Below are 56098 nucleotides of genomic sequence, written 5' to 3'. Positions count from 1 at the left end.
GCGGCCTGGCCGGGGCGCTGTATGTGCCGCAGGTGGGCATCATCAACCCCTCGGAAATGTCGCCGACCAATTCCATCGAGGCCGCCGTGTGGGTGGCCCTCGGCGGGCGCGGCAGCCTGATCGGCCCGCTGCTTGGTGCCGGCCTGGTCAACGGCATGAAGAGCTTCTTCACCGTGGCGCTGCCCGAGTACTGGCTGTTCTTCCTGGGCGCGCTGTTCATTCTGGTAACCCTGTACCTGCCCAAGGGCATCTACGGGCTGATCAAGCGAGGTGAGCAATGAGCAGCGGCATCGACGCGGGCCTGGCCCGCGACGCCATCGGCCTGGGCCAGGTGGCCGGCCAGGGGCTGAACACCCGCCACGGCACCATCCTGTCGCTGGAAGACCTCTGCGTCAGTTTCGACGGCTTCAAGGCGCTCACCGACCTGACGCTGTACATCGGCGTCGGCGAGCTGCGCTGCATCATCGGCCCCAACGGCGCCGGCAAGACCACGCTGATGGACGTGATCACCGGCAAGACCCGCCCGGACTCCGGCAGCGCCTGGTTCGGCGAAACCCTGGACCTGACGCGCATGAGCGAGGTGCAGATCGCCCAGGCCGGCATCGGCCGCAAGTTCCAGAAGCCCACGGTGTTCGAGGCGCTGTCGGTGTTCGAGAACCTGGAGCTGGCGCAGAAGACCGACAAGTCGGTGTGGGCCAGCCTGCGCGCCCGGCTTTCTGGTGAGCAGCGCGACCGCATCGACGAGGTACTGGACACCATTCGCCTCGGCCAGGAGCGTCAGCGCCCGGCCGGCCTGCTGTCCCACGGCCAGAAGCAGTTCCTGGAGATCGGCATACTGCTGGTGCAGAACCCGCAACTGCTGCTGCTCGACGAGCCGGTGGCCGGCATGACCGACGCGGAAACCGAGTTCACCGCCGAACTGTTCACCTCGCTGGCGCGCCGGCATTCGCTGATGGTGGTCGAGCACGACATGGGCTTCGTCGGCCGCATCGCCGACCAGGTCACCGTGCTGCACCAGGGCCAGGTGCTGGCCGAGGGCTCGCTGGAGCAGGTGCAGAACGATGAGCGGGTGATCGAGGTGTACCTGGGGCGTTGAACATGCGGTGGATGGCTTCGGCCATCCACCCTACGCCGGCTGCGAACGTAGGGTGGACAACGCTTTCCTTGTCCACCAACCCGCCGGCACGGCGGGCCGCGAACCCCGTGCGGAACCCGAAACAAACCGTAGGGCGGTCATGCCACCGGCATGGCCGCCGAAGAAAACTCAAAGGACACCGAGATGCTCAACGTCCAATCGCTTCACCAGTACTACGGCGGCAGCCACATCCTGCGCGGGCTGTCGTTCGAGGCACCGATCGGCGAGGTTACCTGCCTGCTCGGCCGCAACGGCGTGGGCAAGACCACGCTGCTCAAGTGCCTGATGGGCCTGATCCCTGCCAAGGACGGGCAAGTGCTCTGGGAAGACCAGCCCATCACCGCCCTCAAGCCGCACCAGCGCGTACAGGCCGGCATCGCCTACGTGCCCCAGGGCCGGGAGATCTTTCCGCGCCTGACCGTGGAGGAAAACCTGCTGATGGGCCTGTCGCGTTTCAGCGCCCGCGAAGCCAGGGAGGTGCCGGCATTCATCTACGAGCTGTTCCCGGTGCTGCAGGAAATGAAGCATCGCCGTGGCGGCGACCTCTCCGGCGGCCAGCAGCAACAGCTGGCCATCGGCCGCGCCCTGGCCAGCCGCCCGCGTCTGCTGATCCTCGACGAGCCCACCGAAGGCATCCAGCCCTCGGTGATCAAGGAAATCGGCGCGGTAATCAAGAAGCTCGTCGCACGCGGCGACATGGCCATTCTGCTGGTCGAGCAGTTCTACGACTTCGCTGCCGAGCTGGCCGACCAGTACCTGGTGATGAGCCGGGGCGAAATCGTCCAGCGCGGACGCGGAGAAGACATGGAGCGTGAAGGGGTGCGCGGGCTGGTGGCGATCTGAGGATCGCAGCACCTTGGTAGAGGGCGGTGCCGCAGGAGGAATGACAGGCACAAACGGCATTGTGAACCTATCTTCAACGGCGCCCGATCCCCCACAAGAGGTTCCCATGCCGCAGCCCATCAGCAACGCGTACGTCCGCGATCTGGATCGCCGCTACGTCTTCCACTCCTGGTCCACCCAGGGCAACCTTGATCCGCTGGTGATCGCCGGCGGCCAGGGCTGTCGGCTGTGGGACCACGACGGCCGCGAGTATCTGGATTTCAGCAGCCAGCTGGTCTTCACCAACCTGGGCCACCAGCATCCGAAGGTGGTCGCCGCCATTCAGGCGCAGGCCGCCAGCCTGGCGACCGTCGCCCCGGCCACCGCCAACCTGATGCGCGGCGAGGCAGCGAAACGCATCATCGCTCGCGCGCCGGATGGCTTCGCCAAGGTGTTCTTCACCAACGCCGGGGCGGATGCCAACGAGAACGCCATGCGCATGGCGCGCCTGTTCACCGGGCGGCCGAAGATCCTCTCCGCCTACCGTTCCTACCACGGCAACACCGGCGCGGCCATCGTCGCCACCGGCGAAGGGCGGCGCCTGTCCAACGAATACGCCACCGGCCATGTGCATTTCTTCGGGCCGTACCGGTACCGCAGCGAATTCCACGCCGGCAGCGAGCAGGAGGAATGCGAGCGCGCCCTGCACCATCTGCGCCGGGTGATCGAAAGCGAAGGCCCGTCGAGCATCGCCGCCATCCTGCTGGAAACCGTGCCCGGCAGCGTCGGCATCCTGGTGCCGCCGGCGGGCTACCTGCAGGGCGTGCGCGCGCTGGCCGACGAATTCGGCCTGTTGCTGATCCTCGACGAGGTGATGGCCGGCTTCGGCCGCTGCGGCAGCTGGCTGGCGCTGGAGCGTTTCGATGTGGTGCCGGACCTGATCACCTTCGCCAAGGGGGTGAACTCCGGTTACGTGCCGGCCGGCGGGGTGATGATCTCGGCGCGCCTGTGCGATTTCTTCGAGACCCGCTACTTCCCCGGCGGCCTGACCTACTCCGGCCACCCCCTGGCCATGGCCGCCATCGTCGCCACGCTGGATGCCATGCACGAAGAAGGGGTAGTGGAGAATGCCCGACAGGTCGGCGAGGAAGTGCTCGGGCCGGGCCTCAAGGCGCTGGCCGACAGGCACGCGGTGATCGGCGAGGCGCGCGGCATCGGCCTGTTCTGGGCGCTGGAGCTGGTCGAGGATCGCCAGCGCAGGACTCCGCTGCCAGCAGCGCAGATGGCACGCATCAAGGCCAGGCTGCTGGAGCGTGGGCTGATTCCGTTCATCGTGGATAACCGCATCCATGTGCTGCCGCCGTGCATCGTCAGCGCCGAGGAGGTGCGCCAGGCGCTGGCGATCTACGACGACGTGCTCGGTAGCCTCTAGTTGCGGCTCAGCGCAGCTGGCTGTCCTTGCTGCCGCGCCGGTTGTAGCCACTGAAGGCGGCGCCGGCCTTGTCGCGCTCGGTCTGGCAGGCCACGCACAGGCGCACGCCGGGCAGCGCCGCGCGGCGCGCCTCGGGAATGGGCGCGTCGCACTCTTCGCAATGGCTCAGGCTTTCGCCCGTGGGCAGTTCGCTGCGGGCGCGCGCGATGGCGTCGTCGATGCTGCTGTCGATCTGTTCCTGTACCGCGCCGTCGCTGGTCCAGCCACCGGCCATGTCGCACCTCCTTCCGGGGATTTCACCGGGTAAAGGTATGCACCCGGCGCCGGCCGCCTGCAAGGGGCTCAGTGCCGAGCGGCAAGACGTTGCAGCAACACCGACAGGCCGCCGCTGGCGATCAGCACGGCCATGCCCAGCAGGCCGAGGGCGTCCGGCATGTGGTCGAACAGCACCGCCCCCAGCAGGGTGGCAAAGAAGATCTGGCCATAGGTGAACGGCGCCAGTGTCGCCGCGCTGCCGAAGGCATAGGCACGAGTCAGTACCAGGTGCCCCGACATGCCGAGCACGCCCATGCCCACCATCATCAGCAGGTGCTTCCACTCCGGAAGCTCCCAGACGAAGGGCACCGCCAGGCTGAACAGCAGCGTGGCGATCAGGCCGCTCAGGTAGTTGGTGGTGACCGGGTGGTCGGTGCCGTTCAGGCGCCGGGTCAGCAGCATGTAGACGCTCAGGCACAGCGAGGCGGCCAGCGGCCAGAGGATGGCCGGGGTGAACAGCTCGCCGCCCGGCCGTACGATGATCAGCACCCCCGCGAAGCCGAGCAGCACCGACGCCCACTGCCCCAGGCTGACGCGCTCCTTGAGCAGCAGCACCGACAACAGCGTGACGAACAGCGGCGAGAGGAACATCACCGCGGTGGCCTCGCCCAGCGGGATGTAGCGCAGGCCCACCAGCAGGAACACGCTGATGCCCACCTGGCTGAGCGCCCGCACGAGCTGCAGCAGCGGTCGTTGCGTGCGCAGCAGGTTGCGGCCCATGCGCGGGGCGAAGCCGATGGTCATCACCACCAGCTGGGTCAGGTTGCGTGCCCAGACGATCAGGAAGACCGAATAGAGCAGCGCCAACTGCTTGGACAGGGCGTCATGGCTGGCCAGCAGGAAGCCGGACAGCAGGATCAGGGCAATACCGATCAGAGGGTTGGACGTCATCGGGAGGCACGGCGGGAGTTAGTTAGCTTGCTAAGTATATACCGCTCCCATTGTCGCACCATGCGACAAACGACTGCCGGCGGCGATAGAATGCCGCCCCCGAAAGTAGCCGTCGGTCCAGCCGACCTATCCGCCGAGTTCCTTTTCGATGTTTTCCATCCGCTTGATGCACGACCAGGACATCCCCGCCATCCTGGATATCCAGACCGAGGCCTATGCCAGCGATCTGCTGGAATCCGAAGCGATCATCCGTGCCCGCCGCGCCAGCGCGCCCCGGCATGCCTGGGTGGCCGAGGATGACCAGGGCGTGTGTGCCTATCTGTTCGCCTATCACTCGCGTGTCGGCAAGGTGACCCCGCTGGATGGCGAGTTTCGCACCCCTGCCCAGCCCGATTGCCTCTACCTGCACGACCTGGCGGTGGCCCGCCGGGCGGCCGGGCGGCGTATCGGCCCGGCATTGGTGCGCGAGGCCCTCGGCCAGGCGCGCCAGCAGCAGCTGCGCTTTTCCGCGCTGGTCTCCGTGCAGGATTCCCACGCCTTCTGGAACCGCATGGGCTACGCCGAACACCAGCCCGACCCGGAACATGCCGCGCACCTGCACAGCTACCAGGTGCCCGCCACCTACATGGTGCGCCCGCTGCAATGATCGATTCCCCTGCGAAACACATGGTTACGTCCCCATCGTCGTCAGCGGTTGAGCCGCGCCGCCGCCTTCGGGATACTGCGCGCCGCCTCTTTTTCTTCGAAAGAGACCGCCTCGTTGCCTACCCTCATCTGACAGCCTGACTGTCCGTACACCAACACGCCGTGGAGCCGAGCCAATGAAGAGGAGCGATGTCGTCTGGAGCCTCGTCGGCATTGGCGCTGTCATCTTTTCCTGCTTTCTGCTCTACCACGAGATCCGTGACATTTCGCTGGACGACCTGGCTGAAAGCCTGCGGGCCATCTCCCACCATCAGTGGCTGCTGGCGGCGCTGGCCACCACCGGCGCCTATGCGGCGCTGGCCGGCTACGATCGCATCGCCCTGAAGCACCTGGGCAAGAAAATCTCGCTCTGGTTCATCACCCTCTGTTCGTTCACCACCTACGCCCTGGCCCACAACATCGGCGCCTCGGTGTTCTCCGGCGCGCTGGTGCGCTACCGCGCCTACCGCACCAAAGGGCTGACGCCGCAGGAAATCGGCCTGCTGATCGTGTTCTGCTCGTTCACCTTCAGCCTCGGCGCCATCTTCGCCGGCGGCGTGGTGCTGATCATCCAGCCCGAGCTGATCCACCGCCTGGCGGACGTCTCGCCGCTGGTCTCGGTGCTGATCGGCAGCGGCATGCTGGCCTTCGTGGCGCTGTACGTGCTGGGCTCCTGGCTGCAGTTCAAGCCCCGCGAGTTCGGCAAGCTGAAAATCGAATACCCGCGCCTGGCGGTGGTACGCGACCAGTTGATCGCCGGCCCGCTGGAACTGCTGTGCGCCGCAGCGATCATCTACTTCGCGCTGCCCGCCGAAACCAACCCCGGCTACCTGGTGGTACTGGGCGTGTTCCTCGCCTCCTTCTCCCTGGCGCTGCTGTCCCACGCGCCCGGCGGCCTGGGCGTGCTGGAAATGACCTTCATCGCCGCCCTGCCGGAGATCGCCACCACCGACCTGCTGGCCGCGCTGATCGTGTTCCGCGGCTTCTACCTGCTGCTGCCCTTCGCGCTGTCGCTGCTGGTGGTGCTGGGCTTCGAGTACAAGCAGTGGGTCGCCCGGCGCGAGCAGCCGCACGAGTAAGCGCACCTGCGGGTGAATGGCCCTTCGCCTGAGCCTGCCGCTGACCTAAACTGCGCGGCCCATTTTTCTGAGCCGCTTCGCCCCCATGTCCCTCGCTGTTCCCGCCCGCGCCTGCGGCATCGATTTCGGCACCTCCAACTCCACCGTCGGCTGGTTGCGCCCCGACCAGCCGACGCTGATCCCACTGGAAGACGGCCGGATCACCCTGCCCTCCGTGGTGTTCTTCAACCAGGAGGAACGCCGCCCGGCCTTCGGGCGCCAGGCCCTGGGCGAATACCTGGACGGCTACGAAGGCCGCCTGATGCGTTCGCTGAAGAGCCTGCTGGGCTCCTCGCTGCTCAAGGGCGACACCACGGTGCTGGGCAGCGCGGTGCCGTTCAAGCAGATCCTCGGCCTGTTCCTCGGCGAGCTGAAGAAGCGCGCCGAAGCTGCCGCCGGGCGTCCCTTCGAGCAGGTGGTGCTGGGGCGCCCGGTGTTCTTCGTCGACGACGACCCGGATGCCGACCGCGAGGCCGCCGAAACCCTGCGGGCGGTGGCCGCCGGGCTGGGCTTCACGGACATTTCCTTCCAGTACGAGCCGATTGCCGCCGCCTTCGACTACGAAGCCACCCTGGCGCGCGAGGAGCTGGTGCTGATCGTCGACATCGGCGGCGGCACCTCGGACTTCTCCCTGGTGCGCCTGTCGCCCGCCCGCCGACAGGTTGCCGAGCGCCAGGACGACATCCTGGCCACCGGCGGCGTGCATATCGGCGGCACCGACTTCGACAAGCAGCTGTCGCTGGCCGGGGTGATGCCGCTGTTCGGCTACGGCAGCCGTATGAAGAGCGACGCGCCGATGCCCACCAGCACGCACCTGAACCTGGCCACCTGGCACACCATCAATGCGGTATACGCGCAAAAGCACCGGCTGGCGCTGAAGAACATGCGCTACGACATCGTCGACCCAACCGGCATCGACCGGCTGTTCCGCCTGATCGAACAGCGCGCCGGACACTGGCTGGCGATGCAGGTGGAAGACAGCAAGATCGAGCTGACCCACGCCGCCGAGCGGCGCATCGACCTCACGCGCATCGAGGCCGGCCTGGCCGCCGATCTGCCGCGCGAGCTGTTCGAGTCGGCCATCGCCGGGCAGCTGGAGCGCATCGGCGCCAGCATCGCCGAGCTGCTGGCGCGCGCCGGCATCGCCGGCGAACAGGTGGACACCCTGTACTTCACTGGCGGCTCCAGCGCGGTGCCGGCGCTGCGCCAGAGCGTCGCCCGCCTGCTGCCCCAGGCGCGCACCGTGGAAGGCGACCATTTCGGCGGCATCGGCAGCGGCCTGGCCATCGAAGCCTTCAAGCGCTACGGCTAGGGAATCCGCAGGCTTCCGGCTGGGCGCGGGGTGCGGTTCTTTGACCTAGGTCGGCTTGACGAAGCCTGACCGCGCAGTCAAATTGCCACCACCCTAGTCCAGCCTCACGCTCGCCTGGTGTTCTGTACGGCTACCGTCGCGTCTGCGTGACCCGAGCGGGCGGCGGCCCTGGACCGTACCGAGCGTCATCCAGGGGAAAGGAACCCGCGCTTGGCCGTTTTACTGCAGTCCATCCATCCCCAGCACCATCGCTCCCTGCGTCTGACCCTGCTGCTGCTCAGCCTGGCGCTGTGCGGCCTGCTGGTGCTGCCGTTCGTGTCGTACCGCGAGACGGCCGGCGAGCATTTCCTGACCGGGCACCTGCTGCTGGAAACCCTGTCCATCGTCATCGCCGGGCTGATCTTCGCCATCGGCTGGAACACCTACCGGCAGCATCGGCAGAGCAACATCCTGGTGGTGTCCTGCGCCTTTCTCGGGGTGGCCATCGCCGACTTCTCGCACATGCTCTCGTTCCAGGGCATGCCCGACTACTTCACCCCCAGCAGCCCCGAGAAGGCCATCCACTTCTGGCTGCTGGCCCGCTACCTGGCGGCCCTGGCCCTGCTGCTGGTCGCCCTGCTGCCCTGGCGACCGCTCAGCGAGGCCGCCCACGACCAGCGCACCCTGCTCAACCATCGCTCGCTGAGCCTGGTGGTGATCCTGCTGGTGGTCGGGGTCGCGCACTGGGTGTTTCTGGTCCATCCCGAATGGCTGCCGCGTACCTTCATCGCCGGCCAGGGGCTGACCACCTTCAAGCTTGCCGCCGAGATGGGCGTCATCCTGATCTGCCTGGCGGCCCTGGTGCTGCTGGGCCGGCGCCTGCGCAGGCGGGCCCACTTCAACGTGCCACTGCTGATGGGCGCCCTGGGGCTGACGGTGTTCAGCGAGTTGCTGTTCACCAGCTATTTCCGGGTGACCGACCTGTACAACCTGGCAGGCCACGCCTACAAGGTGCTGGCCTACCTGATGCTCTACTGGTCGATGTTCGTGGAAACCGTGGCGGCGCCCTACCGGGCGCTGAGCGCCAGCCGGCGCGAGATGCAGGCCATGGTCGAGGCGATTCCCAACCTGCTGCTGGAGCTGGACGACGAGGGCCGCCTGCTGCGCCTGTACAACCCGCGCGCAGCCAGGCCCAACGGCCTGCCGGCCAATGCCACCGGGCGCCGCCTCGAGGAACTGCTGCCCGCCGACGCGGCGCAGGTCTGCCAGCAGGCGTTGGACGAGGCCCGTAGCCAGGGCGCCAGCACCGGCCGGCAGCTGCACCTGGAACAGGCCGGGCAGACGCGCAGTTTCGAGCTGTCCGTGTCGCCGCTGCGCCAGCAGCGGGAAACCCGCTACGTGGTGCTGGCCCGCGACATCACCGAGCGGCTGCGCGACCAGCGGCGCATCGAGCGCCTGGCCCATTACGACGTCCTCACCGAGCTGCCCAACCGTACCCTGTTCGCCACCCGCGTCGACCTGGCACTGGAGATCTGCGCGCGTCAGCAGCGACCGCTGGCGGTGCTGTTCCTCGATCTGGATCGTTTCAAGGCAATCAACGACAGTCTCGGCCACCGGGTGGGCGACGCCTTGCTGCGCGCCGTGGCCCGGCGTCTGACCTCGCTGCTGCGCAGCGAGGACACCCTGGCCCGCCAGGGGGGCGACGAGTTCATCTGCGCGCTGCCCGGCAGCGGCGCCGACGAGGCCGCGCGGGTGGCGCAGCGCATCTGCGAGGCGCTGCGCCAGCCCTTCGAGGTGCTCAACCACACCCTGCACCTCAGCGTTTCAGTGGGCATCGCCGTGTTCCCGACCGACGGAGAGGATCGCGAAACCCTGGTGCGCAATGCCGACACCGCCATGTACCGGGCCAAGCAGGACAACAACGGCGGCCATGCCTTCTTCACCGCCGACATGCAGACGCGCCTGAGCCGCGCCCGCACGCTGGAGCAGGCGCTGCGCGGCGCACTGCAACGCGGCGAACTGAGCCTGCACTACCAGCCGCTGCTGGACATCCGCGGGCGCCGGCTGGTGGGCGCCGAAGCACTGCTGCGCTGGCAACACCCGCAGCTGGGCGCGGTCAGTCCGGCCGAATTCATTCCGGCGGCGGAAAGCAGCGGACAGATCCTGGCCATCGGCGACTGGGTGCTGGCCAGCGCGATTGCCCAGTTGCGACGCTGGCTGGACCAGGGTTACGGGCCGGAGCTGCGGATGGCGGTCAACCTGTCCATGGCGCAGTTCCGCACCCCGGGGCTGTGCGAGCGGATCGCTGGGCTGCTCGCACAGCACCGCCTCGCGCCGGACAGCCTTGAGCTGGAGCTGACCGAAAGCCTGACCATGCACGATCCGGACAGCGTGGTGCGCGAGGTACAGCGCCTCAGTGCGCTGGGTGTGCGCCTGGCGCTGGACGACTTCGGCACCGGCTATTCCTCGCTCGCCTACCTCAAGCAACTGGACGTACACACCCTCAAGGTGGACCGCAGCTTCGTCCGTGATCTGCACGAGGCCAGCGCGCAGCGCATCGTCCAGGCCGTGCTGGGCATCGCCCGCGGCCTGAACCTGCACACCATCGCCGAAGGCGTGGAAACCGCCGAACAGCTGGCCGCCCTGGAGGAAATGGGCTGCGACCAGGCGCAGGGCTTCCTGTTCTCGCCGGCGCTGCCGGTGGAACAGTTTGAACGGCGCTGCCGGGAACAGGGCTGGCTGGGCCAGTCGCATATTCCGTCGGATTACAGCTACGACATCTGACGCGCCCCGAAACGGCGCGCCTGGCGGCGCGCACGGTGGATCGATGAAGCGCGATCCACCCTACGAGCCACGTTTTTTGTAGGAGGGGCTTCAGCCGCGACCGGATCACCTCAAGCGCGTCGCGGCTAAAGACCGTAGGGTGGACAACGTTTTCCTTGTCCACCAACGCGCCGGCACGGCGCGCCTGGCGTAGGGTGGATCGATGAAGCGCGATCCACCCTGCAACGGCAGCCTCAGTGCAGCTTCAAGCGCGGCTCGGTGCTGCGGCCGATGCGGTCGCCGAGCATCATCAGCCCGGTGCGCACCACGCCGTAGAGCGCCATCTGGTGCATGCGATACAGCGAGATGTAGAACATCCGCGCCAGCCAGCCTTCCAACTGCACGCTGCCCATCAGGTTGCCCATCAGGTTGCCGACCGCGCTGAAGCGCGACAGCGAGACCAGCGAGCCGTAGTCGCGGTAGCGGAACGTCGGCAGCGGCTGGCCGGCCAGGCGCAGCTTCAGCGAACGGGCCAGCAGGCTGGCCTGCTGGTGGGCGGCCTGGGCGCGCGGCGGCACGTTGCGCTCGCTGCCGTCGTCCAGCGGGCAGGCCGCGCAGTCGCCAAGCGCAAAGATGTTGTCGTCCAGGGTGGTCTGCAGGGTCGGACGTACCAGCAACTGGTTGATGCGGTTGCTCTCCAGGCCGTCCAGGCCCTTGAGGAACTCCGGCGCCTTCACCCCGGCAGCCCATACCTTCAGGCTCGCCGGAATCACCTCGCCGGTGGCCAGGGTCATGCCGTCGGCGTCCGCCTGCTTCACCGGCGCGCTGGTCAGCACGGTCACGCCGAGCTTTTCCAGGGTCTTGTGCACCGGCACGCTGATGCGCTCGGGCAACGCCGGCAATACCCGCGGGCCGGCCTCGATCAGGGTGATCTTCATGTTCTGCGGCTGGATGCCCTTCAGCCCATAGGCGGCCAGGCCCAGTGCGGCGTTGTGCAGCTCGGCGGCCAGCTCGACGCCGGTGGCGCCGGCGCCGACGATGGCCACGCTGACATTGCCGTCGTCCTGGCCGCGCGCGTGGGCGCTGAGGTAGTGGCTGAGCAGCTGGCGGTGGAAACGCTTGGCCTGGGCGGTGGTGTCGAGCAGGATGCAGTGCTCGGCCACGCCCGGGGTGCCGAAGTCGTTGGTGCGGCTGCCGATGGCGATCACCAGGGTGTCGTAGTCCAGGCTGCGCGCGGGCACCAGCTCGTGACCGGCCTCGTCCAGGGTGGCGGCCAGACCGATGCGCTTGGCGGCGCGGTCCAGGCTTTCCAGGCGGCCGATCTGGAACTCGAAGTGGTTCCACTTGGCCTGGGCCACGTAGTTGAGCTCGTTCTCGGCCGCGTTCAGCGAGCCGGCGGCCACTTCGTGCAACAGGGGCTTCCACAGGTGGGTCAGGTTGGCGTCAACCAGGGTGACGCGGGCCTTGCCCCGCTTGCCCAGGGTGCGACCTAGACGGGTGGCGAGCTCAAGCCCGCCGGCGCCGCCGCCGACGATAACGATTCGATGAGTCATGGGAAACGATAGAACCTGAAAGGGGCGCAATTAGGGAGTCGTGCCAGCGGGCGAACCGCCGCTGCACGTGCGGTGGCGCCCCCGCCAGGCCGAATGAAAAAGCGCCCGGAAGTGTACAGGATGTTGACCGTTTCGGCGGCATAGGCCGGGGCGCGCGGCCGCAAAAAAATTGCGGGAGGTCTAGCCGCCAGGCAATCGCGGCGCCCGCGTCACCAGGAAATCGCCCAGGCGCCGGGCCATCTCGCGCTTCGCACCCTGGGCGGGCCACACCAGGTAGTAACTGTCGCCGCTGCGCAGCGGCGACGGCACGGGCAGGGCCAGCGTGCCGCGGCGCAGATCCTCGGCCACCAGCGCCAGGTCGGCGACGGACACCCCGTATCCCTGGGCGGCGGCGCCGATGCCCATTTCCAGGGTGTCGAAGCGCTTGCCTTCCCGCCAGGGCACCTGTTCGCTCCAGCCCTGGTGCTCCAGCCAGCGCTGCCAGTCGCGGCAATCCCGCGAGGGATGGATCAGCGGCTGGCGGGCCAGCCGCGCGGCGTCCCATTCACCCTCGCCCAACAGGGCCGGCGCACAGACCGGCACCAGCCACTCGTCGAACAAGCGCACCGCCTGCCAGTCCGCCGGAAAGTCGCCGCGTCCGAGCAGCACCGCACAGTCGAAGGGCTCGCTGCGGAAGTCCACCTGGTCCACATCCATCCACACACTGGTCAGTTGCACCCGGTGGCGTCCGTCGGCGGCATGGAAGGCTTCCAGCGCCGGCAACAGCCAGCGCAGGGTCAGGGTGGACGGCGCCTTCAGGCGCAACTGGTCACGCTGGCCGGCGATCGCCGCACAGGCGTTTTCCAGGGTGGCGAAGCCGCGCGCCAGTTCCCGGGCGAACTGCTCGCCGGCCTCGGTGAGCGCCAGACGCGGACCGTGCCGCTCGAACAGCGCGCAACCCAGGTGTTCCTCCAGCCCCTTAACGTGCCGGCTGACGGCGCTCTGGGTGATGCACAGGACGCGCGCGGCGGAGGTGAACGAGCCGTGGCGTGCCGCCACCTCGAAGGCGCGCAGGGCATACAGCGGGGGCAGACGCATGCAGACTCCGAGCATGAGTAAAAGTCATGCTTGATAGCACGTTTTTGCGTTTTTCCGCCAACCGCACAATGCCCAGGCTATGAGAGGCCGCTACCCCGAATTCGAGAACCATGATGAATACGTATGCTGCGTTCGCCGCCAGCGCCCTGCTGCTGATTGCCTCGCCCGGCCCGGTCGTGGCCCTGGTTCTGGCGGACGGGCGGCGCGGCTGGCCGCTGGGCACCCTGGCCGGCGGCATGCTGTCGGCACTGTTGCTGATGGGACTCGCCCTGCTGGCGCTGGACCGCGCGCTGGCGCTCAGCCCGCAGCTGATCGATCTCGGCCAGCTGCTCGGCGGCCTCTATCTGGCCGCCCTGGGCATCACCACCCTGCGCAGCCCGCCCGCCGCCCAGCGCGCCCAGCCGGCCCCGGCCCGGCGTTTCTGGCGCGCGCTGGGCGTGGGGCTGTCCAACCCCAAGGACATCCTGTTCTTCCTCGCCTTCCTGCCGGCGTTCATACGTCCCGAGCAGGCTTTTGCCGGCCAGGCCGTGGCGCTGGCACTGATCTGGGCGGCCCTCGATTTCAGCGTGCTGCTGGCCTACAGCCTGGCCGCACGGCGACTGGGGCGCAGTGCGCGGCTGGCGGCGCTGCTGGGCATGCTGCCCGCCTGGGTGCTGCTCGGCCTGGGCCTGCTGTCGTTCGCCGGCGCGGCGCTCAAACTGTTCAACGGCGCGGGTTGATAAGCGTCTGCTCCAGTGCCTGGTAGGCGGCCTGCGCTACCGGCGCCAACCCGCTGGCCTGTTGCGCGTGCAGGAAGGCCGCGAGCTGCGGCGAGTCGCCCAGTAGAAGCGCGCGGATACGCTGACGCAGCTCGCCGCACAGCCCGCTGCTGAACACCAGCGGATCATTGGGGATCGGCTGCGAGCGCCACAGCACGCGCAGGCTGCGCGTACTGATCAGGCCGCGCCGCAGGTAGTCGTCGGCGCGCGGACTGGAGACGAAGGCGGCCTCCACCTTGCCGTCCAGTAGCGCGTCCAGGGCCTTCTCGTGGGAGCCGGTATACAGCTGCCCGGCGAAGAAGCGCTGCAGCGGCCGGCCTACGGCGGTGGGGAACTCGAGGTTGGGGATCACGCTGCCCGAGGTGCTGGCCGGGTCGCTCAACGCCACCCGGGCGCCGCGCAGGTCGGCCAGCGTCTGGACATCCCGGTCGGCGCGCACCACCAGCAGGGCGTGGTAGTACGCACCGGCAGGGGTGAAATGGCCCTGCGCCAGGGTCGGGGTTGCGAACGCCTCGATGTGCGGATCGCGCTGGCGGGCCAGCAGGTAGGCCGCCGGCCCCAGCATGGCCAGGTCCACGCCGCCGGACACCACCGCGTCGATGGCGCCGGCATAGGAGCCAGCGGGCACCATCTGCACCGGGATACCCAGGCCCTCGCCGAGCAGACGGATCAGCGGCTGGAAGTCGCGCTGCTGGATCTCCAGGCGCTTTTCGGGGATGGAGGACAGGCGCAGGCTGCTGGTGCACTGGCTGTGCGACCAGGCGGGAAGCGCCGGCAGCAGCGCCAGCAGGCAGGCAAGGAGGCGGATCGTTATCATGCGGTTGTGGTGGTGAAGGAATCGTGGAAATCGCGCACCTGCTCGGCGGCCAGCGGGCGACTGAAGTGATAGCCCTGGGCGATGTCGCAGCCACCCAGTTTCAGGTAGATCAGCTGGTCGCGGGTCTCCACGCCTTCGGCGACCACCCGCAGCGACAGGCGCTTGGCCAGGGTGATGGTCGAGGCGACGATCAGGCTGTCGTCGTGGGCATTGGACAGCTGGGCGATCAGGCTGCGGTCGATCTTCAGCTTGCTGATCGGCAGCGAATGCAGGTGCGCGAAGCCGGCGTAGCCCTTGCCGAAGTCATCCAGGCTGATGCCCAGGCCGGCCTCGCGCAGCGCCTCGAGGTTGGCGAGGGCGACATCCTCGCGGTCGAGCACCGCCGTCTCGGTGACTTCCAGTTCCAGGCAGCGCGGCTCGATGCCGGCCTCGGCGAGGATGCCCAGCACCCGTTCGCTGAAGTCCGCCTGGAACAGCTGCAGGGCCGAGACGTTCACCGCGACGCTGGTCTCCAGGCCCTCGGCGCGCCACGCGGCCAGCTGCCGGCAGGCCAGGCGCAGCACTTCCATGCCCAGCGGCACGATAAAGCCGCTGCGCTCGGCCACGCCGATGAAGCGGTCCGGATAGACCAGGCCGAACTCTGGGTGCTGCCAGCGCACCAGAGCCTCGTAGCCGCACACCTGCAGGCTGTCGATGCTGATCTGCGGCTGGTAGTGCAGTACGAACTGGTGCTGGCGCAGCGCCTCGCCGAAGCGCTGTTCGAACTGGAACTCCTGGATGTTGACGCGGTTGAGCGACGGATCGAAGAAGCGGTACTGGCCACGCCCGGCGCGCTTGGCCGAGTACATGGCGCCGTCGGCGTAGCGGATCAGGGTGTCGATCTCCTGGGCATCGCGCGGGGCGATGGCGATGCCGATGCTCGGGCTGGTGTGCAGCTCGGTGCCATCCAGCTGGTAGCGCGCCGACAGGTGCTCGGCCAGGCGCGCGGCCCAGGCGTCGATCTGCTGCTCGCTGCGGTTGCCGGCCAGCAGCACCACGAACTCGTCGCCGCCGAAGCGCGCCGCCTCGTCGCCCGGCTCCAGCAGGGTCTGGATGCGCCCGGCCACCGCCTGCAGCAGCAGGTCGCCGATGCGGTGGCCGAGGCTGTCGTTGATGGATTTGAAGCGGTCCAGGTCGATGAACAGCACCGCCGCCAGGCAGCGCCGAGCGCGCTGCTCGGCCAGACTGCGGGCGGCAACCTCGATGAACTGCCGGCGGTTGTACAGGCCGCTGAGGTGGTCGGTGGAGGCGGCCTGGCGGCTGCGCGCGTGCTCGGTTTCCAGGCGACTGATCAGCTGGCGGTTCTCCTGCTCGGACTGGCGCAAGGCGAGCAGCGCGTCCTGCTGGCGGCGCAGCATGTGGATCACCGAGAGGAAGCCGAGCACCACCACGCCGCTCATGATCAGGTTGAACAACAGGTGGCCGGATTCGCGGTCGTCGATGGCCGCCGTGATGTCCCGGTACTGCTGGCTGATCACCAGCGTCACGCCCAGCTCCGGCAGGTGGCGAAACAGGCTCTGGTAGGCCAGCCCGTCGGCGACCGAGGTGTAGCGCCCGGCGCGCAGCTCCGGGCTCGGCGTGTAGCTGGCGGTGAGCGGCGTGCCGCCGTGGATGACGCCCGCGCCGTTGGCGCGCAGCCGCTCGCGGCCGCCGGCGTCGAGCAGTTGCACGAAGCCGGTGGGGCCGAAGTCGATGTGCTGGTAGAGCCGCGCCAGGTAGCCGATGTCCAGGTCGATGCGCACCACCCGGGCGATGGACTGGCGCGCCTCGTCCGGCAGCGGCACCAGCAACGGCAGCCGCCAGGACGGCGACAGCCTCTCGGCCACGCCGTCGCGGGTGGCCAGATAGGGGACATAACCGAAGCGCTGGCAATGGGCGTTCAGTGCACTGAGGGCCTCGGCGGGCAGCGCCTCGGACAGCGGCGCATGGCTGGAGAACAGCGCACGGCCCTCGGCGTCGTAGAGACCCAGGCGATTGAAGATCGGGTCGCTGGCCAGCATGCGGACCATCTTCCAGGCGCCGTCCGGCTCGTCCAGCGCACTGACCAACTGCCCGACCACCGCCTGGGCGCGGTCGGTGATCTGCCGGAAGTTCTCCGCCAGGATGGTGGCCAGGTTGAGGTGTTCGGACGCGTTGGTCGCCAGCACGTCGTCGCGGGCGCGGTCGTACTGGTGGTGATGCAGGGTCCAGATGAAGCCGAGGATCAGCGTGCCCAGCACCAGCGTGGCCCAGGGCATCAGCCCCGGCATGACGGATGTTTTACGGCGCATTCTTCAGAGGGAGGCACGACAGGGATTTTGTGAATTCTGTCACGCGAAACATGACAATCCCGTGACCGCCCACCGGCTTCGGCGGCGTGCCAGAGCGGTTGGTTGCCCGGCCGCCCAGGCCGGCGGCCGCACCGCAGAGACCTAAAGCCCCGCCTGCGCCAGGCGCCGGGCGTGTTCCAGGTACAGCGCCACCGGGTCGACGCCGGGAGCGACGGCACCGGCCTGCTGGTTGACGATGTCCAGGTGATCGAGCGGGTAGTCAGAGCGGATCACCTGGCCCAGGTGGCTGCTGAAGCGCCCGACCATGCCATCGTTCTGCCCGGCCTCGCGCTGGAAGTGCCGCGCCAGGCGCCGACACAACAGATGGCTGGGGTCCAGGCGATTGGCGCCCTGGTCGGTGTCCGGGCCGAGGATGCCGCTCCAGGAGTAGTAGCGCACGCCGTTCACCTCATGCGCGCCTTCCCCGCCCCATTGCGCCGGCAGGCCCTGGGGATAACGGGCATTGAAGGCGGCCACCCCCTCGGTGGACAGTTCCTCCAGGGCCTGCAGGGCGTCGCCGGGCAGCAGCAGGCCGGCGGCCTCGCGATCCAGCCCGGCCATCAGCCGCGCCAGCCCTTCGGTGAAACGCGCCAGCAGGCGCCGGCCGCGCCCGTTCTCGGGGAAGCGCCGCTTGAGCGCGTCGGCCAGCTCCGAGCCGTGATTGGGACCGGCCACCGAGGTGACCGAAGCCACCCACTGCGGACGCCTGGCGGCGGCGTAACGGGCGGTCAGCGCGCCCTGGCTGTGGCCGAGCAGGTTGATCTTGTCCGCCCCGGTGGCGCGGCGGATCTCGGCCAGGCGCTCGAGCAGCTGATCGCCGCGCGGCTCATTGCCATGCACGGCGGAGATGCGCGCGAGGTGCACATCCACGCCCGCGCGGCGCAGCGCGCTGTCGATGCCATACCAGTAGGGATAACCCAGCAGGTGGCCGAAGCCGAGCAGGCCGTGCACCAGCACCAGGGGATAACGCGGCGTGTCGGGGGTGTTCATGCGGGCCTCCATTGCCGTTGCAGGCCCGCCAGTATCACACGTGCAGGACGCTCAGCCACAGCGGCAGGCCGACGGCGGCGAGCAGCGTGGAGAGGAACACGGTGGCGCTGACGGTGCGACTGTCCTCGGGCTTGCGCACGAAGCCCAGCACATTCACCCCGCTCGGGCAGGCGGCGAGCACCACCAGCACGGCGCGCGCGGCATCCGGCAGCCCCAGGGCGCCGGCGAGCAGGTAGACCAGCGCCGGGAAGGCCACCAGCTTGACCAGGGTCAGCGCCCAGGATGCTCCATCCGGCATCAGCCGGAAGCGCGACAGGCTCAGGCCCAGCACCAGCAGGGCGCAGGGCAGCGCCGCGCCGGCCAGCCAATCGGCCAGCCGCCAGAACGGCGCCGGCAGCGGCAGGCCGGAGACATTCAGCAGGGCGCCGAGCAGCAGGCCGACGATCAGCGGATTGGCCAGGTTGCCCAGCAGGCTGCTCAGGCGCACCTTCTCGCCGGTACCGAACGCCGCGTACAGGCTTTGCACGCTGAACAGCAGCAGGCTGTGGAACACCAGGATGGCGAACACGTAGACCATGCTCGGCGCGCCGAGCACCGAGGCCACCAGGGGAATGCCGATCAGCACGTTGTTGGAATAGGCGGCGGCCAGGCCCAGCGGCGTGGCCCGGCCGAGTCGTCGGTGGGCCAGCAGACTGACCAGCGCAAACAGCCCCAGCGCCGGCAGGAAATAGGCCAGCAGCAGGTGCGGCGACAGGCCTTCGGCCAGGTTCGCGCGGGCAATGCCGGTGAACAGCACCAGCGGCATGAACAGCTTGAAGGTCAGCGTCGACAGGCCGCTGGCCGCGTCCGACGCAAGCCATTGCCGGCGCCCGATCCAGTAACCGAGCAGAATCAACAGGAAGATCGGCAAAATTGCCTGCACCGCCGCCATCGCACCTCTCCGAAATGCCGGGCCTCTGACGCCCCCGCAGAATGGCGCCGGCCCATGCAAGGGGTACGCCAGCGTCCGTGCCGCCATCCCGGCGGACGACCGGCGGAAGTCTCATTCCCGCCCCCAAAGCGGCCACGCGAGGCGGGGCATTTGCTAGAGTGCACCCCCTGCGCCCACCGGAAGAACGCCCGCCCATGACCCGCGCCGAACAGAAACTGCAGACCCGCCAGGCCCTGATGGACGCCGCCCGCCTGTTGATGGAGAGCGGTCGCGGCTTCGGCAGCCTGAGCCTGCGCGAAGTGGCGCGCCACGCCGGCATCGTGCCGACCGGCTTCTACCGGCATTTCAGCGACATGGATGCCCTGGGGCTGGCGCTGGTCGCCGAGGTGGGCGAGACCTTTCGCGCCACGCTGCGCGAGGTGCGCCAGAACGAGTTCGAACACCAGGGGCTGATCGAGGCGAGCACGCGCATCTTCCTCGATGCGGTGAGCGCCAATCGCGGCCAGTTTCTGTTCCTGGCCCGCGAGCAGTACGGCGGCTCGCAGCTGGTGCGCCAGGCCATCGCCGCGTTGCGCCAGCGCATCACCGACGACCTGGCCGCCGACCTCAAGCTGATGAACCGCATGCCGCACCTGGACGGGGACGCCATCGACGTGGTCGCCGACCTGGTGGTGAAGACGGTGTTCGCCACCCTGCCGGAACTCATCGACCCGCCGGCCGACACCCTGCCCCCGCACCTGCAGCCGGAAGCCAAGATCACCCAGCAGCTGCGCTTCATCATGATCGGCGGCCGCCACTGGCGCGGACTGGGGCGCAAGGCGGAGTAGGCGCTGCGACCGGGTAGAGCGGCGTAAGGTGGACAACGCCTTCCTTGTCCACCATCGCGCCGGGCACGGCGCGCCTCGTGGCGCGCACGGTGGCTCGGTGAAGCGCGAGCCACCCTACGTTCACAGCGCCTCGTGCGGTTGCGACAGGCGTAGGGTGGACAACGTTTTCCTTGTCCACCACCGCGCCGGAACGGCGCGCCTCGCGGCGCGTCGGTGGCCCGGTGAAGCGCGGGCCACCCTACGTCCAAGTGCGGCTCACGCTTACACCGCCTGTGGCTTGCGGTACACCCAGATGCGCCGGAACACCGTGGCGATCTGCCGGCTCATGCGTCCGGTGTTGTATTCCTGGCCGTAGCGCGCGGCGATCTGGCGGACTTCGCGGGCCATTTCCGCATAGCGCCGCGCCGGGATGTCCGGATACAGGTGGTGCTCGATCTGATGACTGAGGTTGCCGGTGAGGATGTGGAACAGCGGGCCGCCCTCCAGGTTGCTGGAACCACGCAGCTGGCGCAGGTACCAGTGACCCCGACTCTCGTTCTCCAGCACCTCGGCCGGGAACACCGCGGCCTTCTCGGTGAAATGCCCGCAGAAGATCACCGCGAAGGTCCACAGGTTGCGCAGCAGGTTGGCCACGAGATTGCCGGTCAGCACCGCCAGGGCGTTGGCGCCGATCAGCAGGGCCAGCAGCGGGAAGAACAGGTAGTCCTTGGCCCACTGGCGGACGATCTTGCCGTTCATCTGGCGCTGCAGCGGGCGCACTTCATCCTTGCTGATGCGACCCTTGAAGTACTTGTCCAGCTTCACGTGCTGCACCGCCACGGCGTACTGGAACAGCAGCGCCTGCAGGGTGGCCCATAGCACCTGGCGGCGGTAGAAGGGTTTCCAGCGCTGCTCGGGGAACAGGCGCAGCAGGCCGTAGCCGATGTCGTCGTCCCTGCCGATCACGTTGGTATAGGTGTGGTGCAGGTGATTGTGGGTATGCCGCCAGAAGTCGGCCGGGCCGACGATGTCCCACTCGTAGCGCTGGCCGTTGAGCTCCGGATCGTTCATCCAGTCGTACTGGCCGTGCATCACGTTGTGACCCAGCTCCATGTTCTCCAGGATCTTGCCCAGGCCCAGCAGCAGGGTGCCGAGCAGCCAGGTCGGCGGGAACCAGCCGAACATCAGCAGCACGCGGCCGGCCGTGCAGCACAGGCGCACGGCGGCGCGGACACGGCGGATGTAGCGGGCATCGGCCGCGCCCAGGTCGGCCAGGGTACGCTCGCGCAGGGCGTCGAGCTCGGCGCCGAACGCATCCAGTTCGGCGGGGGTCAGTTCACGGTCGGTACGCATCGGTGTCTCGAATCAGGGAATGGGAGCGGTCGGTCAGAGGTCGATGCGCACATCGCTCAGCGGGGCGCTGACGCAGATGCGGATCGGCTGGCCGGGCTCGCTGGTTTCGCGGCCGCTGCGCAGGTCGCGCACGCGGCCCTCCAGCAGCTGGCAGGTGCATTCGGTACAGATGCCCTGTCGACAGCCATGCTTGGGCTTGAGGCCACGGGCCTCGGCCTGTTCCAGCAGGGAACGCTGGTCGTCACCCTCGGCGCGCAGACCGGAGCGGGCGAATTCCAGGCGCACGGCCTGCCCCGCCCCGGCGACCTGGGCGGGTGGCGGGCTGAAGGCTTCCCATTGCGCCGTGCCGGCACGCGGCTCGGCACTCCACAGGCTCAGCGCCTTTTGTACGAAGCCGTGCGGACCACAGGCCAGCAGCGAATGGGCCGGCAGATCGCGCAGGTGCTCGGCGCCCAGGCGGCCATGCAGTTCGCCCTCCCCGGCCGGCTCTCCGGTGATCAGCCATTGCACGCGCAGATTGGGGTGGCGCGCCATCAGTGCCTGCAGCTCGGGCACGAAGGCGCGCTGTTCGCGCCGGCGCACCGAATGCAGCAGCCAGACCGGCTGTTTGCAGCCCTTGGCCAGCGCTTCGCGCAGCAGGCCATACAGGGCGGTGATACCGCTGCCGGCGGCCAGCAGCAGCACGCCGGAATCGGCGTCCCGGGGCCACTCCAGCTCACCGCTTGGCGCGCCCAGTTCCAGCACATCGCCGGGCAGGAGGGTGTCGATCAGCTTATCGGCGAAACGCCCGCCAGGTTGGCGCTTAATGGCCAGCTCCAGCACGCGCCCACGCACGGCGGTCAGGCTGTAGCAGCGCGCCAGGCGCACGCCATCGCGCTCGCCATACACCAGCACCGCCTGGCCGGGTCGCGCGCCCGGCCAGTTGCGGTTCGCCTTCAGGCGCAACGCCAGCATGTCGGCGGCGACCCAGCGCAGGGAATGCACGCGCGCGAAGGTACGGTTGAGTCGCCAGTCGGCGCGTAGCGCACCAAGCCAGGCGTCCACGCCGGCTTCGCGCAGCCAGCCGTGCGCCACCAGCAGGCGCAACGGCTGGAGCCAGCCGGCAGAGGAGAAAACGAAAGAGGGCATGCAGGATCCATTTGAGTGAACAAGCGTGCACAAACTGCCAGAGGGCAGGCCTTGAGTCAACGCTTGTTCACTAGAAGCCCCTCGGTCAACCAAAGGCCGCCCGGCGCCAACCTCTGGCAAACCTGATTGAGATCAAAGTAATGGCACCGTTCATGCACAATGATCGCCGTGCCATGGAATTGGCACCGCGACCGGCCCGTCGACCCCATCCGCCCGACGGGCTGGTTGCTCTTGCGCAAAAAACCGACAACCTCGGCCAAGCCACGGGAGCCGCTGCCCACCTCCGGTTTTCCGCCCGCTATCCACAGACTTATCCACAGCTTCTGGGGAAAAAGATCAGGCTTTCCTCGCGCCACTCAAGTGTGCTAAGCGCTTGTTAAGTGGACATTTTCTGCGCTGCACAAAAAGCGGACAAAGTGCTGGAGGCCCCGAATGGCGTGACTTCCCGCACGTTTCCCGCCACTTATGCACAGGAAGGCCCACAGGTTTTCTGGACAACTTCCTGCCGCCTACCCAGCCCGAACGCAGCGCAATCAATCCACAAGCGTGACGGTACCCTTCATGACGGCCGCGTGCCCTGGGAAGGTGCAGAAGAACATGTACTGTCCATCCGCCTGCAGTTGCGCCACGTCAAAGGTGACGGACGTGCTTTCGCCCCCGCCGATCATCTTGGTATGCGCCAGGATGCGGGAGTCATCGGCCTTCAGGTAGTCGTTATCCAGGCCGGCCGCGGCGCCCTCGTTGACCACCGGCGTCATGTCCGCCTGCCGGGTGAGCACCCAGTTGTGGCCCATGACGTTCTTCGGCAACTGGCCAACGTGCTTCAGGTTGACGGTGAACTGCTGGCAACTCTTGGCGATTTCGATTGCGTTGGTGCTGTAGGTCATCTGGTCGGTGGAGTCGATGTCCACGCTGCATTCAGCGGCCCACAGGGGCGCGGCGGGCAAGGACAGCAAAGCAACCAGGGCGAGTCGACGGATCATGAGGGTTCTCCGGTCAGCGAGTGGTTGAGCCGGTAGACGCATGGACTCGGGCGGGGTTCCGTCGCCACGACGAGGCTATCGTTGCCATGCAAAGCTTCAACGAGCCGCGGCGACCGGGGCGGCCTAGCATGGCAGCCGTTACCGAACGGAGGACGTTCCCATGGGTCTTGAAGAACTGCTGCGCAACCTGCTGGCCAGCTATGCCTCGGCGGCGTGCGGCAACGCCCTGTAGCTTGTCCGCAACCTTTTAACCCCGACGGGGGTCTTATCGGCACGGCGGCCATCCGGTCGTCAGTTTCGCTTCGTGTGCCGCATGCCCCGCTGGATCGACTCCCTGCACCCGCTGATCGAGCGGGTGACCGCCTTTCTCAAACGCTATCCCGGGCTGGTCGCGCTGTTCGGCTTCGTGTCCGGACTGGCCAGCTTTCTGCTGGTCGATCGCCAGGCCGGGCTGGCCAAGGTGATCGCCGTGGTGATGCTGGTCAGCTGGCTGTGGCTGGCACTGGGTCACACCCTGTACCGCTGGCTGGAGCGGCGCTTCGGCCTGCGCCTGCCGCCGCCGCTGCTGCACTACGCGACGCAGATGATCCACCAGGAGAGTCTGTTCTTTATCCTGCCGTTCTTCTTCATCACCACCAGCTGGAATACCGGCCAGGCCGCGTTTACCGGTGTGCTGGGCCTGGCCGCGCTGGTCTCGATCGTCGACCCGATCTACTACCGGGGCCTGGCGACGCGCCGCTGGCTGTACCTGGCGTTCCACAGCCTGACGCTGTTCGCCGTGCTGCTCACCGCGCTGCCGATCATCCTGCAATTGGACACCGCGCAGAGCTACCGCTGGGCGCTGGGCATCGCCCTGCTGCTGGCCCTGCCCAGCCTCGCGGCACTCACCGGAACGGGCTGGCGCCGCTGGCTGCTGGCCCCCCTGTTGCTGGTGGCGCTGGCCGGCGCCGGCTGGCTGGCACGGCTGTGGGTGCCGCCGGCGACCCTGTGGCTGAACCAGGTCGCCATCGCCCACGAGGTGCGCGAGCGGGCACCTACCGAACGGTTGCGGCGGGTCAGCGTGGAGCGCCTGAATGCTGAGGGTCTGTACGCCTACACAGCGATCAGTGCGCCGCGCGGCCTGTCAGAGCGCATTCAGCACGTCTGGAGATTGAACGGCAAGGAGGTGGACCGCATCACCCTTTCGATCCAGGGCGGCCGCGAAGCGGGCTACCGGGCCTGGACCCACAAGCGCAACTTCCCGCCCGACCCACGCGGCAGGTGGCAGGTGCAGGTGGTGACCGAAGCCGGTCAGTTGATCGGGGTGGTGCGCTTCGTCGTCGAGTAGGGCGGTCAAGGCATCGCCTTGGCCGCCGTTCCGGCGGCAGGGGGCCTGGATCGCGCCCCACCGATCCACCGCGCGCCGTACCGGCGCGATGGTGGACAAGGAAAACGTTGTCCACCCTACGGGCTTAGCGCGGCGCCACCGGGCGCTGCGGCTTGCCGCCCTTCCCGCCCTTGCCGGCGCCACCCTTGCCCGCCCGGGCCTGCTCGGCGCGACGGGCTTCGGCAGCGGCCTTGGCCTGTTCGCGCTTGTCCCAGGCATTGCCGTCGTGGCTGCGCGGCGGCAGGCCGGTGTGCTGGGTGAGCAGCTTGCCGCCCTGCCCGGCCTTCTTGCTGCCGACCGGCGTGGAGTTCTTGCGCCGCGCGCTCTGGTAGCCCGCATCGCCGGCCGACTGATGGGCCGGGATCAGCTGGTGCTTGGCGGAGCCGATCAGGTCGGCACGGCCCATGCGGATCAACGCCTCGCGCAGCAGCGGCCAGTTCTTCGGGTCGTGCCAGCGCAGGAAGGCCTTGTGCAGGCGGCGCTGCTCCTCGCTCTTCACCACCACCACGCCTTCGCTCTTGTAGGTGACCTTGCGCAGCGGATTCTTGCCGGTGTGGTACATGGCGGTGGCCGAGGCCATCGGCGACGGATAGAAGGCCTGCACCTGGTCGGCGCGGAAGCCGTTGGCCTTCAGCCACAGGGCGAGGTTCATCATGTCTTCGTCGGTGGTACCCGGGTGCGCGGCGATGAAGTACGGGATCAGGTACTGTTCCTTGCCCGCTTCCTTCGAATACTTGTCGAACATCTTCTTGAAGCGGTCGTAGGAGCCGATGCCCGGCTTCATCATCTTGTCCAGCGGACCGCGCTCGGTGTGCTCCGGGGCGATCTTCAGGTAGCCGCCCACGTGGTGGGTGACCAGCTCCTTGACGTACTCGGGCGATTCCACCGCCAGGTCGTAGCGCAGACCCGAGGCGATGAGGATCTTCTTCACGCCGGGCAGCGCGCGGGCCTTGCGGTACAGCTCGATCAGCGAGCTGTGGTTGGTATCCAGGTTCTCGCAGATGCCCGGATAAACGCAGGACGGCTTGCGGCAGTGCTTCTCGATGTCGTGGCTCTTGCAACCCAGCCGGTACATGTTGGCGGTCGGCCCGCCGAGGTCGGAGACCACCCCGGTGAAGCCGCGCACCTTCTTCATCTCCTCGATCTCGTGGAGGATCGACTCGTGCGAGCGGCTCTGGATGATGCGCCCCTCGTGCTCGGTGATGGAGCAGAAGGTACAGCCGCCGAAGCAGCCGCGCATGATGTTCACCGAGAAGCGGATCATCTCGTAGGCGGGAATCTTCGCGCCGTTGTAGGCCGGGTGCGGCACGCGCGCGTAGGGCGCGGCGAACACGTAGTCCATCTCCTCGGTGGTCAGCGGGATCGGCGGCGGATTCAGCCAGATGTCCAGGTTCTCGTGCTTCTGCACCAGCGCGCGGGCGTTGCCCGGGTTGGTTTCCAGGTGCAGCACGCGGTTGGCGTGGGCATACAGCGCCGGGTCGTTGCGCACCTTCTCGAAGGACGGCAGGCGGATCACCGTGCGCTCGCGGTCATGGCTCGGGTGCGGCAGCAGCACCAGCGGCTTGGCCTCGTTGGGGTCCTCGGCCGGCGGCTGGCCGTTTTCCAGGGCGCAGGCTTCCAGGTCGCGGGTGTTGACGTAGGGGTTGATGATCTTGTCGATCTTGCCCGGCCGGTCGATGCGCGTGGAGTCGATCTCGAACCAGCCCGCGGGGGTGTCCTTGCGGATGAAGGCGGTGCCGCGCACGTCGGTGATGGCCTCGATCAGCTGGCCGGCGGCCAGGCGATGAGCCACTTCGACGATGGCGCGCTCGGCGTTGCCATACAGCAGCAGGTCGGCGGTGGCGTCCATGAGGATCGAACGGCGCACCTTGTCCGACCAGTAGTCGTAGTGGGCGATGCGGCGCAGCGACGCCTCGATGCCGCCGAGGACTACCGGCGTATCGCTGAAGGCCTCCTTGCAGCGCTGGCTGTACACCAGGCTGGCGCGGTCCGGACGCTTGCCGGCCTCGCCGCCGGCGGTATAGGCATCGTCGGAGCGCACCTTACGGTCGGCGGTGTAGCGGTTGATCATCGAGTCCATGTTGCCCGCCGCCACACCGAAGAACAGGTTCGGCTTGCCGAGCTTCATGAAGTCGTCTTTGGAACGCCAGTCCGGCTGGCTGATGATGCCGACACGGAAGCCCTGGGCTTCCAGCAGCCGGCCGATGATTGCCATGCCGAACGACGGATGGTCGACGTAGGCGTCGCCGGTGACCACGATGATGTCGCAGCTGTCCCAGCCGAGCCGATCCATCTCTTCCCGGCTCATCGGCAGGAAGGGCGCGGGCCCGAAGCACTCGGCCCAGTATTTGGGGTAGTCGAACAGCGGCTTGACGGCGGTCATGGACGGAACCAGGGGCAATACGAAAAAGGGCGCGGAATATAGCACAAAAAGTGAACAAGTCCGACAAGGACGCTCGGGTTTGGCAGTGGCCGGTAGCGCCTACGATCGGTACTCGCGGCGTACCCGGGCGGTGACCTTGGTCAGCAGCTCGTAGCCGATGGTCCCGGCAGCCTTCGCGACCTCGTCGACCGACAGCTGGGCACCCCACAGTTCCACTGCATCGCCGATGCGCGCCTCCGGCAGGTCGGTGACGTCGATGGCCAGCATGTCCATGGACACCCGGCCGGCCAGCGGCACGCGCCGGCCGCGCACCACCACCGGCGTGCCGGACGGCGCGTGCCGCGGGTAACCGTCGGCGTAACCGCAGCTGACCGTGGCGATGCGCGACGGCCGCTGCGCCACCCAGGCGGCGCCGTAGCCCACCCCCTCGCCAGCCGGCACATCGTGCAGCGCGATGATCTGCGCGGTCAGGCTCATGGCCGGCGTGAGGCCCAGCTCGGCGGCGCTCATCCCGGTGAACGGCGAGGCGCCGTAGAGCATGATCCCCGGCCGGACCCAGTCCATGTGCGCCGGGGCGAAGGTCAGCACCGCGGCGGAGTTGGCGAAACTGCGCTGGTCGAACGCCACGTCCTGAAGGTCGACATAGCAATCCAGCTGCTGGCCGGTGAGCTCGTGACCCCGTTCGTCGGCACAGGCCAGGTGGCTGATCAGGTTGACTTCGGCCACCTGCGGCGCGGCGCGCAGGCGTTCGGCCCAATGACGGATCTCCTCGGCGGAGAAGCCCAGCCGGTGCATGCCGGAATCCAGCTTGAGCCAGACGTTGAGCTGGCGGTCGCTGCGCAGCATCAACAGGCGCTCGGCCTGCTCAGTGCCCTGCACCGCCACATCCAGGTTGAGCGCCACGGCCGTGCGCCAGTCTTCCTCGTCGAAGCAGCCTTCCAGCAGCAGGATGCGCGCCTTGGGCGCATTGGCGCGCACCACGCGGGCCTCCTCCACACAGCACACGGCGAACCCGTCGGCCTCCTCGGCCAGCGCCGTCGCCACCATGGCCGCGCCGTGACCGTAGGCATCGGCCTTGACCACCGCCAGGGCGCGCCGCCCCGGCGCACAGCGCTTGGCCTGGGCGTAGTTGTGACGGATGGCGGCCAGATCGACCGTGGCGACGAGGGGGCGCATGGGGAAATCCTGTGCAGCGGAAAAAGACCCGGGAAAGCTTACTCCTCACAGCCGGGCCCGCAAGGCGAAAGCGGCGCGGCGACGCCCTCGCCGGCCGGACGCTGGCGAGTTATTCGTCGTCGTCGAACTGGTAGCTACCCGGCGCCAGGTTCTCGAAGCGCGAATAGCGACCGAGGAAGGCCAGGCGCACCGTGCCGATCGGCCCGTTACGCTGCTTGCCGATGATGATTTCGGCGATGCCCTTGTGCTCGGTTTCCGGGTGATACACCTCGTCCCGGTAAACGAACATGATGATGTCGGCGTCCTGCTCGATGGCCCCGGACTCGCGCAGGTCGGAGTTGACCGGGCGCTTGTTGGGCCGCTGCTCCAGCGAGCGGTTGAGCTGCGAGAGCGCCACTACCGGGCAGTTGAATTCCTTGGCCAGCGCCTTGAGCGAGCGGGAGATTTCCGAGATCTCGTTGACCCGGTTGTCGCCGCTGGAGCCGGGGATGCGCATCAGCTGCAGGTAGTCGACCATGATCAGGCCGATCTCGCCGTGCTCGCGGGCCACCCGGCGGGTGCGCGCGCGCATTTCCGAGGGGCTGATGCCGGCGGTGTCGTCGATGAACAGCTTGCGGTCGTTGAGCAGGTTGACCGCCGAGGTCAGGCGCGGCCAGTCGTCGTCGTCCAGCTTGCCGGTGCGCACCTTGGTCTGATCGATGCGCCCCAGCGAGGCGAGCATACGGATGACGATGGAATCGGCAGGCATTTCCAGCGAGTAGACGAGGATCGCCTTGTCGCTGCGCAGCAGGGCGTTCTCCACCAGGTTCATGGCGAAGGTGGTCTTGCCCATCGACGGACGGCCAGCCACGATCACCAGGTCGGCGGCCTGCAGGCCGCTGGTCTTGTCGTCCAGGTCGGAGAAGCCGGTGGTCAGGCCGGTGATGGCGTCGGTGCTGTTGAACAGCGTGTCGATGCGGTCGATGGCCTTGGCGAGGATGTCGTTGAGGCCCACCGGGCCGCCGCTCTTGGGGCGTGCCTCGGCGATCTCGAAAATCTTGCGCTCGGCCTCGTCGAGGATCTCGTCGCCGTTGCGGCCTTGCGGGGCATAGGCGCTGTCGGCGATCTCGCTGCTGACGCTGATCAGCTTGCGCAGGGTGGCCCGCTCGCGAATGATCGCCGCGTAGGCCTTGATATTGGCCACTGAGGGCGTGTTCTTGGCCAGTTCGCCCAGGTAGGCCAGGCCGCCGACCTGGTTCAGGTGGCCTTCCTTGTCCAGTTGCTCGGACAGGGTCACCACGTCGAACGGCATGTTGCGCTCGGCCAGCACGTGGACGGCGCGGAAGATCAGGCGATGGTCATGGCGGTAGAAGTCGCCATCCGAAACCTGGTCAGCGACCCGTTCCCAGGCGTCGTTGTCCAGCATCAGGCCACCCAGCACGGCTTGCTCGGCCTCGATGGAATGCGGGGGCACCTTGAGGGCCGCGGTTTCCAGGTCGTACTGCTCGGGTAGGCTGATTTCGTTCATGGGTCTCGACAACGTTTTGCTGCGGCAGAAAAACAACAGGCACGTTCCGCTTGAGCGAAACGTGCCTGATGTTACGCGTCCGACCCCGCAAGGGGCCAGACAGTTCGTCGACCTTAGCCGGCGACCACGACCAGACGGACGCTGGCCTCGACGTCGGTGTGCAGGTGCAGCGCGACGTCGTATTCGCCAACCTGGCGAATGGTGCCGTTGGGCAGACGCACTTCGCTCTTGGCCACTTCCACGCCGGAGGCGGTCAGGGCGTCGGCGATGTCGGCGGTGCCGATGGAACCGAACAGCTTGCCTTCATCGCCAGCAACGGCGGTGATGGTCACTTCCAGCTCGTTCAGCTGAGCGGCGCGGGCTTCGGCAGCGGCCTTCTTCTCGGCAGCAGCCTTTTCCAGCTCGGCGCGACGGGCTTCGAACGCAGCCACGTTCTCGGCGGTAGCCGGGGTGGCCTTGCCTTGCGGCATCAGGTAGTTACGACCGTAACCGCTGCGAACTTTGACCTTGTCGCCCAGGTTGCCGAGGTTGGCAATTTTTTCCAGCAGGATGACTTCCATTTGAGTCTTACCTCTTAACTTTTAACCTTCACCGTTCGCAGGTCCCGAACCCTGGTTACGAGCCAGACGACCGCGAAAATCAAACAGGCTGTCGATAACAGCCAACAGACAGATCAAGTTCCCAAACAGCAACACCGCAAGGTACAAGGCGAAGACCCAGGCACCCGATAGGCGTTTCAGGGCAATCAAGCCATGCCCCAGCCCAGCTCCGGCGAACAACAGCGGCACCATGCAAATAGCAGCCAACGGAGCCGCCTCAGCGCTCAACGCCGGAGCGAGGAGCAAGCCGATTAGCAAAGCAATTGCCAAGGCCGGAGGCAAACGAACCGCGCGAAACTCTTGTCCAAAGCCGCCCGGGTTGAACAGCGCCGCTTGCCAGTAACGCGCCAGCACAAGGCAGACTAAAGATGCGGCCTGTAAAAAGCTCGCAATCAGCCCCGTTAGAGCCGGAATCAACGACTCCTGCACTGCGGCGATCTGGTCGGCCGGCAAATCCTTCATAAGCTGAGGAAGCATCGGACGGGCAGCACCCGCCAACGACTCAACCAGCTCTCGGGAAATAGTGCTCAATATCGCGATGAACACCATGCCAAGCACAACACTGGAAAACAGCACCCAAACCCAGGACGCAGTGGAGCGCAGAACCTGCGCCAGCACCAGTGTGCCGACCATGACCAGAAGGATGCTCGGATCACCGAGCAGCCACCAGAACAGAGCAGGCAACAACGCCCAGAACAAAACACTCAGCGCATCGCTCAGACCGCGCCGCAGCAGTATGAAACCGCCACCTGCCGCGCCCAACCAGAACAACAGCGGTATAGCAATGGAACCCGCCACCCCAAGGGTGGCCTGCATGCGGCCGCGCATTACGAATTCAGCAAAGGCACGCATGCGATCTATCTCTCAACGCTTATCGACCGACCGCGATCAGCGACCGTGGCTGTCGGTGTAGGGCAGCAGGGCCAGGTAGCGGGCGCGCTTGATGGCGGTGGCCAGCTGACGCTGGTACTTGGCTTTGGTCCCGGTGATACGGCTCGGAACGATCTTGCCGGTTTCGGAGATGTAGGCCTTCAGGGTGTTGAGATCCTTGAAGTCGATCTCCTTCACGCCTTCGGCGGTGAAACGGCAGAACTTACGACGACGGAAGAAACGTGCCATGGTCTTGGCTCCTCAATAGATCCGGTGATTACTCGTCAGCGTTGTCGCTGTCATTGTCGCTGTCGTCGGAACCCTCAGGGGATTCGACGCGCTCACGACGCTCACGGCGCTCGCTGCGGTTTTCTTCGGCCTTGAGCATCTCGGACTGGCCGGTAACGGCTTCGTCGCGACGGATGATCAGGTTACGGATCACGGCATCGTTGTAGCGGAAGTTGTCTTCCAGCTCGGCCAGGGCCTTGGCGCCGCACTCGACGTTCATCAGGATGTAGTGAGCCTTGTGAACGTTGTCGATGGCGTAGGCCAGCTGACGACGGCCCCAGTCTTCCAGGCGGTGGATCTTGCCGCCGTCTTCCTCGATGAGCTTGGTGTAGCGCTCAACCATGCCGCCAACCTGCTCGCTCTGGTCCGGGTGAACCAGGAAGATGATTTCGTAATGACGCATAAATGCTCCTTACGGGTTGTAGCCTGCCGCGCGTGCGATCAGGCAAGGAGTGAATGTCTCGTTCTTGACTTGCCCCGCAGGCGAGCGAACGCCTGCCGGCAGGGCAAGGGGCGACATTCTAGAGAGGCAACCGGCGCCAGGCAAGGCGCGACGCCGATTATTCGCTCCGCCGGTCAGGCCGGCCGGCGACGCTGGCGCAGCGCCTCGAACAGGCACACGCCGGTGGCCACGGAAACGTTCAGGCTGCTGACGCTGCCGGCCATCGGCAGGCGCGCCAGGAAGTCGCAGTGCTCGCGGGTCAGGCGGCGCATACCCTTGCCCTCGGCGCCCATCACCAGCACGGTCGGGCCGGTGAGGTCCAGGTCATAGAGTTCCTTGTCCGCCTCGCCGGCAGTACCGACGATCCACAAGCCCTTCTTCTGCAGCTTTTCCAGGGTGCGCGACAGGTTCGTCACCGCCACCAGCGGAATCACCTCCGCAGCGCCACAGGCCACCTTGCGCACGGTGGCATTCAGGGTCGCGGACTTGTCCTTGGGCACGATCACCGCCTGCGCGCCGGCGGCATCGGCGGTGCGCAGGCAGGCGCCCAGGTTGTGCGGGTCGGTGACCCCGTCCAGCACCAGCAGCAGGGCCGGACCTTCGTTGCGCTCGAGCAGTTCGTCGAGCATGTTCTCGCCCCACACCTGGCTGGGGCTGACTTCCGCCACCACGCCCTGGTGCACACCCTCGGCCCACTCGTCCAGCTCGCGGCGCTCGCGCTGGCCGACGTTGACCCGATGCGCCTCGGCCAGGCTCAGCAACGCCTGGATGCGCGGATCCTGGCGACCCTCGGCCACCCACAACTGCTTGACCCGCTTGGGATGGTGGCGCAGCAACGCCTCCACGGCGTGTACGCCGTAAACCTTTTCCAGATCACTCATGACTTCGCCTTGGATTTGCCGGCGCCACGCTTGGCCTTGCCGCTCTTGCTCTTGCCGGCCTTGCCGGAATCCTTGTCTTTCGCCTTGCTCGAGGCCCGCTTGCCTTTACCCTTGGCCTCGTCGAGCAGCGCCTTCTTGACCGCGCGGCTCTTGCCTACCTCGGCGGCCACCTGCACCTCCAGTTCGGCGGCGGAAAGTACCTGCACCTTGCCTACCACGCGGCGCGACAGCAGTGCCGGCTTCTCGCTCGAACGCCGCCGCGCCGGTACTTCCTCCGGCAACTCGACCTGCGGCTCACGCGCCTTGCGATGCCCGAGGATCGCCGGACGTTCCGGCTGGGTACCCGGCGCCACCTTGCGCTTGCGCGGCAGGGCCTCGGGCTCGGGGTCCGGCCAGTCGAAGGCCGGCTCGTCGTCCAGGTCACGAATCTTCTTGCGCGCCGGCTTTTCCGGCTCGCTCACGGGCTTGGTGGCCTTGGGCCTCTCGGGCTTGACCGGCGCCGGAGCGACCGCCTTGGCCGGTGACTTGCCCTTGCGCGCCCGGACAGGCTTCTCCGCAGAAACCGCCGGCTCGCCGCGTGGGCGCTGCGCCGCCGCTTCGGCGACCAGCTCGAAGTCGATCTTGCGCTCGTCGAGGTCAACCCGTGCCACGCGCACCTGGACGCTGTCGCCCAGGCGGAAGATGCGCCCGCTGCGCTCGCCGGCCAGGCGATGGTGCATCGGGTCGAAGTGGTAGTAGTCGGCGGGCAGGCCGGTAACGTGCACCAGGCCCTCGACATAGATATCCGTGAGTTCGACGAAGATGCCGAAACCGGTGACCGCGGTGATAACGCCCGGGAAGGTCTCGCCGACCCGGTCGCGCATGTATTCGCACTTGAGCCAGTTCACCACGTCACGGGTGGCCTCGTCGGCGCGCCGCTCGGTCATCGAGCAGTCTTCGCCGAGCTGCGCCAGGCGCTCCTCGTCGTAGGGATAGATGCGCGCCTTGGGCACTGCGGCGGCGCCCACGCGTACCACGTGCTCGCTCTGCCGCCTGGAGCGGATCAGGCCACGGATCGCACGATGCACCAGCAGATCGGGGTAGCGGCGGATCGGAGAGGTGAAGTGGGTATAGGCCTCGTAGTTGAGGCCGAAGTGACCGACATTCTCCGGGCTGTAAACCGCCTGACTCAGCGAACGCAGCATCACCGTCTGGATCAGGTGGAAATCCGGGCGATCACGCACCGCATCGAGCAGGCGCAGGTAGTCCTTGGGCGTCGGATCGCCCTTGCCCCGGTACAGGGTCAGGCCCAGCTCACCGAGGAAGCCCTTGAGCTTCTCCAGCTTTTCCGCCGGCGGGCTGTCATGCACCCGGTACAGCGCGGGAATCTCGTGTTCCTGCAGAAACGCCGCGGTGGCCACGTTGGCGCACAGCATGCATTCCTCGATCAGCTTGTGCGCGTCGTTTCGCTCGGTCGGGCGGATTTCCACGATCTTGCGGTCGGCGCCGAAGACGATGCGGGTTTCCTGGGTCTCGAAATCGATGGCGCCCCGCACGGTGCGCTCCTTGAGCAGCACCTTGAACAGCCGGTACAGCTCCTCGAGGTGCGGCGTCACCTGCGGCAGTTGGCTGCGCAGCTGCGCGGCCTCGGCGCTCTTCGGCTGCTCCAGCAACTGACTGACCTTGGTGTAGGTGAGTCGCGCATGGGAGTGGATTACCGCTTCGCAGAAGCGATAGCCGGTCATCTTGCCGGCGGCCGACAGATCGACGATGCACACCATAGCCAGGCGATCAACCTGGGGATTGAGCGAGCACAGGCCATTGGATAGCACTTCCGGCAGCATCGGCACGACCTGCTCGGGGAAGTACACCGAGTTGCCGCGCTTGGCGGCCTCCTCGTCGAGCGCCGAGCCCACCTTCACATAGAAGGATACGTCGGCGATGGCCACGTAGAGGGTCCAGCCACCGCCCTCCGCCGGTTCGGCATAGACGGCATCGTCGAAGTCGCGGGCGTCCTCGCCGTCGATGGTGACGAACGGCAGATGACGCAGATCGACACGCTTCTGCTTGTCACGCTCGGCTACTTCGGGACTGAGCTTGGCGGCTTCCTGTTCCACCGCCTCGGGCCAGACGTGGGGGATGCCATAGCTGTGCAGCGCCACCTGGATTTCCATGCCCGGCGCCATGTAGTCGCCGAGCACCTCGGTCACTTCGCCCTGGGCCTGGCGGAAATTGCTCGGCCACTGCTCGATGCGCACCTGGACGAACTGGCCATGCTTGGCACCGGCCTGCTTGCCGGGCGCGACCAGCACTTCCTGCTGGATCTTCGGGTTGTCGGCCACCACGCGGCCGATGCCGTTCTCTTCAAAGAAGCGGCCGACCAGCACCTCGTGGGCGCGTTCGAGAATTTCGGCGATGGCGCCTTCGCGCCGGCCGCGCCGGTCGAAGCCGGCCACACGGGCCAGCACGCGGTCGCCGTCGAACACCAGGCGCATCTGCGCCGGGCTGAGGAACAGGTCGTCGCTGCCGTCCTCGGGAATGAGGAAACCAAAGCCATCGCGATGCCCGCTGACCCGACCACGGATCAGGTCCAGCTTGTCCACCGGGGCATAGGCGCCGCGCCGGGTGTAGACCAGTTGACCATCGCGCTCCATGGCGCGCAGACGGCGACGCAGCGCTTCGAGCTGCTCTTCGGTGGTCAGACCGAACTCTTCGATCAGTTGCTCGCGGGTCGCCGGGGCGCCACGCTCATCCAGTCGCATCAGGATCAGTTCACGACTGGGGATGGGGTTATCGTACTTCTCCGCCTCGCGGACGGCCTCGGGATCGAGGGATTGCCAATCGGCCATTAAGAAAAATCACCTTCTGTGTGAGGGCGGAACGGGCCCTCTGTCTATTGAAGCGCGAATCGCGCCCGCACGGCAGCTTTGCCGGACAATTATTTTTGCTGTCAGGGGTTTACAAGGAAAAAGGTGGTCCGTATAGTTCGCGGCCACAACGACAGCGATGCCGTTGTAACACGGAAACGAAGGCAACACATCGTTTCATGTGCCCAGGTGGCGGAATTGGTAGACGCACTAGGTTCAGGTCCTAGCGGTGGCAACACCGTGGAAGTTCGAGTCTTCTCCTGGGCACCACTTCAATACGAGGCAGCCGGCCTCGCTAATCAACGGCAAGTCAAAATGCTTCGGCATTGCCCAGGTGGCGGAATTGGTAGACGCACTAGGTTCAGGTCCTAGCGGTGGCAACACCGTGGAAGTTCGAGTCTTCTCCTGGGCACCAATTCTGAAAAACCGAGCCAGCGATGGCTCGGTTTTTTTATGCCCGCGAAAAACCTGATCGCTGCGTCGGGCTGCAGCAAAATGTCGCAGCACAACCGCAACGCCTTCTTTTCCTTAAAGCTTCTCCCGCCAAGGCCGATCCGTGAATGATGGCGCAACGCGCCGTCGCACCTGCCTTGTCTGGATATCCCATGAAATTCTTCATCGACTCCCTGCTGCACCGCCTGGGCCTGAAGACGCTGGCCCACCAGTTCCTGTTCTCCTATCTGCTGATGTTCCTGCTCGCGCTGCTCAGCTGCGTGGCGCTCTACCTGAGCCTGTCGGTTTCCGCCGAAACCATCAACGTCGCCGGCGCCCAGCGCATGCTCAGCCAGAAGATGACCAAGGAAGCGCTGCTGCTGCACAGCGGCGTCATCGAGCGCTCGCTGATGGAAGGCACCATGGCGCAGTTCGAGCGCTCCCATCAGGACCTGCTCAATGGCAATCCGGAGCGCAACATCAGCCGCTTCGACGATGCGTCCATCCAGGCGCAGATGCGCACCGTGGGCGAGCATTGGCAGCGCTTGCGCCAGCAACTGCTCACCGTCCAGCCCAACGGCACGCTGGACATGGCGTTGCTGCAGCAGAACTCCGTCGCGCTGATCAAGCACATGAACGATGCCGTGGTGATGATGACCCGCCTGGCCGACAGCACTCAGCGCACCCAGTTGGAGATCGCCTTCTTCTGCGTGGCAGCCATTCTCATCCTGGTCATGGCCGGCAATCAGTTCGGCATGCACCCCTTGATGGGCGCCCTGCGCCAGCTGGAACAGGCCCTGGCCCAGGTGGCCGATGGCGATTTCACCCAGCGCATGCATGCCCGCTGGAAACACGACGAATTTGGCCGCATCGCGGTGGTCTTCAACCGCATGGTCGAACAGGTGCGCGAGCTGCTCGACCAGGCCAAGCGCGGCAGTCTGCAGTCGCGCGAGCACCTGGGCGAGACGCTACGCGCCATCCAGGCCTCCGAGCAGAACATGGCCCGCCAGCACCAGCAGCTGGACCAGGCCGCCACCGCCCTCACCGAGTTGACCGCCAGCCTCGCCGAGGTCGCTCGCCACACCCAGTCCGCCGCCCAGTCGGCGCAAAGCACCGAGCGCAACGGCCAGAGCGGCCGCGCCGCGGTGCAGCGCAGCGCCGAGCTGCTCGGCACGCTGAGCCAGGAGCTGCAACGCACCGGCGAGCACATGCGCGAACTGGAGAACGAGACCCAGGCGGTCGGCAAGGTACTGGAGGTAATCACCGGCATCGCCGAGCAGACCAACCTGCTCGCGCTCAACGCGGCCATCGAGGCGGCACGCGCCGGCGAGGCCGGACGCGGTTTCGCCGTGGTGGCCGACGAGGTGCGTACCCTGGCCAGCCGGACCCAGCAGTCCACCGGCGAGATCGGCCAGATCATCGAACGCCTGCAGGGCCGCGCCCGGCGTTCGCTGGACAGCCTGCGCCACAACGCCGAGCAGGCCACCGAGAACGTGGCGCAGATTGAGCAGGCACGGAACATCTTCCAGGCGATGCTTCAGGACGTGCAGGCGATCAATGGCAGCAGCCTGCAGATCGCCTCAGCCGTGGAGCAACAGAGCCAGGTGGTTCAGGACATCGACCGGCGGGTGAACCAGCTCACCGAGCTGGCGCTGCAGACCCACCGTGACGCCGAGCGCGTGGTGCACAGCAGCGAAGAGATCCGTACCAGCATGCAGGATCTGCACGGCCAGCTGTCGCGCTTCCGCACCTGAGCCCTGCACGAAGACCCGAGGCCGCTCCCTGAGCGGCCTTTTTCATTGGCGTCAGACGCCGGGGAACGGCTGGCTGCGCTGATAGCGCCGCGCGATGTTGCCGCACACCAGATCGCACAGCGCGTACACGCTGTCATCGGCGATCCGGTAGTACACCGCCGTACCCCGCCCTTCCCGCCGCACCAGCCCGTGCTGGCTCAGCAGCGACAGGTGGCGAGACACGTTGGCCGGGGAACAGCTGCACAGCTGAGCCAGTTCGCCCACGTTGCGCTCGCCCTCACGCAGCAGATTGAGAATCGCCAGCCGCGTGGGCTCGGACAGCGCACGGAAATAGGCCGCCACCTGCTCCATCGCTTCGGGAGTAAGGTTTTCCATACTGATCACCGCAAGACATTGCACGCCGCGAATGATACGCCATCCCCCGCGCGCACGCATGCTTGCGCAAGCAGTTAATTGACTAATTAACCAATCACGCAAATAATGCCCGCCATTCCCGATCAGGCAACGGAGCCCTTTCATGTCTACCGCCGGCTTGCGCATCCTTCTCGCCGCCAGCCTGCTGCTCGGCAGCACGGCCTTCGCCCAACCCCAGGAACTGCGCAGCGCCACCGTGCAGCGGGGCGCCCAGCTCGGCGCCAGCCACCACGAAGGTGTCGTCGAGGCTGTACGCCAGACGCTGTTGACTGCCCAGGTGGCCGGCGCCGTGCAGGAGATCACCGTACAGGTCGGCGATTCGGTACGTGCCGGACAGGTGCTGTTGCGCCTGGACGCCCGCGCCGCCGAGCAGACCGCCAGCGCCAGCGCCGCCCAGGTGCGTGCCGCCCAGGCGGTCGAGCAGGAGGCCGAGCGCGAACTGGCCCGCCAGCGCCAGCTGCTGGAGGCGGACTACATCAGCCAGGCCGCCTTCGACCGCGCCGAGGCCCGCCACAAGGCCGCGCGCGCCGAAGCCGCCGCGCTGCGCGCCGCCGCCGAGGCCTCACGCACCCAGTCCGACTTCTATGTACTGCGCGCACCCTACGACGGCGTGGTCTCGGCCATTCCGGTTAGCCTCGGCGACATGGCCATGCCCGGCCGCCCGCTGCTGACGCTGTACGATCCCACCGCGCTGCGGGTCAGCGTGCAGGTGCCGCAGGCGGTCGCCGCCAGCGCACCGGCAGAGCTGTCGGCCCGCCTGGAACTGGCCGGCCTGGACACCCCGGTGACGCCGCGCCGCTTGCAGTGGCTGCCCAGCGTCGATCCGACCACCCATACCGTGGAACTGCGCCTGGAGCTGCCCGCCGAACTGCGCGTGCTGCCCGGCACCTTCGCCCGCGCGCGCCTGAACCTCACCGGGGAAAGCGACCGTCTGTACATCCCCCGCACAGCCGTGTTGCGCCGCGCCGAACTGACCGCCGTCTACGTGCTGGACGCCCAGCAGCGCCCGCGCCTGCGCCAGGTGCGCCTGGGCCCGCAGCAGGGCGACCAGGTCGAAGTGCTCAGCGGCCTCGTCGCCGGCGAACGGGTGGCGCTCGATCCCCTCGCCGCCGGCCAACTGAAGTGAGGACATGGACATGACTCCCCGCATGGGCGTCTCCGGACGCATCGCCGCCTATTTCCAGACCGCGCAGATCACCCCGCTGCTGGCGCTGGTCGCCCTGCTCGCCGGGCTGTTCGCCGTACTGGTCACGCCGCGCGAGGAAGAACCGCAGATCAACGTCACCATGGCCAACGTGATCATCCCCTTCCCGGGCGCCAGCGTGCGCGACGTGGAGCAGATGGTCGCGGTGCCGGCCGAGCAGGTACTGGCGCAGATCGCCGACGTGGAACACGTGATGTCGGTGTCGCGTCCCGGCATGGCCATGGTCACCGTGCAGTTCGAGGTCGGCGTGCCGCGTACCGAGGCACTGGTGCGCCTGCACGACACGCTGCGCGCCAACACGGACTGGCTGCCCCGCGAACTGGGCGTCGGCGAACCGCTGATCAAGCCCAAGGGCATCGATGACGTGCCGATCGTCGCCCTGACCCTGTACAGCCGCGATGCCGCCACCGGCGCGCTGGACCTGCAGCACGTCGCCCACAGCCTGGAAGCCGAACTCAAGCGCGTGCCCGGCACCCGCGAAGTGCGCAGCCACGGCGGCCCCGGCCGCGCGGTGCGCGTCGAGCTGGACCCGGCGCGCATGGCCGCGGCCGGGGTGACCGTGGGAGACCTGCGCATGGCGCTGCAGTCGGCCAACGCCGGCCTGCCGGTGGGCGAGCTGCTGGGCGGCAACCGCAGCCTGCAGCTGGAGGCCGGTGGCTTCCTGGAAAACGCCACCGAGGTGGGCGAGCTGCTGGTCGGCGTGCGCGACGGCAAGCCGGTGCAGCTCAAGGATGTGGCGCGCGTCGAGGACGGCGCCCTGCCGCCCAGCCAGTACGTCTGGCATGGCCTGCCGAGCAGCGCGCCCGGCGGCGCGGGCGAGTTCCCGGCGATCACCCTGAGCGTGACCAAGAAACCCGGCGAGAACGCCATCGACGTTTCTTCCGCCGTGCTGGCGCGGGTCGCCGAGCTGCGCAACAGCCTGATCCCGGACAGTGTCGAGCTGGCGGAAACCCGCAACTACGGCGCCACCGCCGACGAGAAAGCCCGCCAGCTGATCCAGAAGCTGCTGTTCGCCACCCTGTCGGTGGTGGTGCTGGTGTTCCTCGCCCTGGGCCGCCGCGAGGCGCTGATCGTCGGCAGCGCGGTGATCCTCACCCTGACCGTCACCCTGTTCGCTTCCTGGGCCTGGGGCTTCACCCTCAACCGGGTGTCGCTGTTTGCGCTGATCTTCTCCATCGGCATCCTGGTCGACGACGCCATCGTGGTGGTGGAGAACATCCACCGTCACCAGGCGCTGCACCCGGGCAAGACGCTGCGCGAGCTGATTCCCGGCGCGGTGGACGAAGTCGGGGGGCCGACCATCCTGGCCACCCTGACGGTGATCGCCGCGCTGCTGCCGATGGCCTTCGTCAGCGGCCTGATGGGCCCGTACATGAGCCCGATCCCGATCAACGCCAGCATGGGCATGCTGCTGTCGCTGGCCATCGCCTTCACCGTCACGCCCTGGCTGGCGCGCCTGTGGATGAAGCCCACAGCCGCCCACGCCCATGACGGCGGGCTGTCCGGCAAGCTGACGCCGTTCTTCGAAGGCATCTTCCGCCCGCTGCTGGATGAACGCCGCGGCCGGCGCAACCGCGCGCTGCTCGGCGCCGGCGTGGGCCTGCTGATCGCCATCTCCCTGGCGTTGCCCGCCGCCGGCCTGGTGGTGCTGAAGATGCTGCCGTTCGACAACAAGTCCGAGCTGCAGGTGGTGGTCGACATGCCGGCTGGCACGCCGCTGGAAGGCACCGCCGCCGTGCTGCGCGAGCTGGGCGCCTACCTGGCCGAACAGCCCGAGGTGCTGGACTACCAGGCCTACGCCGGCACCGCCGCGCCGATCAACTTCAACGGCCTGGTGCGTCAGTACGACCTGCGCAGCGGCGGCGAAGTCGGCGACATGCTGGTCAACCTGGTGGCCAAGGGCGCCCGCGACGAGCAGAGCCACGCGATTGCCACGCGTCTGCGTCCGGACCTGCAGGCCATCGCCAAACGCCATAGCGCCAACCTCAAGGTGGTGGAAGTGCCGCCCGGCCCGCCGGTGCTGTCGCCCATCGTCGCGGAAATCTACGGCCCGGACGCCGAGGGTCGCCGCCAGGTGGCCGCAGAGGTGCGCGCGCTGTTCGAGCGCACCGACTACGTGGTGGACGTGGATGACACCGCGATCGCCGACGCGCCGCGCACCCTGCTGCTGGTCGACCGCCGCAAGGCCGCGCTGCTCGGCGTGGCGCAGCGCGACATCGTCGCTACCCTGCGCGCCGGCCTGGCCGGCGAAGCCGCCACCTACCTGCACGACGCCAGCAAGTATCCGGTGCCGGCCGTGCTGCAGCTGCCCGCCGAGCAGCACGGTTCGCTGGACGCCCTGCTGCAGCTGACGGTGCGTGGCGCGGCCGGCCAGCTGGTGCCGATCCGCGAACTGGTGACCCTCAGCGACAGCCTGCGCGAGCAGCCGATCTACCACAAGGACCTGCTGCCGGTGCACTACGTCACCGGCGACATGGCCGGGCGCGTGGACAGCCCGCTCTACGGCATGTTCAGCATGCGCGGCGAACTCCAGGACCTGCGGCTGCCTGGCGGCGGCCAGCTGGAGGAGTACTTCATCAGCCAACCGTCCGACCCGTGGCGCGGCTACAGCCTGAAGTGGGACGGCGAATGGCAGATCACCTACGAGACCTTCCGTGACATGGGCGCTGCCTATGCGGTCGGCCTGATCCTCATCTACCTGCTGGTGGTGGCGCAGTTCGGTTCCTACCTGACGCCGCTGATCATCATGGCGCCGATCCCGCTGACCATCATCGGCGTGATGCCCGGCCATGCCCTGCTCGGCGCGCAGTTCACCGCCACCAGCATGATCGGCATGATCGCCCTGGCCGGCATCATCGTGCGCAACTCCATTCTGCTGGTGGACTTCATCCACCTGCAGCAGGCCGCCGGCGTGCCGCTGCCCGAGGCGGTGGTGCGCTCGGCCATCACCCGCGCCCAGCCGATCCTGCTGACCGCCCTGGCGGCCATGCTCGGCGCCTTCTTCATCCTCGACGACCCGATCTTCAATGGCCTGGCCATCGCGCTGATCTTCGGCATCCTGGTTTCCACGGTGCTCACCCTGGTGGTGATCCCGCTGCTCTACTTCGCCGCCTACCACCGTAGCGGCGAAGCCAACCAACCCGCACAAGGAGTCTGACCCATGACCTCATGGCAAATCGTTCGCATGTTCGCCGGCGTGGTAATCCTCGCCTCGCTGGCCCTGGGCGTGGCCCAGAGCCCCCTGTTCCACAGCAGCAACTGGCTGTGGCTGACCGCCTTCGTCGGCGTGAACATGCTGCAGAGCGCGTTCACCCGCTGGTGCCCGCTGGAAATCGTCCTGCGCAAGGTCGGCGTGCAGTCCGGCTGCTGAGGCCAACGAAAACGTCAAGGAACATCGCCATGCAACTGCCCCGTCTGTCCGTCCTGCTGCTGAGCTGCGCGGCGCTGGTCTCGCCAGCCGCCCAGGCCCTGGACCTGTTCGAGGTCTGGCGCGCCGCCAGCCAGCATGACCCCGAGTTCGCCGCCGCCCGCGCCGCGCATGCCGCCGGCCTGGCCAGCCAGGATCAGGCCGGCGCCCTGTGGCGCCCGAACCTGATGCTGCAGGGCGGGGTGGCTGCCGCCTCGCTGGACAACCAGACACGCGGGGCAGTCTTTTCCCAGTCCACCCTGGGCACTTACAACGATGCGGCCTTCGACACGCAGATCGACAGCGGCACGCGCAGCCACTACGGCGTGGTGCTGCGCCAGCCGCTGTACGACCGCGAACGCTCGGCCCAGGGCCGGCAGTTGCGCATCCAGGCCGACGCGGCCGAGCTGGCCTGGGTCGGCGCCCAGCAGCAGTTGATGCTGCGCAGCGCCGAGCACTATTTCCAGTTGGCGCTCGCCGCCCGTCGCCTCGAACTGCTGGAACGCCAGCTCGAGGCGGTGGAGCGCACCGCCCGCGAGGCCGACGAGCGCTTCAAGGTCGGCAGCCTGCCGGTCACCGACCTGCACGAGGCCCGCGCGCGGGCCGCCGGCCTGCGCGCCCAGCATCTGGCCGCGCAGACCGAGCTGGACCTGCGCCGTCAGACGCTGGCCGACCTGATCGGTCGCCAGCCCGGCGACTCGCCGCTGACCCTGCCAAGCGACACGCCGGCGCAGATCGGCGCGCTGGAGGACTGGCTGGCTCGCGCGGCGCGCCAGAACACCCAGCTGCAACTGGCGCAGACCCGCCAGCAGGGCGCCGAGCAGGAGGTGCGCAAGACCTCGCTGCCGCTGTCGCCCACCCTGGAGCTGGTGGCCAGCCACGGCCGCGAAAAGCTCTCCGGCGATGCCGAGGTCGGCTCGGCCAGCTATAGCGCAGAACAGAGCATGGTCGGCCTGCAGGTGTCGGTTCCGCTGTATACCGGCGGCATGCGCTCGGCGCGCCAGGATGAGGCGCGTGCCCGCCTGGCCGAAGCCGAGGCCGAGCTAGACCACGGCCGCCTGCTGGTGGCCCGGCAGACCCGCGCCGCCTGGCTGGCGCTGTCGGTCGGCCGCGAACAGGCGCAGGCGCTGGCCGCCGCCGCCGAAGCCAGCCAGGCGCGCCTGGCGGCGACCCGCATCGGCCGCAAGACCGGCGAACGCAGCACCCAGGACCTGCTGGATGCGGAAAACGCCGCCGCCGCCGCTGAGCTGGAGCTGGCCCAGGTACGCGCCACGCTGTTCCTGCAGGAGCTGCGTCTGGCCGCCCTCGCCGGCCTGCTGGATGAAGGCTTCTTCCAGCAGGCCAGCGCCCGCCTCGCCCAGCGCTGAGGCTGGGGCCCGGGTAATAGGCAAACGGCGGCCGGAACGGCGCGGACCGCCCCACGTTAAGGCTCACGGCTGTAGGGACCGTAGGGTGGGAAACTTGCGCAGCGATTTCCCACCAGCGCCGCGTGCCGTGGCATCGGTAGACAAGGCTGCGCGTTGTCTACCCTACGACGCCCACCGGCCGGCGCTTCTCGCCTCAGGTGATCTGCAGCGAGCCGCCGGCTTCCATCAGCAGGTCGATCACCTGCGGCGCGGTGATGATGGCGTAGTCGGGCACCATGTCCTGCGCGGTGAAGCCGTTGTGCTGCATGCACGCCGAGCAGATGGCGATCTTGCCGCCCAGCTCCCGATAACGCCCAAGCAGTGCGTCCACCGGTTCGAAGGGCGCGCCGATATCCAGGTCGATGGCGCCGGGCTGACCCAGCTCGACCGCCTCGGCCATCAGGATCAGGGTGGTGTCGTGCCCCTTCATGCGGGCATTGAGTGCCATGGTGAAGGCGACGGTGACCTTGTTGGGGTTGCCACGGCCATCGAACAGGGTGGCGACGAAGCGAGTGCTGCTCATGGGGATTCTCCCGCGGATGGATGAAAGAGAGACGCCCGACATCGCCGGGCGTCCATTGACCTGCCTTCCGGGCTGGGACACCTGGACGGCCGCATCCGGCTAGCCAGCCGCGCCCTGGCGGCGCAGCAGGCGCGTCCAGCCGGCTACGGTGTAGACCAGCACCATGGTGCCAAGCATGCCCAGACCATAGACCAGCACGATGAGGATCCAGTCGATCGGACCGGCAGCGTCGGTGAAACCGGATGACGACACCGTGGCCATCAGCACCAGCGCCAGCACACCACCAACCAGACCTACCAACTGAGCGCGCACCAGCCGGCTGGCCGCGATGCCGCGCTCGCGTACCAGCAGGGCCACGAAGGCCGCGGTGCCGAGCAGCACCATCGCCAGCAGCAGCCAGAGCAGCGGGCCGAGCATTTCCAGGAACACGGCCAGCAGGATCATCGGATCGAGTTCTTTCATGACGGATTCCTCGGCGGTTCAGGCGTGACCGCGCAGCATGCTGATGTAGGTGGGCTTGAGGCCCATGGTCTTGACCACCCAGCTGGTCCACAGCTCTTCCAGCGGCGCGATCACCCCCGGGAACGAAGGAGTGAGGTTGTTCTGGTAGTCGAACTCGATGAGCATCGCCCGACCCAGACGGGTGATCAGCGGGCAGGAGGTGTAGCCGTCGTAGCGGGCCGTCGATTCGGTACCGGCGATGTCGGCCAGCAGGCGCTCGACGGCCACCGGCACCTGCCATTTCACGCTGGCGGCGGTCTTGCCCTTCGGCACCCCGGCGATGTCGCCGACCCCGAACACGTTCGGATAGCGCACATGCCGCAGGGTGTGCTTGTCCACCTCCAGCCAGCCCTCGTTGCCCCAGGCGCCCTGCTGCCAGGGCAGCGGGCTGTTGCGCACCACGTCCGGCGCCTTCATCGGCGGAACCACGTTGATGAAGTCGTAACCCATCTCGGTGGTGCCCTCCGGGGTGCGGAAGGTGGCGATGCGCCGGCCCGGGTCGATGGACTGCAGCACGCGGTCGTAGTTGACCTTGATGTCGCGCTGCTGGAACAGCATGCGTACCTTCTCCGAAACGATCGGCACGCTGAACAGCGCCTTGTTGTTGGCGTTGTAGATGATCTCCGCCTTGCCACGATTGCCCCGACGGGTCAGGTAGTCCTCGGTGACGAAGGTGTACTTCAGCGGGGCTCCGGCACATTTCATCTCGGTACCCGGGCGCAGGAACACGCCCACGCCGCCCTTGTCGGCGAACTCGGACATCTGCCGCCAGGTGGCCTCGGCCGCCGCCGGGCTGTGGTAGATGCTGCCCAGACCGTTCTGGCCGATCAGGCGTTCATCCATGCCCTCGATGGCGGCGTAGTCCAGCTGCAGGCCGGTGGCGACCACCAGGAAGTCGTAGGGCACGCTGCGCCCCGAGGCGGTGACCACCGTGTTGCCCTCGGGGTCGATCTCCGCGACGCGTTCCTCGATCAACTCCACGCCGTGCGGCACATAATCGGCGGTGCTCGAAGTCACGTAGTTGGCCGGCTTGATGCCGGAGGCCACCAGGGTGAAGCCGGGCTGGTAGTAGTGCGCCTTGCGCGCGTCGATGAGTGTGATGGTCGCGCCTTCCAGCCGTGCGGCCAGTCGCGAGGCGGTTGCCAGGCCAGCCGCCCCGGCCCCGGCGATGACGATCCGGGCGGCGCTGCGCAGCTTCGGGGCGGCTTGGGCGGCGCCGGGCTTGAGCAGCAGGGCGCCGGCTCCGAGCGCCGACAGCTGCATGAAGGTCCGTCGGCTCAGCGGTTCCCTCAGGAGCCCTTCGTCGGGCCCGGTGTTGTTCTTGTTATCGCTTTTCATGCTCCCTACTCCTGTTGGTGCGAAGCGCAATAGATCTCCCACAACGTGCGCATGATCCGCTCGACATCGGCGTTGGCCAGGCTGTACCGGATGTGCTTGCCGTCCCGCTCCGTGCTCACCAGCGCATTCTGGCGCAGCACCGCCAGCTGCTGGGAAAGCGTTGGCTGGCGAATGCCCAGCGCCGCTTCCAGCTCGCAGACCGCATGGGGCCCGTCCTTCAGCTGACACAGCAGCAGGAGTCGGTCCTCATTGGCGAGCACCTTGAGCAGATTGCAGGCTGCTCCGGCATGGCGGCGCAGATCATCGACACGGGTGGCTGGGGTGTCCTGCATGGTTACGTCCACTCTTTACAGAAAAACTATATATAAATTTATAGATTGTCCGGATACGACCTTGGTAATCCGGCCACAAAAAAAAACCCCGGTGGAAGCAGGCTTCCACCGGGGATTTGGTTTCGCGAACGGCGCGATCAGGCGTAGGGATGGCGCAGCACGATGGTCTCGTTGCGGTCCGGGCCGGTGGAGATGATGTCGATCGGCGCGCCGACCAGTTCCTCGATGCGCTTGATATACGCGCGGGCGTTGGCCGGCAGGTCTTCCAGACGCTGGGCGCCGACGGTGGATTCGCTCCAGCCCGGCATTTCCTCGAACACCGGCTGCAGGCCGACATAGCTGTCGGACTCGGTCGGCGCCTCGGCCAGCAGTTGGCCGCTGGCATCCTTGTAGCCCACGCAGAGCTTCACGGTTTCCAGGCCGTCCAGCACGTCCAGCTTGGTCAGGCACAGGCCGGAGATGGAGTTGATCTCGATGGCGCGACGCAGGATCACCGCGTCGAACCAGCCGCAACGACGGGCACGGCCCGTGGTCGAGCCGAATTCGTGACCGACGCTGGCCAGGCGCGCGCCGACCTCGTCGAACAGCTCGGTGGGGAACGGACCAGAGCCGACGCGGGTGGTGTAGGCCTTGGTGATGCCCAGGATGTAGTCCAGGTACAGCGGGCCGAAGCCGGAACCGGTCGCGGTACCGCCGGCGGTGGTGCTGGAGCTGGTCACGTAGGGGTAGGTGCCGTGGTCGATGTCCAGCAGCGAGCCCTGGGCGCCCTCGAACATGATGCAGGCGCCAGCCTTGCGCAGCTCGTGCAGGCGCGCGGCGACGTCGGCGACCATCGGCTTGAGGATGTCGGCGTAGCCCAGCGCCTCGTCGAGGGTCTTCTGGAAGTCCACCGGCTCGACCTTGTAGAAGTTCTGCAGGACGAAGTTGTGGTACTCCAGCAATTCCTTGAGCTTGGCAGCGAAGCGCTCGGGGTTGAACAGGTCGGCGATGCGCAGGCCGCGACGCGCCACCTTGTCCTCGTAGGCCGGGCCAATGCCACGGCCGGTGGTGCCGATCTTGCCTTCCGCGCGAGCCGCCTCGCGGGCCTGATCCAGTGCCACGTGGTACGGCAGGATCAGAGTGCAGGACGGGCTGATGCGCAGGCGCTCGCGCACCGGCACGCCTTTCTCTTCCAGCTTGGTGATTTCGCGCATCAGGGCGTCGGGAGCCACCACCACGCCGTTGCCGATCAGGCACTGCACGTTCTCGCGCAGGATGCCGGACGGAATCAGGTGCAGGACGGTCTTCTCGCCGTCAATCACCAGGGTGTGGCCGGCGTTGTGACCGCCCTGGTAGCGCACCACTGCGGCGGCCTGGTCGGTCAGCAGGTCGACGATCTTGCCCTTGCCCTCATCACCCCACTGGGTGCCCAGGACGACGACGTTCTTACCCATAACACTTGTCCTCTTCGGAAGCTCGGTAGCCGGCACGGGCCGGCGGAAAAAGTCTCAGGAATTCAGCGCCACGGCCTGCCACTGGCCATCGCGGATCAGCAACTGACGATCGCAACCGGCCGCGACCGCCGCGTCGAGGTCCTGCCCCGGCAGCGCCTGAACCACCCGCTCGCCGGCCTTGCGCAGGCGCTGCACGGCCTGCCAGAGATAGAAATCATGGCTGTCGGGCGCCCAGATGCCAGCCGGCGCAGCGACGCTTTCGCGCGTGCCGAGATCAATGAGCGCCTTCAGATCGGTGGAGAAGCCGGTGGCCGGACGGGCACGGCCGAACACCGCGCCGATGTCGTCGTAACGGCCACCCTGGGCGATCGACTGGCCCACGCCCGGCACGAAGGCCGCGAACACCACTCCGGTGTGGTAGTGGTAGCCACGCAGCTCGCCCAGGTCGAAGTACAGCGGCAGCTCCGGGTAGCGCATCTCCAGCAGATCGGCGATGCCCACCAGCTCGTCGAGCGCCGCGTGCACGTCGTCCGGTGCATCCACCAGACAGGCCTGCGCCAGGTCGAGCACTTCTCGCCCGCCACACAGCTCGGCGAGGGCGCGCAGCATGCGAGCCAGGGATTCCGGCAGGTCTGCGGTCAGCGTTTCGATCTCGTCCACCGCCTTGCGCTGCAGGGCGTCGAACAGGCGCTGCTCGGCCTCGCCAGTCAGCCCGGCGGCAGCGGCCAGACCGCGATAGATGCCGACGTGGCCCAGGTCCATGTGTACGTTGGGCACCGCCGCCAGCTCAAGCATGTCGAGCATCAGGCTGATGACTTCGACATCACTGGCCGGACTGGCATCGCCATAGAGTTCGGCACCCAGCTGGATCGGGCTGCGCGAGGTGCTCAGCGCGCGCGGACGGGCCTGCAGCACGCTGCCGGCGTAGCACAGGCGCACCGGACCTTCGCGGCGCAGGCTGTGGGCGTCCATGCGCGCGACCTGCGGTGTGATGTCGGCGCGGAAACCCATCTGCCGACCGGATTGCGGGTCGGTGACCTTGAAGGTACGCAGGTCCAGATCCTGGCCGGCGCCGGTCAGCAGGGATTCAATGAATTCGATGTGCGGGGTGACCACGAACTCGTAGCCCCAGCGCTGAAACAGGTCGAGCACCTGGCGGCGGGCTGCTTCGATGCGCGCCGCTTCCGGCGGCAGAACTTCCTCGATGCCATCTGGCAGCAGCCAGCGATCTACCGTTGCCATTTCGCCTCCCCGGGCAAACCTTAACGAAGCAGATACAGGAGGGCGGTGCCCAGCAGCATGCTGACCAGCCCCATCCAGCGCAGCTGACGGTCGGACAGCTGCAATAGCTGACTGAACGCCGCGCGCCAACGCTGCGGGAACAGGAAGGGCAGGATGCCTTCCAGCACCAGCATCAGACACAGGGCAATACCGAGTTCCTGCCACATGCTTATTCACGCAGACGTAAAAAAGCCGGGTTTGGCCCGGCTGGCGGATGATAACAACCTTTTGCCTGTGGGTCATCCGGCGAGCAGCATGGCTCGCCGGATGGCACCGCGTCAGGGCTTGCTTTTCTGCATGTAGCGGAAGAAGTCGCTGCTGGGATCAAGCACCAGCACGTCGCTCTTGTCGTTGAAGCTGTCGCGCATGGCCTGCAGGCTGCGGTGGAACGCGTAGAACTCCGGATCCTGCGAGTAGGCCTGGGCATAGATCGCCGCCGCCCGGGCATCGCCCTGACCACGGGTTTCCTCGGCTTCTCGATAGGCTTCGGCGAGCAGTACGCGGCGCTGACGATCAGCATCGGCGCGGATACCTTCGGCCAGCTCGCGACCCTTGGCACGGTGTTCACGCGCTTCGCGCTCACGCTCGGTGCTCATGCGCTCGAACACGCTGCGGTTGACTTCGCGCGGCAGGTCGATGGCCTTGACACGCACGTCCAGCACCTCGATACCCAGCTCACGACGCGCCATGCGATCCATGGAGGCGGTGATCTCGGCCATCAGCGCATCGCGCTCGCCGGACACCACTTCGTGCAGGGTGCGCTTACCGAACTGGTCGCGCAGGCCGGCTTCCAGACGACGCGCCAGGCGCTCGTCGGCGATCTGCTTGAGGCCCGAGGTCGCGGTGTAGAACTGCTCGGCATTGGCCACGCGCCACTTGGCGAAGGCGTCCACCATCACCGCTTTCTTTTCCAGGGTCAGGAAGCGCGCAGTGGCGGTATCCAGGGTCAGCAGACGCGCATCGAAGGTGCGCACCTTGTCGACCAGCGGGATCTTCACATGCAGACCCGGCTGCACGTCGCCCTCGACCACCTTGCCGAAGCGCAGCAGCACGGCCTTCTCGGTCTGCTGAACGATGTAGAAACTGTTCCAGGCGACCAGCGCCACCACCACCCCGACAATCAGGGCAGCCAGCGATTTATTGCTCATCAGCGGCTCTCCCTCGTACGCAGATCACGCTGTTCCATCTCCCGCACGATGCGCGCGGCGGTATCGGCGGCGCTCGGCGTGGTCGCAGCGCCGGATTGCGCGTTGCCCGGCGCGGCGGCGCGCCCCTGAACCATCTTGTCCAGCGGCAGGTAGAGCAGGTTGTTCTGCCCCTTGTCGCCAGCGACCAGCACCTTGCTGGTGTTGCCGTAGATTTCCTGCATGGTTTCCAGGTAGAGACGTTCGCGAGTGACCTGCGGCGCCTTGCGGTACTCGGCCAGCAGCAGCTTGAAGCGTGCGGCCTCACCTTCGGCGCGGGACACGACGGCATCGCGGTAACCGCTGGCCTCCTCGATGATGCGCTGGGCCTGACCACGCGCTTCCGGAATCACGCCGTTGGCATAGGCTTCGGCCTGGTTCTTCTCGCGCTGCTCGTCTTCACGGGCACGGATCACGTCGTCGAAGGCTTCCTGCACTTCCTTGGGCGCGGCGGCGCTCTGCACGTTCACCTGGGTGACGGTGACGCCGGTGCGGTAGTTGTCCAGGAAGCGCTGCAGGCGCTCGCGGGTGTCGGTTGCCACCTGTTCACGGCCCTCGGTCAGCACCTGGTCCATGGCGGTCGAACCGACCACATGGCGCAGCGCACTGTCGGTGGCATGCTGCAGGCTCACCTCCGGCTGGTCGACGTTGAGCACGAAGTCCTTCAGGTTGGAGATCTTGTACTGCACGGTCAGCGGCACCTCGACGATATTCTCGTCCTCGGTGAGCATCTGGCCCTGCTTGGAATACGCCCGCTCGCGGGTGACGTTTTCCTGGAACTTGCGGTCGATCGGCGGGAAATAGATGTTCAGGCCCGGACCGACGGTTTCGTAGTACTCGCCGAAGCGCAGCACCACCGCCTGTTCCTGCTCGTCCACCACGTAGATGGCGCTGTACAGCCACATCACCGCCAGCACGGCGACGACAATGGCGATCAGACCGAAGCCACCACCCTTGCGGCCGCCGGCGGCGCCGCCCCCAGAGGATTTCTTGCCGCCGAACATGCCGTTGAGGCTGTCCTGCAGCTTGCGGAAGGCCTCGTCCAGATCGGGCGGACCCTTGCGATCGCCGCCACGGCGGCCGCCCCAGGGATCCTGATCATTGTTGTTCGAGTTGCCACCCGGCTCGTTCCAAGCCATAGCGCTCTCCATCAGATAAAGCGAAGGCGCGCCCGCGGCGCGCCGCTCAATGCTACCGAATGCCGCACGGAGGCGGCAAAGTTGCCCACCCGGGCATTATTGCAAAGTGTGTTGCGCCAGGAATTCGCTCGGCTGCAGCCCCTCGCGACTGACCAGCCGGTTCAGCTCGATGCGCGGCAGGCGCACCGACAGCAGGCTGGCCCCCCGTTCATCATGGGTTTCTTCCTGCACGGCCCCCAGCTCGAAGAACTGTGCGCGCAGGCGCCCCAGGCGCTGCGGCAGGCACAGGGTACCGACGAACAGATCCTCGCCGAGCAGTTCGGCAATGGTCTGGCGCAGCAGGTCCAGACCTTTCCCCTCGCGGGCCGACAGCCAGACCCGCTGCGGCTTGCCCTCGCCGTCACGCTGGATCTGCGGCTCCACGCCTTCGAGCAGGTCGATCTTGTTGTACACCTCGAGCATGGGCAACTGGTCGGCGCCGATCTCGCCCAGCACGCGCAGGACCTGGTCGATCTGCTGGTCACGCTCCGGTTCATGGGAATCGATCACGTGCAATAACAGGTCGGCGTTGCTGGACTCCTCCAGCGTGGCACGGAACGCCTCCACCAGCTTGTGCGGCAGGTGGCGAATGAAACCTACGGTGTCCGCCAGGATCACCGGCCCGAGATCGTCCAGCTCCAGACGCCGCAGGGTCGGATCCAGCGTGGCGAACAACTGGTTGGCGGCATACACCTCGGAGGTGGTCAGGGCGTTGAACAGGGTCGACTTGCCCGCGTTGGTATAACCCACCAGCGAGACCGAGGGGATATCCGCGCGGCGACGGCCGCGCCGCGCCTGCTCGCGCTGGCTGCGCACCTTCTCCAGACGGGACTTGATCTGCCGGATGCGCACCCGCAACAGGCGGCGGTCGGTTTCCAGCTGGGTTTCACCCGGGCCGCGCAGGCCGATACCGCCCTTCTGGCGCTCCAGGTGAGTCCAGCCGCGCACCAGGCGCGTGCTCATGTGCTCCAGCTGGGCGAGCTCCACCTGCAGCTTGCCCTCGTGGGTACGGGCGCGCTGGGCGAAGATGTCGAGAATCAGCCCGGTGCGGTCCAGCACCCGGCACTCGAACTCCCGCTCCAGGTTGCGCTCCTGGCTCGGGGTGAGGGTGTGATTGAAGATGACCAGCTCGACGTCCTCGGCCTTGACCAGGTCGCGAATCTCCTCGACCTTGCCGCTGCCGATCAGGAACTTGGCGCTCGGCTGATGCCGCGACACGCTGACGAATGCCACCGTGTCGGCACCGGCCGAGTTGGCCAGCTCCTGGAACTCCTGCGGGTCTTCACGCGCTTCCGGGTCCTGGCCTTCCAGATGCACCAGAATGGCCCTTTCTCCACCACCAGGGCGCTCGAAGAACAAGATGGACTCCTATCAGGCGTTGCCGGACTCGGCGGTCTCGGACTCGCCGGCATTCGGCAGACGGACCGGGCGGCTCGGCACTACGGTGGAGATGGCGTGCTTGTAGACCATCTGGCTGACGGTGTTCTTCAGCAGGATGACAAACTGGTCGAAGGACTCGATCTGGCCCTGCAGCTTGATGCCATTGACCAGATAGATGGAAACCGGTACGCGTTCCTTACGCAGGGTGTTGAGGTAAGGGTCTTGTAGCGAGTGCCCTTTTGACATTGCAAAACTCCTATCAATGGAAATGAGAACGTAAGCGGGGGATTGCAACGGCTCGGCATCCCCTCGAAGGATAGACAGCATCAGTACGGATCAGCCCAATATGGAGACCGACTCCAGGCATTTCAAGGCGCGTGACAGGTTGTCGCAAGCCTGGCTGTCGAGCCATTGCAGGCCCTGCCAGCCTCGCAACCAGGTGTACTGCCGCTTGGCCAGCTGACGAGTGGCAATGATGCCGCGCTCGACCATATCGGCGCGATCCAGCTGCCCCTCGAGATACTCCCAGACCTGACGGTAGCCCACCGCTCGTATAGACGGCAGCCCGGCGTGCAAGTCACCTCGCTGGCGCAATCGTTCGACTTCTTCGACGAAACCCTGTTCCAGCATGAGATGGAAACGCCGGGCGATACGCTCGTGCAGAACGGAGCGCAGACCCGGCGCGATCGCAAATTGCGCGACAGTATACGGCAAACCTGCCGTCCCGGCGCCGGGCTGCGAAGCATTTTCCAGGGCCTGTCGACGGCGGTGTTCGCTCATGCTCACACCGCTGACGCGGTACACCTCCAGGGCGCGCACCAGCCGCTGCGGGTCATTGGGATGAATGCGCGCGGCGGACTCGGGATCGACGGCGGCCAGTTGGCGATGCAGCTCGGCCAGGCCCAGTTCGGCAGCCTGACGCTCGAGCTCGGCGCGCACCGCAGGGTCGGCGCTGGGCATGTCGGCAAGGCCACCCAGCAATGTCTTGTAATAAAGCATGGTGCCGCCGACCAGCAGCGGAATGCGCCCCCGGGCGGTGATGTCCGCCATGGCCTGCAAGGCATCGACGCGAAACTCGGCGGCCGAGTAGCTTTCCACCGGATCGCGGATATCGATCAGCCGGTGCGGAAACTCGGCGAGCACCTCCGGCTCCGGCTTGGCGGTGCCGATGTCCATGCCCCGGTAAACCAGCGCCGAATCAACGCTGATCAGCTCGACAGGCAGCGCGCGTGCCAGCGCCAGCGCCAGGTCGGTCTTGCCGGCGGCGGTCGGGCCCATGAGGAAGATGGCGGGAGGCAGGGAGGACATCGAGGGACTCACAGCGGATGGCTGCATAGTTTCCAGTTGCCGGCCGCCGGCTGCAAGCGAGCGTGCGCCCAACGCCCACGACACCGCAGCGGCGGCCGGGAAAGCGCCGACCGCCCTTGTATCTCGACTACCGACCTTTTTGAGGCGGTAGTCCCGACTGATCATCGGGGGAAGGGAGTGCAAGACGCGACCGCCCTAGGGCTTCGAGCCTGCGACGTAGAGAGTTCTGCCCCCTTCCACACTCATCCGCCAAGTCCGAACGGTATCCAGGGCCTGCCCAGGCATGAGCTCGCATAAGCAAGGTTGGACCGGATGCAGTGATGATCCTGTCATCGTTTCATTCCAGGAGTTCAACATGGTCGCCGTTGTGGGCATCGACGTTGCCAAACACACCTTCGATATCGCCACCCTCCAGCCCAACGGCAAGTACCGCACACGCAGCAAGCTGGCCAACGATCCCAGCGGCTTTGCCCAGTTGTGTGAATGGCTGGAGAAACACGCCGGACCCGATGCCTGGATCGTCATGGAGGCTACCGGCATTTACCACGAGGCGCTGGCCACCTGCCTGTTCGAGCGGGACTATCGCGTCAGCGTGGTCAATCCGGCGCAGACTGCCGCCTATGCCAAGACCCAGCTGTCGCGGGGCAAGACCGACAAGACGGATGCCAAGCTGATTGCCGGCTTCGGTCAGGACCAACTGGCCAAATCGCGGCTGCGACTCTGGCAACCTGAACCGCCGGCCCAGAAGCGCCTGCGTGCGCTGGTGCGCCGTCTGGCGGACCTGCGCGAGATGGAACAGATGGAGCGCAATCGCCTGGAGAGCGCCGACGCGAATATTCAGGACTCGATCCACACCGTGCTGCGCCACATCGAGGAGGAAATCCGCCGCACCCTGAAGGCCATCGAGGATCACATCGACAACGATCCGGACCTGCGCCAACGCAAGGAGCTGCTGACCAGCATCAAGGGCTTCGGCGACCAGACAGCCGCCCTGCTACTGGGCGAACTGGGGGATCCGCTGGCGTTTCGCAGCGCCAAGGCCGTGGCGGCCTTTGCCGGGCTGACGCCCCGGCCAGACCAATCGGGGGAGCATCAAGGGCCGACGCCCATCTCGCGCCTCGGCTCGGGCTTCCTGCGTAGCCGGCTGTACATGCCGGCCATCTCGGCCATGCAGCACAACCCCGCCATCAAGGCCCTGGCGGAGCGCCTGAGGAGCCGTGGCAAGCGCGGCAAACAGATCGTCTGCGCGGCGATGCGCAAGCTGCTGCACATCGCCTATGGAGTACTCAAATCCGGCCAGCCCTTCGACCCCAAACTGGCGCTTGCGCGGTAGGGAGCAAGACGGTATCTACGTCACGGGCATCAGCAGGCGCGGCGCGGCCTCGACGATCTGCCGCGACAGGTGCTCCATGCGCGGCGATTGCACCTTCCAGGGTTGGCCGGCCCTGTCCCATATACACATCCTCGAGGC

At 67.1% G+C, this 56098-nt stretch carries 50 protein-coding genes and 2 tRNA genes (1 of these 52 cut by a window edge); 19 read left to right on the top strand and 33 right to left on the bottom strand.

The features are described from left to right. The 4 genes from urtC to SF06_RS00855 form a co-directional block, all read left to right on the top strand. Positions 1–281, top strand: partial view of an urea ABC transporter permease subunit UrtC gene (gene urtC / locus SF06_RS00870; protein ID WP_039559390.1) — the final stretch only. It extends 796 nt beyond the left edge of the window; 281 of the gene's 1077 nt are visible here — the last part of the coding sequence; the start codon falls outside the window, past its left edge; it ends in the stop codon at positions 279–281. After that, positions 278–1096, top strand: a complete 819-nt coding sequence (gene urtD, locus SF06_RS00865) for an urea ABC transporter ATP-binding protein UrtD (protein WP_039559388.1) — start codon at positions 278–280, stop codon at positions 1094–1096. The genes urtC and urtD overlap by 4 nt, the downstream gene beginning before the upstream one ends. Positions 1097–1279: 183 nt before the next feature. Next, positions 1280–1978, top strand: coding sequence for an urea ABC transporter ATP-binding subunit UrtE (gene urtE / locus SF06_RS00860; protein ID WP_039559798.1), 699 nt, complete (start codon positions 1280–1282; stop codon positions 1976–1978). Between the two features lie 106 nt (positions 1979–2084). Beyond that, a complete protein-coding gene (locus tag SF06_RS00855) occupies positions 2085–3389 on the top strand; it encodes an aspartate aminotransferase family protein (RefSeq protein WP_039559386.1) in 1305 nt (434 codons plus the stop codon). Between the two features lie 7 nt (positions 3390–3396). On the opposite strand, the gene SF06_RS00850 is transcribed toward SF06_RS00855, so the two are convergent. Together SF06_RS00850 and SF06_RS00845 are read right to left on the bottom strand one after the other, a co-directional pair. Then, on the bottom strand, positions 3397–3663 hold the full coding sequence (locus SF06_RS00850) for a DksA/TraR family C4-type zinc finger protein (protein ID WP_039559385.1): 267 nt from the start codon (positions 3661–3663) through the stop codon (positions 3397–3399). Positions 3664–3731: 68 nt separating this feature from the next. Next, positions 3732–4595, bottom strand: a complete 864-nt coding sequence (locus SF06_RS00845; protein ID WP_027589889.1) for a DMT family transporter — start codon at positions 4593–4595, stop codon at positions 3732–3734. Between the two features lie 166 nt (positions 4596–4761). Here SF06_RS00845 and SF06_RS00840 point away from each other — a divergent pair, with 166 nt between their 5' ends. From SF06_RS00840 to SF06_RS00825, 4 genes are all read left to right on the top strand, one after another. Next, positions 4762–5241 carry a GNAT family N-acetyltransferase gene (locus SF06_RS00840; protein WP_039559794.1) on the top strand — a complete coding sequence of 160 codons (480 nt, stop codon included), beginning with the start codon at positions 4762–4764 and terminating at the stop codon, positions 5239–5241. 175 nt (positions 5242–5416) lie between these two features. Then, the gene (locus SF06_RS00835; RefSeq protein WP_027589891.1) at positions 5417–6358 is read left to right on the top strand and encodes a lysylphosphatidylglycerol synthase transmembrane domain-containing protein; all 942 of its coding nucleotides are present in this window, start codon (positions 5417–5419) and stop codon (positions 6356–6358) included. Between the two features lie 85 nt (positions 6359–6443). Continuing rightward, a complete protein-coding gene (locus SF06_RS00830; protein WP_039559382.1) occupies positions 6444–7709 on the top strand; it encodes an Hsp70 family protein in 1266 nt (421 codons plus the stop codon). 210 nt (positions 7710–7919) lie between these two features. Beyond that, entirely contained in the window at positions 7920–10472 is a 2553-nt protein-coding gene (locus tag SF06_RS00825) for a bifunctional diguanylate cyclase/phosphodiesterase (RefSeq protein ID WP_052199670.1), read from the top strand. A 233-nt stretch (positions 10473–10705) separates the two neighbouring features. On the opposite strand, the gene SF06_RS00820 is transcribed toward SF06_RS00825, so the two are convergent. Together SF06_RS00820 and SF06_RS00815 are read right to left on the bottom strand one after the other, a co-directional pair. Then, positions 10706–12004 (bottom strand): NAD(P)/FAD-dependent oxidoreductase, encoded by a 1299-nt coding sequence (locus SF06_RS00820; RefSeq protein ID WP_039559381.1) that lies wholly within the window; start codon positions 12002–12004, stop codon positions 10706–10708. A 180-nt stretch (positions 12005–12184) separates the two neighbouring features. After that, positions 12185–13081, bottom strand: a complete 897-nt coding sequence (locus SF06_RS00815) for a LysR substrate-binding domain-containing protein (RefSeq protein WP_081993382.1) — start codon at positions 13079–13081, stop codon at positions 12185–12187. A gap of 110 nt (positions 13082–13191) precedes the next feature. Here SF06_RS00815 and SF06_RS00810 point away from each other — a divergent pair, with 110 nt between their 5' ends. Further along, the gene (locus tag SF06_RS00810) at positions 13192–13800 is read left to right on the top strand and encodes a LysE family transporter (RefSeq protein WP_039559377.1); all 609 of its coding nucleotides are present in this window, start codon (positions 13192–13194) and stop codon (positions 13798–13800) included. On the opposite strand, the gene SF06_RS00805 is transcribed toward SF06_RS00810, so the two are convergent. From SF06_RS00805 to SF06_RS00790, 4 genes are all read right to left on the bottom strand, one after another. Then, positions 13784–14656 (bottom strand): phosphate/phosphite/phosphonate ABC transporter substrate-binding protein, encoded by an 873-nt coding sequence (locus SF06_RS00805; protein WP_039559375.1) that lies wholly within the window; start codon positions 14654–14656, stop codon positions 13784–13786. The genes SF06_RS00810 and SF06_RS00805 overlap by 17 nt on opposite strands. Further along, positions 14653–16965, bottom strand: a complete 2313-nt coding sequence (locus SF06_RS00800; protein ID WP_027589897.1) for a putative bifunctional diguanylate cyclase/phosphodiesterase — start codon at positions 16963–16965, stop codon at positions 14653–14655. The genes SF06_RS00805 and SF06_RS00800 overlap by 4 nt, the downstream gene beginning before the upstream one ends. Positions 16966–17106: 141 nt before the next feature. Next, positions 17107–17994, bottom strand: coding sequence for an alpha/beta hydrolase (locus SF06_RS00795; RefSeq protein ID WP_027589898.1), 888 nt, complete (start codon positions 17992–17994; stop codon positions 17107–17109). 34 nt (positions 17995–18028) lie between these two features. Continuing rightward, a complete protein-coding gene (locus SF06_RS00790; protein WP_039559373.1) occupies positions 18029–18925 on the bottom strand; it encodes an AEC family transporter in 897 nt (298 codons plus the stop codon). A gap of 194 nt (positions 18926–19119) precedes the next feature. On the opposite strand from SF06_RS00790, the gene SF06_RS00785 reads away from it, so the two are divergent. Further along, a complete protein-coding gene (locus SF06_RS00785) occupies positions 19120–19752 on the top strand; it encodes a TetR family transcriptional regulator (RefSeq protein WP_027589900.1) in 633 nt (210 codons plus the stop codon). 261 nt (positions 19753–20013) lie between these two features. On the opposite strand, the gene SF06_RS00780 is transcribed toward SF06_RS00785, so the two are convergent. The 3 genes from SF06_RS00780 to azu all read right to left on the bottom strand — a co-directional run bounded on the left by SF06_RS00780 (position 20014) and on the right by azu (position 23195). Beyond that, positions 20014–21084: a fatty acid desaturase family protein gene (locus tag SF06_RS00780; RefSeq protein WP_039559370.1), complete on the bottom strand. Its 1071-nt coding sequence runs from the start codon at positions 21082–21084 to the stop codon at positions 20014–20016. Positions 21085–21117: 33 nt separating this feature from the next. Then, complete coding sequence (locus SF06_RS00775; RefSeq protein WP_039559369.1) at positions 21118–22212, bottom strand: flavin reductase family protein; 1095 nt, start codon at positions 22210–22212, stop codon at positions 21118–21120. A 533-nt stretch (positions 22213–22745) separates the two neighbouring features. After that, entirely contained in the window at positions 22746–23195 is a 450-nt protein-coding gene (gene azu, locus SF06_RS00770) for an azurin (RefSeq protein WP_027589903.1), read from the bottom strand. 313 nt (positions 23196–23508) lie between these two features. On the opposite strand from azu, the gene SF06_RS00765 reads away from it, so the two are divergent. After that, positions 23509–24522 carry a DUF5924 family protein gene (locus SF06_RS00765; RefSeq protein ID WP_039559367.1) on the top strand — a complete coding sequence of 338 codons (1014 nt, stop codon included), beginning with the start codon at positions 23509–23511 and terminating at the stop codon, positions 24520–24522. Between the two features lie 124 nt (positions 24523–24646). On the opposite strand, the gene SF06_RS00760 is transcribed toward SF06_RS00765, so the two are convergent. From SF06_RS00760 to rnr, 9 genes are all read right to left on the bottom strand, one after another. Continuing rightward, positions 24647–26944: a YgiQ family radical SAM protein gene (locus SF06_RS00760; RefSeq protein WP_039559364.1), complete on the bottom strand. Its 2298-nt coding sequence runs from the start codon at positions 26942–26944 to the stop codon at positions 24647–24649. A gap of 99 nt (positions 26945–27043) precedes the next feature. Further along, complete coding sequence (gene alr, locus SF06_RS00755) at positions 27044–28120, bottom strand: alanine racemase (RefSeq protein WP_039559362.1); 1077 nt, start codon at positions 28118–28120, stop codon at positions 27044–27046. A gap of 109 nt (positions 28121–28229) precedes the next feature. Then, positions 28230–29627: a replicative DNA helicase gene (gene dnaB / locus SF06_RS00750; protein ID WP_027589452.1), complete on the bottom strand. Its 1398-nt coding sequence runs from the start codon at positions 29625–29627 to the stop codon at positions 28230–28232. A 113-nt stretch (positions 29628–29740) separates the two neighbouring features. Beyond that, positions 29741–30187: a 50S ribosomal protein L9 gene (gene rplI / locus SF06_RS00745; protein ID WP_027589451.1), complete on the bottom strand. Its 447-nt coding sequence runs from the start codon at positions 30185–30187 to the stop codon at positions 29741–29743. A 21-nt stretch (positions 30188–30208) separates the two neighbouring features. Further along, positions 30209–31078 (bottom strand): hypothetical protein, encoded by an 870-nt coding sequence (locus SF06_RS00740; RefSeq protein WP_039559360.1) that lies wholly within the window; start codon positions 31076–31078, stop codon positions 30209–30211. A 36-nt stretch (positions 31079–31114) separates the two neighbouring features. Beyond that, positions 31115–31345: a 30S ribosomal protein S18 gene (rpsR, locus tag SF06_RS00735; RefSeq protein WP_003452992.1), complete on the bottom strand. Its 231-nt coding sequence runs from the start codon at positions 31343–31345 to the stop codon at positions 31115–31117. A 28-nt stretch (positions 31346–31373) separates the two neighbouring features. Next, positions 31374–31787 carry a 30S ribosomal protein S6 gene (rpsF, locus tag SF06_RS00730; RefSeq protein ID WP_027589449.1) on the bottom strand — a complete coding sequence of 138 codons (414 nt, stop codon included), beginning with the start codon at positions 31785–31787 and terminating at the stop codon, positions 31374–31376. Positions 31788–31960: 173 nt separating this feature from the next. Beyond that, positions 31961–32707: a 23S rRNA (guanosine(2251)-2'-O)-methyltransferase RlmB gene (gene rlmB / locus SF06_RS00725; RefSeq protein ID WP_027589448.1), complete on the bottom strand. Its 747-nt coding sequence runs from the start codon at positions 32705–32707 to the stop codon at positions 31961–31963. Then, complete coding sequence (gene rnr / locus SF06_RS00720) at positions 32704–35535, bottom strand: ribonuclease R (protein ID WP_052199669.1); 2832 nt, start codon at positions 35533–35535, stop codon at positions 32704–32706. The genes rlmB and rnr overlap by 4 nt, the downstream gene beginning before the upstream one ends. 201 nt (positions 35536–35736) lie before the next feature. Between rnr and SF06_RS00715 the strand changes: the two genes are divergently transcribed. From SF06_RS00715 to SF06_RS00705, 3 genes are all read left to right on the top strand, one after another. Next, positions 35737–35823: transfer RNA gene (locus tag SF06_RS00715), tRNA-Leu, on the top strand. A 58-nt stretch (positions 35824–35881) separates the two neighbouring features. Further along, positions 35882–35968 (top strand) — tRNA-Leu (locus SF06_RS00710). 190 nt (positions 35969–36158) lie between these two features. Continuing rightward, positions 36159–37739 (top strand): methyl-accepting chemotaxis protein, encoded by a 1581-nt coding sequence (locus SF06_RS00705; RefSeq protein ID WP_039559353.1) that lies wholly within the window; start codon positions 36159–36161, stop codon positions 37737–37739. Between the two features lie 51 nt (positions 37740–37790). Here the strand turns inward: SF06_RS00705 and SF06_RS00700 are convergent, their stop codons facing one another. Continuing rightward, positions 37791–38114, bottom strand: coding sequence for an ArsR/SmtB family transcription factor (locus SF06_RS00700; RefSeq protein WP_027591729.1), 324 nt, complete (start codon positions 38112–38114; stop codon positions 37791–37793). A 142-nt stretch (positions 38115–38256) separates the two neighbouring features. Here SF06_RS00700 and SF06_RS00695 point away from each other — a divergent pair, with 142 nt between their 5' ends. From SF06_RS00695 to SF06_RS00680, 4 genes are read left to right on the top strand one after another with little or no spacing between them, the layout of a single operon-like run. Next, entirely contained in the window at positions 38257–39279 is a 1023-nt protein-coding gene (locus SF06_RS00695) for an efflux RND transporter periplasmic adaptor subunit (RefSeq protein WP_039559351.1), read from the top strand. 4 nt (positions 39280–39283) lie between these two features. Continuing rightward, the gene (locus SF06_RS00690; protein ID WP_211253765.1) at positions 39284–42514 is read left to right on the top strand and encodes an efflux RND transporter permease subunit; all 3231 of its coding nucleotides are present in this window, start codon (positions 39284–39286) and stop codon (positions 42512–42514) included. Between the two features lie 3 nt (positions 42515–42517). After that, a complete protein-coding gene (locus tag SF06_RS00685; protein WP_039559349.1) occupies positions 42518–42727 on the top strand; it encodes a YgaP family membrane protein in 210 nt (69 codons plus the stop codon). A gap of 29 nt (positions 42728–42756) precedes the next feature. Continuing rightward, positions 42757–44130, top strand: coding sequence for a TolC family outer membrane protein (locus SF06_RS00680; RefSeq protein ID WP_039559346.1), 1374 nt, complete (start codon positions 42757–42759; stop codon positions 44128–44130). A gap of 193 nt (positions 44131–44323) precedes the next feature. Here the strand turns inward: SF06_RS00680 and SF06_RS00675 are convergent, their stop codons facing one another. The 12 genes from SF06_RS00675 to miaA all read right to left on the bottom strand — a co-directional run bounded on the left by SF06_RS00675 (position 44324) and on the right by miaA (position 54627). After that, positions 44324–44692, bottom strand: coding sequence for a DsrE family protein (locus SF06_RS00675; RefSeq protein WP_039559344.1), 369 nt, complete (start codon positions 44690–44692; stop codon positions 44324–44326). A gap of 99 nt (positions 44693–44791) precedes the next feature. After that, positions 44792–45154, bottom strand: coding sequence for a DUF5368 domain-containing protein (locus SF06_RS00670; protein WP_027591732.1), 363 nt, complete (start codon positions 45152–45154; stop codon positions 44792–44794). Between the two features lie 18 nt (positions 45155–45172). Next, positions 45173–46531 carry an NAD(P)/FAD-dependent oxidoreductase gene (locus tag SF06_RS00665; protein ID WP_052199668.1) on the bottom strand — a complete coding sequence of 453 codons (1359 nt, stop codon included), beginning with the start codon at positions 46529–46531 and terminating at the stop codon, positions 45173–45175. A 5-nt stretch (positions 46532–46536) separates the two neighbouring features. After that, positions 46537–46863, bottom strand: a complete 327-nt coding sequence (locus tag SF06_RS00660; RefSeq protein WP_039559342.1) for an ArsR/SmtB family transcription factor — start codon at positions 46861–46863, stop codon at positions 46537–46539. 137 nt (positions 46864–47000) lie between these two features. Beyond that, on the bottom strand, positions 47001–48296 hold the full coding sequence (locus SF06_RS00655; RefSeq protein WP_027591735.1) for an adenylosuccinate synthase: 1296 nt from the start codon (positions 48294–48296) through the stop codon (positions 47001–47003). Positions 48297–48350: 54 nt separating this feature from the next. After that, the gene (locus SF06_RS00650; protein WP_039559339.1) at positions 48351–49538 is read right to left on the bottom strand and encodes an ATP phosphoribosyltransferase regulatory subunit; all 1188 of its coding nucleotides are present in this window, start codon (positions 49536–49538) and stop codon (positions 48351–48353) included. 20 nt (positions 49539–49558) lie between these two features. After that, positions 49559–49744, bottom strand: coding sequence for a DUF2065 domain-containing protein (locus SF06_RS00645; protein WP_027591737.1), 186 nt, complete (start codon positions 49742–49744; stop codon positions 49559–49561). Between the two features lie 111 nt (positions 49745–49855). Next, entirely contained in the window at positions 49856–50725 is an 870-nt protein-coding gene (gene hflC / locus SF06_RS00640) for a protease modulator HflC (protein WP_027591738.1), read from the bottom strand. Further along, entirely contained in the window at positions 50725–51900 is a 1176-nt protein-coding gene (hflK, locus tag SF06_RS00635) for an FtsH protease activity modulator HflK (RefSeq protein WP_039559336.1), read from the bottom strand. The genes hflC and hflK overlap by 1 nt, the downstream gene beginning before the upstream one ends. A 96-nt stretch (positions 51901–51996) precedes the next feature. Then, the gene (gene hflX, locus SF06_RS00630; protein WP_039559333.1) at positions 51997–53298 is read right to left on the bottom strand and encodes a ribosome rescue GTPase HflX; all 1302 of its coding nucleotides are present in this window, start codon (positions 53296–53298) and stop codon (positions 51997–51999) included. Between the two features lie 12 nt (positions 53299–53310). Further along, positions 53311–53565, bottom strand: coding sequence for an RNA chaperone Hfq (gene hfq, locus SF06_RS00625; RefSeq protein WP_027591741.1), 255 nt, complete (start codon positions 53563–53565; stop codon positions 53311–53313). Positions 53566–53655: 90 nt separating this feature from the next. Beyond that, positions 53656–54627: a tRNA (adenosine(37)-N6)-dimethylallyltransferase MiaA gene (gene miaA, locus SF06_RS00620; protein ID WP_027591742.1), complete on the bottom strand. Its 972-nt coding sequence runs from the start codon at positions 54625–54627 to the stop codon at positions 53656–53658. Positions 54628–54982: 355 nt separating this feature from the next. Between miaA and SF06_RS00615 the strand changes: the two genes are divergently transcribed. Then, complete coding sequence (locus tag SF06_RS00615; protein ID WP_039559331.1) at positions 54983–55960, top strand: IS110 family RNA-guided transposase; 978 nt, start codon at positions 54983–54985, stop codon at positions 55958–55960. Positions 55961–56098 lie beyond the last annotated feature (138 nt).

The sequence above is a fragment of the Pseudomonas flexibilis genome (assembly GCF_000802425.1).
Taxonomy (GTDB): domain Bacteria; phylum Pseudomonadota; class Gammaproteobacteria; order Pseudomonadales; family Pseudomonadaceae; genus Serpens; species Serpens flexibilis.
Note: the sequence above shows the minus strand (reverse complement) of the source record. Positions and strands in the feature narration are given on the sequence as shown.

Bases quoted from the DNA above. Each gene is read 5' to 3' on its own strand.
- SF06_RS00850 (WP_039559385.1), bottom strand. From the start codon at position 3,663: ATGGCCGGTGGCTGGACCAGCGACGGCGCGGTACAGGAACAGATCGAC.
- SF06_RS00680 (WP_039559346.1), top strand. From the start codon at position 42,757: ATGCAACTGCCCCGTCTGTCCGTCCTGCTGCTGAGCTGCGCGGCGCTG.
- SF06_RS00775 (WP_039559369.1), bottom strand. From the start codon at position 22,212: ATGCCCTCTTTCGTTTTCTCCTCTGCCGGCTGGCTCCAGCCGTTGCGC.
- SF06_RS00655 (WP_027591735.1), bottom strand. From the start codon at position 48,296: ATGGGTAAGAACGTCGTCGTCCTGGGCACCCAGTGGGGTGATGAGGGC.
- SF06_RS00780 (WP_039559370.1), bottom strand. From the start codon at position 21,084: ATGCGTACCGACCGTGAACTGACCCCCGCCGAACTGGATGCGTTCGGC.
- SF06_RS00835 (WP_027589891.1), top strand. From the start codon at position 5,417: ATGAAGAGGAGCGATGTCGTCTGGAGCCTCGTCGGCATTGGCGCTGTC.
- SF06_RS00660 (WP_039559342.1), bottom strand. From the start codon at position 46,863: ATGCAGGACACCCCAGCCACCCGTGTCGATGATCTGCGCCGCCATGCC.
- SF06_RS00790 (WP_039559373.1), bottom strand. From the start codon at position 18,925: ATGGCGGCGGTGCAGGCAATTTTGCCGATCTTCCTGTTGATTCTGCTC.
- SF06_RS00675 (WP_039559344.1), bottom strand. From the start codon at position 44,692: ATGAGCAGCACTCGCTTCGTCGCCACCCTGTTCGATGGCCGTGGCAAC.
- SF06_RS00765 (WP_039559367.1), top strand. From the start codon at position 23,509: ATGCCCCGCTGGATCGACTCCCTGCACCCGCTGATCGAGCGGGTGACC.
- hflK (WP_039559336.1), bottom strand. From the start codon at position 51,900: ATGGCTTGGAACGAGCCGGGTGGCAACTCGAACAACAATGATCAGGAT.
- rlmB (WP_027589448.1), bottom strand. From the start codon at position 32,707: ATGAGTGATCTGGAAAAGGTTTACGGCGTACACGCCGTGGAGGCGTTG.
- SF06_RS00840 (WP_039559794.1), top strand. From the start codon at position 4,762: ATGCACGACCAGGACATCCCCGCCATCCTGGATATCCAGACCGAGGCC.
- SF06_RS00805 (WP_039559375.1), bottom strand. From the start codon at position 14,656: ATGATAACGATCCGCCTCCTTGCCTGCCTGCTGGCGCTGCTGCCGGCG.
- SF06_RS00650 (WP_039559339.1), bottom strand. From the start codon at position 49,538: ATGGCAACGGTAGATCGCTGGCTGCTGCCAGATGGCATCGAGGAAGTT.
- SF06_RS00830 (WP_039559382.1), top strand. From the start codon at position 6,444: ATGTCCCTCGCTGTTCCCGCCCGCGCCTGCGGCATCGATTTCGGCACC.
- SF06_RS00740 (WP_039559360.1), bottom strand. From the start codon at position 31,078: ATGCGTGCCTTTGCTGAATTCGTAATGCGCGGCCGCATGCAGGCCACC.
- SF06_RS00695 (WP_039559351.1), top strand. From the start codon at position 38,257: ATGTCTACCGCCGGCTTGCGCATCCTTCTCGCCGCCAGCCTGCTGCTC.
- SF06_RS00815 (WP_081993382.1), bottom strand. From the start codon at position 13,081: ATGCGTCTGCCCCCGCTGTATGCCCTGCGCGCCTTCGAGGTGGCGGCA.
- SF06_RS00855 (WP_039559386.1), top strand. From the start codon at position 2,085: ATGCCGCAGCCCATCAGCAACGCGTACGTCCGCGATCTGGATCGCCGC.
- urtD (WP_039559388.1), top strand. From the start codon at position 278: ATGAGCAGCGGCATCGACGCGGGCCTGGCCCGCGACGCCATCGGCCTG.
- SF06_RS00785 (WP_027589900.1), top strand. From the start codon at position 19,120: ATGACCCGCGCCGAACAGAAACTGCAGACCCGCCAGGCCCTGATGGAC.
- rplI (WP_027589451.1), bottom strand. From the start codon at position 30,187: ATGGAAGTCATCCTGCTGGAAAAAATTGCCAACCTCGGCAACCTGGGC.
- SF06_RS00670 (WP_027591732.1), bottom strand. From the start codon at position 45,154: ATGAAAGAACTCGATCCGATGATCCTGCTGGCCGTGTTCCTGGAAATG.
- azu (WP_027589903.1), bottom strand. From the start codon at position 23,195: ATGATCCGTCGACTCGCCCTGGTTGCTTTGCTGTCCTTGCCCGCCGCG.
- SF06_RS00665 (WP_052199668.1), bottom strand. From the start codon at position 46,531: ATGAAAAGCGATAACAAGAACAACACCGGGCCCGACGAAGGGCTCCTG.
- alr (WP_039559362.1), bottom strand. From the start codon at position 28,120: ATGCGCCCCCTCGTCGCCACGGTCGATCTGGCCGCCATCCGTCACAAC.
- SF06_RS00615 (WP_039559331.1), top strand. From the start codon at position 54,983: ATGGTCGCCGTTGTGGGCATCGACGTTGCCAAACACACCTTCGATATC.
- SF06_RS00690 (WP_211253765.1), top strand. From the start codon at position 39,284: ATGGACATGACTCCCCGCATGGGCGTCTCCGGACGCATCGCCGCCTAT.
- hfq (WP_027591741.1), bottom strand. From the start codon at position 53,565: ATGTCAAAAGGGCACTCGCTACAAGACCCTTACCTCAACACCCTGCGT.
- SF06_RS00760 (WP_039559364.1), bottom strand. From the start codon at position 26,944: ATGACCGCCGTCAAGCCGCTGTTCGACTACCCCAAATACTGGGCCGAG.
- SF06_RS00645 (WP_027591737.1), bottom strand. From the start codon at position 49,744: ATGTGGCAGGAACTCGGTATTGCCCTGTGTCTGATGCTGGTGCTGGAA.
- SF06_RS00700 (WP_027591729.1), bottom strand. From the start codon at position 38,114: ATGGAAAACCTTACTCCCGAAGCGATGGAGCAGGTGGCGGCCTATTTC.
- dnaB (WP_027589452.1), bottom strand. From the start codon at position 29,627: ATGAACGAAATCAGCCTACCCGAGCAGTACGACCTGGAAACCGCGGCC.
- rnr (WP_052199669.1), bottom strand. From the start codon at position 35,535: ATGGCCGATTGGCAATCCCTCGATCCCGAGGCCGTCCGCGAGGCGGAG.
- SF06_RS00685 (WP_039559349.1), top strand. From the start codon at position 42,518: ATGACCTCATGGCAAATCGTTCGCATGTTCGCCGGCGTGGTAATCCTC.
- SF06_RS00705 (WP_039559353.1), top strand. From the start codon at position 36,159: ATGAAATTCTTCATCGACTCCCTGCTGCACCGCCTGGGCCTGAAGACG.
- SF06_RS00810 (WP_039559377.1), top strand. From the start codon at position 13,192: ATGATGAATACGTATGCTGCGTTCGCCGCCAGCGCCCTGCTGCTGATT.
- SF06_RS00845 (WP_027589889.1), bottom strand. From the start codon at position 4,595: ATGACGTCCAACCCTCTGATCGGTATTGCCCTGATCCTGCTGTCCGGC.
- urtE (WP_039559798.1), top strand. From the start codon at position 1,280: ATGCTCAACGTCCAATCGCTTCACCAGTACTACGGCGGCAGCCACATC.
- miaA (WP_027591742.1), bottom strand. From the start codon at position 54,627: ATGTCCTCCCTGCCTCCCGCCATCTTCCTCATGGGCCCGACCGCCGCC.
- SF06_RS00795 (WP_027589898.1), bottom strand. From the start codon at position 17,994: ATGAACACCCCCGACACGCCGCGTTATCCCCTGGTGCTGGTGCACGGC.
- SF06_RS00820 (WP_039559381.1), bottom strand. From the start codon at position 12,004: ATGACTCATCGAATCGTTATCGTCGGCGGCGGCGCCGGCGGGCTTGAG.
- rpsR (WP_003452992.1), bottom strand. From the start codon at position 31,345: ATGGCACGTTTCTTCCGTCGTCGTAAGTTCTGCCGTTTCACCGCCGAA.
- hflC (WP_027591738.1), bottom strand. From the start codon at position 50,725: ATGAGCAATAAATCGCTGGCTGCCCTGATTGTCGGGGTGGTGGTGGCG.
- SF06_RS00800 (WP_027589897.1), bottom strand. From the start codon at position 16,965: ATGCGCCGTAAAACATCCGTCATGCCGGGGCTGATGCCCTGGGCCACG.
- rpsF (WP_027589449.1), bottom strand. From the start codon at position 31,787: ATGCGTCATTACGAAATCATCTTCCTGGTTCACCCGGACCAGAGCGAG.